Raw genomic sequence first — 57,671 nt, forward strand, 5'->3', positions numbered from 1 at the left:
TAACACCCCAAGTAGTGCCTGTTGCGAAAAATCCCATCACTGCTAACAATAAAATGTTGCGGTTTGTTCCTACAAAACGTAAGCTTTGTGCTAATGACATGCACCGTGGCTCTGTTCCTTGTACTTCTACTGTATGGTTCTTTCTGAAAGCTTGTACTTCTTTCACCGTAAACAAAGCTAAAAAGAATACTAGTAATGGCAATAAAGCGGTAATTAAAAATGCCATTTGCCATCCGTAATGGACAGCCACAAATGGTGCATATCCGTTAACCACGGTAATCCCAAATGATGTACAACTCATGAAAATACCTACAGCGGTACCACGTTGTTCTGCACTGAAATGCTCTCCAATAGCTTTCAAACAAGCAGATTGTACAGGGCCTGATACAATACCTAATAAGAAGCGCAACACTAAGCCATATTCATAACTTTGCACAGTACTCATAAGCCCCGTTACAATAGCCATAGCCACTAAACTACCTAAGATAGATTTACGATAGCCAAATCGATCCGCTAACAGACCTCCTGGTAATACAGTCAATGCATAACCAAAATAAAAAGCCGTCAAATACGACGTTCCTTGTTGCGCTGTAAAATGTAAGGCCTCATTTACAATTGGCATCAACGATGACCATGATAAGCGCATCACAAAACTTAATAAAAAAGTTAACCACAAAGTCAGCAGTATACCTGTTTGTGTAAGAGTAAACCCTTTCTTCATGTAATACCTCCTATGGAATGCCACAAACCTATTTATACAGATTTAATCTGCATAAAATTATAACATATGCACTTTAATCTCACATCTGTATTCTTTAATTATACTTTGACTGATTCCATAGTGTAAAGCTAGTATGACAGCATACTACAATAATTCATGCGTATCTCATAACACCTATTCTTCAGAGTATTTGAATAAACACTCCTCTAAAATAAGTATTGCAAATATACATCACATTCTAATTGACAAAAAGACTAGTTCAATGATAGACTATACCTAGTTTTTATATTTGGAGAGGTGTCCGAGTGGTTTAAGGAGCTGGTCTTGAAAACCAGTGACTCCGCAAGGGGCCGTGGGTTCGAATCCCACCCTCTCCGCCACAATAAGCTGTTATCAACATGATAACAGCTTTTTTATTTCCCCGTAGAATCCGCAGTTATGCGTAGTAGCCTCGTGGCGTACCTTCCTACCTAAATTATACAAACACAAGAAGAGCACGGTGTGCTCTCCCCTTTTAGCACCCACCCGAAAGAGCGCTACAGGCTATAGGCCCCACGGTATACATCGAAAGTATGTGGCAGTCCATTATTATATCAAAATAACACATATGCAAAAGAACACGATATATTCCGGAGCAAACCTAACCACTGTATCAGTTTGTGGAGGAATATATCGTGTTCTTTCATTGTCTTATATCAGGTATAACTGCCACATACTTCCAGAAAAATATCACTTCTCCGTAGCCTGTGCCGTTCTTTCTTAGTGCTAGTCTTTTAGTTCCGCATTTCCAAGTCCTGTTTTACGGAAGATAGCAAAGATAACGCTCAATAAGATGGCTGTTACTGTTGCCAATCCCATACCTTGCAATACCACTGGGCCGATCGCTAATTTAGCACCGCTCAAGCCGATAACTAGTACTACAGAGGTTAAAATTAGATTAGAAGATTTTGTATAATCCACTTTGCGTTCTACCAACATACGTAAACCAGAAGCAGCGATGATACCGAATAGTAAAATACTTACACCACCCATAACTGGAACTGGAATGGCATGAATTAAAGCTGCTACTTTGCCAATGAAAGAGAACAAGATAGCAAGTACTGCTGCACCAGCGATAACAAAGGTACTGAATACACGTGTAATCGCCATAACACCGATATTTTCTCCATATGTTGTATTCGGTGTAGCACCAAATAAACCGGATAACACATTAGATAAACCATCTGCAAATAAAGAACGGCTCAATCCTGGATCTTTCATTAAATCACGACCAATGATATTACTTGTTACTACAATATGACCCACATGTTCTGCAAATACTACGAATAAAGCTGGCATAATCATTAAGATAGCATTGATATTAAATTCTGGCTCATAGAATTGAGGGAATGCAAACCAAGGAGCATTGGCTACGCTTGCGAAATCTACTACTCCCATGATTGCAGCAGCTACATAGCCAGATACCACACCAATTAATACTGGAATCACTGCAAAGAATCCACGGAATAATACGGTACCCAAGATTGTCACAGATAAGGAAAATAAGGATAAAAATAACGCTTGCTCATGAGTCATGCCAAAGCTTTGCCATTGATCTCCAATGATACCTGCCATACCCATAGCTACAGGGGCAACTTCTAAACCGATAACCGCAACAATCGCGCCCATTGCGGCAGGAGGGAATAATACATCAATCCATTTAATACCAATGAATTTAACTAACAAAGCCAATAGCATAAAAGACACACCAAAGGCAATAAAACCACCTTGTGCTGCTCCATAGGTCATGCCAGAGGCTACCACAGCACCTACTGGTCCAATGAAAGCAAAGCTAGAACCTAAATAGGAAGGAATCTTTCCTTGACAAATTAATACGTATAAAATAGTTCCAATACCGTTCATGAACAGGGACGTCGCTGGGTCAACTTTCAATAAGAATGGTACTAATACAGTAGCCCCAAACATAGCAAATAAATGCTGAAAACTAAGTGGCAATAACTTAGCGAAAGACGGGCGTTCGTGAACATCAATAAAATCTTTCATGGTGCATCTCTTTCTGTGTGAATCACACTTAAAACATTAAGACTTAGGTTGAAAACGATGGCGCGTTTCTTCGCCAATGGACGGCAAATGACGTGTCGTTCCTATTTGTTTGCGTGCATATTCATTACGGCGCGCAATATTTAATAATATTCCTATGACAGCAAAATTTGTCACCAAAGAGGATCCCCCATAACTAATAAAAGGTAAGGGTACCCCCGTTACTGGTAGCATTCCCACCACCATAGCAATATTAAAAAATGCTTGAATTGTAATAAAAAATGTAAGACCTACCGCTAATACTTGACCTAATAAATCTCTAGATTGACGAGCAATGGAAAGTCCATATTTTGTAAACCAAAGAAATAAAAAGATAACCAAGCACACACCTAATAAGCCAAATTCTTGTGAGAAAATAGAAAAAGCAAAGTCTGTATGAGCCTCTGGCAAATAATTATATTTGGAAATTCCCTTTGTAAAGCCTTCGCCCCAAAATCCACCAATCGACACACTCAGTATGCTCTGTGTCACTTGATATCCATTAGCTGTAGTATCTGACCATGGATCATAATAGGCACGAACCCGATCCAATCGATAGGACACAAAAGCAATTAATGGATACGCAATAGCTAGTACAACACCAAATGCTATACCTAGATATTTCCTATGCCCTTTATAATAGCCTACACAAAAGGTCATGATTACGGGAAAACTGAAAATTAATACAGCTGTTCCCATATCTGGTTGAAACATAGTAATGAAAGCATACACAAAAGGAACTGTAAATACAGCTGGCACTAATAAGTTAGGGTGAAATATCCCCGGTGTACCTCGCAGGGCCTTCCACAGGGCATTTAGTTTTCCTATGACACGATTCCACCAACTCCAAAGTCCATGTAACCGTGTATTCCCACCCCAATCATAATATTCATACAAGTACATTCTCCCATGCTTTTTCACATGTCTATCAATACTATAGGCCGCCCAAATAATAGCTGCTAATTTAGCAAATTCAGATGGCTGTAATGTCATTCCATAAGGCAATCCAATCCAACGTCGCGCACCATTAGCGCCATGCCCTAAGAAGGGTAAAAATACAATGAGCAACAAAAAGAGTAAAAACAAAAACATCTTTAGTTGTACCTTTGAGTCTGCCCATTTACGGTAATCAAACAAATAGAATCTCCAGGCTACAAGAATACCAGCCCCTAGAAAGACTAGTTGTTTACCTAATAAGAACCAAAATGGTTTCCAATTATCTCCCCCTTGTAGGGTCGTAGTATAGGTAGCACTGTAACCATTAAAAAATCCTATTAAAATAATCCCAAAAAGAGGCACTAATATACCTTGTCCATCATGCTTAATAATACTACGATAAAAAGATCGAATATTTTGCCATACACTAGATGATGGCTTAGATGAAGTATGACTATTTTCCTGCATCTGTCGTATCACTTCCTTTAGCTGGCTTAATAGCCTCTAAGCGGAAAATTGGCTGCCCTTTGGCACTAAATTTTTCCTCATATTCTGTGCGCACATTAGGCATATCCGTACTATGTAAATCATAACTTACATTTTTTAATGTCCAACCAGAGTTTGTAAACTCCTCCAAAGAGAACATAAACAAGCCTTCATTATCTGTTTTAAAGTGGATTTCTCCATTTCCCTTCAACAATCGTGCATATCGATCTAGGAAGGTGTGATAGGTCAATCGACGTTTCGCATGCTTAGCTTTTGGCCATGGATCACAGAAGTTAATATAGAACCGGTCTACCTCTCCTGGTGCTACTACTTCTTCAATCCCCGCAATATCAAATAAGCTCACTTTACCATTCTCAGCTTGTTGTTCAAATAACTTTTGAGCGGCATAGTATAGCACTCCAATTTGCACTTCAAAGCCCACAAAGTTTGCTTCTGGATGGGCTTCACACATACCAGCAATGAACTTGCCTTTTCCCGTCCCTAATTCCATATATAAAGGTTTAGATGGATCTGAAAAACTTTCACGCCATTTTCCCTTGAAAACTTCGTGATTCTCTAGTACAGTATATGTATTATATTCTAGGATTGCTTCATCAATCCATGGTTTTCTACGTAAACGCATACTATCTCCTTTTATAACAATCTTATCCTTACTATTATAGTACATCATCTGTTCTATGTCAGTACTCACTTATAATTTTTTTATTTCCATGAAAGGTTTCCTATGAAAGCATTAGTATTATCCAGTGGTGGGGTAGATTCCACCACTTGCTTAGCTATGGCCATCGATGCCCTTGGCTCAGACAATGTGAGCGCCTTGTCCATTTGGTATGGGCAAAAGCATAAAAAAGAATTAGATTCCGCCAAAGCCATTGCCAACTATTATGGTATTCCTCATTATGAACTGGACCTGACTCAGGTAATGTCCTATTCCAACTCGTCCCTCTTATCTTCTTCTACAGAAAGTATCGATCACCGCACCTATGGTGAACAAATTGCAGAAACCGGTTCCGTGTCTACCTATGTACCATTCCGCAATGGCCTCATCCTCTCCATGGCTGCTAGCTTAGCCCTCAGTCTATACCCAGAGGAAGAAGTGTCCATCTATATCGGCGCCCATGCTGATGATGCTGCAGGCAATGCGTACCCAGACTGTCGACCTGACTTCAACCATCATATGAATGAAGCCATTTACATCGGTTCTTATAACAAAGTGCGCCTCTATGCTCCTCTCAATGATATGAACAAATCCCAAGTCATACAAGAAGGATTGCGTTTACAGGTTCCTTACCACCTTACCTGGTCTTGTTATGAAGGCGGCTCTACCCCATGCCATACATGTGGCACATGCCGTGATAGAGAACAAGCTTTCACTGATAATGGTATGGTAGATCCATTATTACAATAGAAATAACACAAAAAAGCTATTCAACCTTTTTGGATTGAATAGCTTTTATCCTTCTTTAGTCACTTCGATTACCTGACTGGAATTAGCATCAATAACAACATGCATAATGTCACCGTTCACATCTAATACCATATGGTATCTAGCCACATATTCTTTTGTTTCAAGTTCCCATCGTATTAGACGAGCACTACTACCTAAAATAGTAATAGCCACTTGCTTTGCCTCATCAGGATTAATTACATTTCCTAAGTCGATAGCTGTAGATTCTTTTAAATTTTCTGGTGCTGTATCTACTTCTGCACTTAGAACTTGGCCAGTGGTTGCATCAATCATCACACTATGACCAGCCTCCGAAGAAACACCTGCTACTTCGTAGCTTTTGCGTCCATCTTGTTCTGCAAAGGTTATCCCTTTAATTTGCGCCGTTGGATATTGTTTTTTATACAGATTAACTGCCCCTTTGGCATCTACCATAATAGGGTCAGGTCCATCATTAGCTTCTACCTTATCTGTTGTGGGCACAACTTTTGTTTCTGGTAAAGCCACCTTTTTTAGCTTAACAGTGTCCGCATCCATCGATGTGGACTCCATAGATATACTATTTTGCTTGGCATTATACCAATACCATGTGCCTACTGCAGCAGATATAATAGCACAAATACTCAGGATACCTATGATTATTTTTCGTCTCATATTACATCCTTTATATACACTAATTAGTCTCTGAATCAGTATACACTATAATTATGAACATAATATGAACCAAATGCTCATACTTTTACAATATATCGTAATACACCATAACTAATTTCATAGAGTAAAATCATAGGTCCCGCAATCATAGTTTGTGATAACATATCTGGGGTCGGAGAAATAGCTGCACCGATAATAAAAGCCAAGAGAATAAACATTTTCCTATATTCTCGTAATCGATCAGATGAAAGAATACCCAGTACACCCAAAGCAATCAAAATAAGCGGCAGTTCAAACGTAATTCCGAAGGGTAAAATAAAGGCAATCACAAAATCGATATATTGCCCTATAGAAAATAATGGTTGTAATTCATCTGTACCAAAGCCAATAAAAAACTGAATAGCCATAGGCAATACTAAGTAATATGAAAATAGTACACCTACCACAAATAAGACCACCGCTGTAGGCACCACCATAAAAGTGACCTTCTTCTCGCCTTTCGACAAGGCCGGTACAATGAAAGCCCAAATCTGATAAAACCATACAGGACTAGATACAATACAACCTGCTACTAAGGAAATCTTCATATATGTAAAAAAGGCTTCTGTTGGTTTTGTATAATATAATTTTCCTGCTGGTGCCACTAAAATTTGCAGAATATCTTCCACATAATAGTACGCCCCCAAGGTACCTATAATAATTGCCACTATAGCGATTACTAAACGTGTGCGAAGTTCACTTAAGTGATCCACCACAGACATGGAGGACGCCTCTTGCATAAGTTTCGCTTCTGTTTCTGTATAGGTATCCTGTTGCAACAAGGCGTCTTGCTCTGCCTGTTGTTGAGCAAGACGCTTTCTTTGTTCTATGACACTATTCAAGGATGGACGTTTGGCACTCATTTCAAAGTTTTTTACTTGAAATTCTTTCATACTACACCTTACGGTTCGACAATTTCTCAAGAACAGTTTGCAAAATATCTTTTCCTTTGAAAGATGGTAGTTGTTGTAGGGCTGTCTCCGCTTGTTTACGATATGTTGCCTCAAGAGCTAAGGCTTGATCGATACCACCTTTAGCCGTCACATACTCCATCAATTCCTTTGTATCTTTTCCATTGCGAATGTCTTCAATCATATTCGTTACATGCGTTGTATTGTCAGGAGTTACGACAGACAATAAAGGATAGGTCAAAATACCTTCTTTTACATCTTTACCGACTGGCTTACCTGTAGTGACTGTTTGCTCACGATAATCCATTACGTCATCAGTAATTTGGAAAGCCATGCCTAAACCATGACCATAGGTGCGCAATAATGAAATATGCTCCTCTGACCATCCACCAAGAATACCACCTAATGCTAAGCAACCTTCAATGAAATCTGCTGTTTTCTTTTGTGTTTTTAGTAGGTATCTTTCTGTACCTTGATCTAATCGGTACACATCTTCCATTTGCATAAATTCGCCTTCTACCAAGGCAGAAATAATTTCAGAAAAAATGGTTAAACATGGAATGGACCCGATTTCAGCTACAATACCAAATGCTTTAGCAAATAAATAGTCTCCACTAAGAATCGCCACTTTATTGCCTTTTGTGCAATGAATAGACGTAATTCCTCGGCGTACTTCTGCTTGGTCTAACACATCATCATGAATGAGTGTAGCCAAGTGCAGCATCTCAATAGCTGCCGCCATACGCACTCTATCTTCTTGATTAGAATCTCCACTCAAAGCAATCAACAAACACAATTGCGCCCGTAATCGCTTGCCGCCCCCTGCGGAAAGAGGACGAATGAGTGCATTAAAATCTTCTGCACCAGTTTGTAGAGATTGTTGCAAATATGTTTCTACACGCTCTAAATCTTTAGATACGCGCAGTTTCATTTGTGCATCTGTAAGAATACTCATTCCTCTTCCCCCAATAAGACTGCATTAATACGTGCTAATAAACGATCACGACCTGTATGCTTTAAAGAGCTGTACAAAATTGGTGGATACCCTGTTGGGTATCGCTCTTCAATAGTTTTTAACTGTTTTTGTCGCTCATTCATTTTTAACTTATCCGCTTTTGTTACCACAATTTGCAAAGGTACTCCGTGTGATTGCAACCAATCAAAGGCCTCCTGGTCAATGGGCAACTCTGGATGACGCCCATCAATGAGTAAACAAAGTAGCATCATCCGTTCGCTTTGTAAAATATAGTTAGCAATAAAAGAAGACCAAATATTTGTATTGGAGCCACCTGTTTTAGCATATCCATACCCTGGCAAATCCACTAAGAACCAATCAAAACGACGTTCCATATCATCTGGTAAATCTTCTTTTGATTCTATACTAAAAAAGTTGATCGTTTTCGTTTTACCCGGCGTACCACTGACCAGTGCTAATCCTCTATAATTACATAAAGAGTTAATCAAAGAAGATTTTCCCACATTGGATCGTCCCAAGAAGGCGATTTCAATGGTATCACCTTCTGGGTATTGATCCGCCTTCACCGCAGACGCTATATATTTTGCTGCGATGATGCGTGGACCTGTTATCTCTTTTCTAGTATACACTGGTTTTGGATGGCGTTTTACTGCTGGTTTTTTCTTCATAGTAATGCCTTTTCTAATACTTGTTCCATCGTTTTTACAGGAGTAATAAGCAATCCTTCTTTTACGATATCTGGTAAGTCTTGAATATCCTTTTTATTACCTTCAGGAATAAGCACTTCTTTCACTCCATAGCGAAGTGCAGCTAATAATTTTTCTTTTAAACCACCGATTGGCAAGACTCTACCACGTAAAGTAATTTCACCTGTCATGGCAATATCAGATCGTACTTTTCTACCGGTTAAAGCAGATACAATGGCCAAGGTCATCGTAATACCTGCAGATGGACCATCTTTAGGCGTAGCTCCCTCTGGTAAGTGAACATGAATGTCCAGTTCCTTATGGAATTTTTCTGGTAATTTCAACTCACTTTGGCGATGACGAATATAAGACATAGCCGCTTGACCAGACTCTTGCATGACCTTGCCTAAGCTACCTGTTAAGTTTAATTTCCCTGTGCCTTGCATAGTTGTCGCTTCACATGGCAATACCACGCCACCTACAGAGGTCCAAGCAAGACCATACACAAGACCTGCTTGAGCTTGTTTTTCACGAGACTCTTCTACAAATTTAGGGGTACCTAAATAATCTTCCAAATTCTTTACCGTTACTTTTGGTGCTTTTTCATCTTCTGTAACCACAGCAAATGCCAATTTACGGCAAATTTTAGCAATTGTTTTTTCTAGGGTACGTACACCAGCTTCACGAGTGTATTCTGAAATCACACGTTTTAACACGGCATCGGATAGTTTCACTCCTTGCTCTTGCAAACCATGTTTTTCAATTTGTTTTGGCACTAAGTAGCGTTTAGCAATTTCTAGTTTTTCTTCCTCTGTATAGCTGCTGAGCTCGATGATTTCCATACGATCCAATAATGGTCTAGGAATATTACCAGCTACATTAGCAGTAGTAATCCAAAATACATCAGAGAAATCAAATGGAATTTCAATATAATGATCACTGAAAGTACTATTTTGCTCAGGGTCTAATACCTCTAATAAGGCAGAGGATGGATCCCCTTTATAATCAGACGCTAACTTATCAATTTCATCAAGCAAGAATACAGGGTTTCGAGTACCAGCATTCTTTAGTCCTTGAATCATACGACCTGGTAAGGCTCCTACATAGGTACGACGATGCCCACGAATTTCAGCTTCATCTCGAACACCACCTAAGGAAGCACGGATAAACTTACGATTCATTGCTTTTGCAATGGAACTAGCCAAGGATGTTTTACCCACCCCTGGAGGCCCTACTAAACATAAAATAGAACCGCCTTGTTTACCAGATAACTTGCGCACTGCTAAAAATTCTAGAATCCGTTTCTTGATTTTTTCTAAACCATAATGGTCACCATCAAGCACCTCGCTGGCTTCTTTCAATTCTAAGCGATCATCAGACAGTGTATTCCAAGGGAGCTGCAATAACCAATCAATATAATTACGCAAAATATTGGATTCTGGCATCATTTGTGGCATACGACTATATCGCGTAATCTCTTTGTCAATACGATTATGGATATCCTCTGGCAACTCTAGTTTCGCCAGCTCTTCTCGTAACTCTTCTGCCTCTTGATCAGGATCCATTTTGTCACCTAATTCATCATGGATAATACGAATCTTTTCACGCAAGAAATATTCTTTTTGTGCTTTTTCCATAGATTGACGAACTTGGTTATTGATAGAGTTTTCCATATCATTGATTTGCAGTTCTGTATTTAATACACCAACTACCATATTCAATCTACGGCTAACAGATAACTCTTCTAAAATGCTTTGACGCACCTTTGTTTGGATAGGTACAAGAAAGGCTACCTGATCTGCCCATTCACTAGCATCAGCACTGCCTAATACTTGGTCCAATCCTTCATCTGTTGTTGGTTTAATAACCTCTACCCATTGAGCAAATTTAGATTGCAAAATGCGACGATATGCTTCTTCTTCCATTGGGTCTTCATGAATAACCCCTAATGGTGTTACAACGGCTTCGTAAAAAGGTTCAGTACTTAGAATAGTATCAATGTTAACACGTGTCACACCTTCTACTAAAATACGAACTACACCACCTGGCAAACGAAGCATTTGATTTATTTTAACAATTGTCCCTACACGACCTAACTCTTCTAATGTAGGACTTTCGATACTTTCATCTTTTTGAGTAGATACCACTAAATATTGATCTTTATCCATAGCTGCCTTTACAGCTTGTACAGATGTAGTACGACCAATATCTAATTGTGTTACTACTTTGGGAAATACGACCATTCCACGTAAGGGAACCATCGGTAATGTCATAGGTTTAGTTTCCATTGAACCCCCAGTACTATATGATAAAAAGAAACCCATTCCGCCTATGAAATGAGTTTCTTTGCCTTTACTATCTGATTTCTTCAGCGTGGACTCATTTATTGAGTATTGGCTCTTCTTCGCCACGAACCGCTTTATCTGTTACGATGCATTCTTTTACATCTTTCATAGATGGTACTTCATACATCACACGTTTCATAACTTTTTCGATAATGGCCCGTAATCCGCGTGCTCCCGTATTGCGTTCTAAGGCTTCTTTCGCAATCTCACGGAGTGCATCTGATTCAAAGACTAATTTTACATCATCTAAAGACAGCATTTTTTCGTATTGCTTAGTCAATGCATTTTTAGGCTCTGTCAAAATTTTAATTAATGCCTCTTCATCAAGTGGGCTGAGCGTAACCATCACTGGCAATCGTCCGATAAATTCAGGAATTAATCCGAATTTTTGTAAATCTTCTGGTACGACTTCTTTTAAAATAGAGGCTACATCTTGTTCCTCTTTCTTTTGAATGTCTGCACCAAAACCTAATGTTTTTTTCGCAGTTCGTTTCGTGATCACTTTTTCCATGCCATCGAAAGCACCACCGCAAATAAACAAGATATTTGTTGTATCTAAGTGTAACATCTCTTGATTTGGATGTTTCCGTCCCCCTTGTGGTGGCACAGAGGCTACTGTTCCTTCTAGGATTTTCAGTAATGCTTGTTGTACCCCTTCACCAGATACATCACGAGTAATAGACGGATTTTCTGATTTGCGAGCAATTTTATCGATTTCATCAATGTAGATGATACCGCGTTCAGCTAGCTCTATATCATGGTCGGCAGCTTGGATCAGTTTAAGAAGAATATTTTCTACATCTTCCCCTACATAGCCTGCCTCTGTCAAACTAGTAGCATCTGCCATGGCAAATGGTACTTGTAACATTTTTGCTAATGTTTGAGCCAATAATGTTTTACCACTACCAGTAGGTCCAATAAATAGTACATTGGACTTTTGTAGTTCCACATCATCGATGACATTATCATGTTGCAAACGTTTGTAATGATTATATACGGCTACAGCCAAGGAAACTTTAGCGTCATCTTGACCAATTACGTATTGATCAAGATGAGCTTTAATCTCTTTTGGAGTCGGGATATCGTTTAAATCAAACGTCTCCGGTAGTTCTTCAATTTTGTCTTCCTCAATAATATGTTGGCATACATCAATGCATTCATTACAAATGAATACATTAGGGCCCGCTATTAATCGTTCGACTTCTGTTTCTGCTCTACCACAAAAATTACAACGTCTTTCTTTATCGTCTTTATTCAAACCCCTGTCTCCTTATTTTTCTGTTGAAGATGTACGAGTTAACACTTCATCAATTAAGCCATATCGTTTTGCATCTTCTGCAGACATGAAATTATCACGATCTGTATCTTGTGCAATCACCTCAATAGGCTGACCTGTATGATATGCTAACACGCCATTCAATTCTTCTCGCAAACGCAATATCTCACGAGCATGAATTTCAATTTCAGAAGCTTGCCCTTGGACACCGCCCAATGGTTGGTGAATCATAATACGAGAGTGAGGCAATGCATAGCGTTTACCAGGTGCTCCCGCTGTGAGCAACAATGAACCCATACTAGCCGCTGAGCCTACACAGATAGTAGACACATCAGGTTTAATGTACTGCATAGTATCGTAAATCGCCATACCTGCTGTTACCACACCACCTGGGCTATTGATGTATAAGTGAATATCTTTATCTGGATCTTCAGATTCTAAGAACAGCAATTGCGCTACGATACTATTTGCTACCGTATCATCAATGGGGCCACTTAATAGAATAATTCGATCTTTCAATAGACGAGAATAAATATCGTAGGATCGCTCACCACGACCAGTTTGCTCTACTACGATTGGCACATACATAGACATCTAACACCTCTTATACATGTACCTGCATTAGCAATTATTCAGCTTTTTCAGCACCTTTAGCATTCTCAATGATGAAACGAGCTGCTTTTTTACGTGCTACAGAACTTGCTAACATAGATACACGACCTTCTTTTACAATGATATCGTATACTTCTTTAGGGTCAGCACCAAATTGTTGGGACATAGCAAAGATTTCATAGTTCATATCTTCTGGAGTAACTTGAACGTTTTCTGCTTTTGCAATTTCATCTAATACTAAGTCAGCGCGAACGTTTTCAGCTGCTGCGGCTTTATTTTCTTCACGTAATGCTTCGATAGTTTTGTTAGAGAATTTTAAGTAGTCTTCCAATTTCAAACCACGGCCTTCAAGATTCATTGCTAATTCTTGAACCATTTGCTCAGCACGGTCTTCAATCATGATTTCAGGAATATCTACTGTTGCATTTTTAACAGCTAGTTCCACTAAACCTGCATTGTATGCGTCAATAGCACGACGTGCAGCATCATCTTCCATACGTTTGCGAAGATCTGCTTTGAATTCTTCTGCTGTATTGTATGCTGGTTCAGTTTTACCTTGACCTACAGATACGGAACGTACGAATTCATCAGTGATTTCAGGCAACTCTTTACGTTTAATATCATGGATATGACATTCAAATTTTGCTTCTTTACCAGCTAATTCTGCTACGAAATAGTCTTCTGGGAAAGAAACAGTAACAGTCACATCTTCACCAGCTTTGTGGCCGATTAATTGGTCTTCAAAGCCAGGGATGAAGCTACCAGATCCGATTTGTAATGGGTAGGATTTACCTTCACCACCATCAAATGCTTCGCCATCGATGAACCCTTTAAAATCAATTGTCGCAAAATCATCCTTTTGTACAGTTGCATCTGCTGGAGCTGCTACCATTTTAGCTTGTTGGCTACGGATATTGTTTAATTGTTCTTCTACTTGCTCGTCAGTAACAGTAGCATCTTGTTTTTCTACTTCTAAGCCTTTGTAGTCGCCTAATGTAACTTCTGGTTGTTTAACTACTGTAGCTTTGAAAATCAAATCTTTACCTTCTTCGAATTGTTCACGATCGATTTCTGGCTCACTAACAGGAATAATTTTATTTTCACGAAGTGCTTCTGTATAAGCACGACCTGCTAATAATTCAAACGCTTCTTCAGCGATAGCTTCTTTACCATAGTTCATTTCCAAAATTTTACGAGGTGCTTTACCTTTACGGAAGCCTGGAATATTAACTTGACCAGCGATGCGTTTTACAGCTTGTGCAAAGCCTTTTTTCACATCTTCCGCTGGAATTTCGATTGTAATAGATACCTTGTGCTGATCAACAGCAGTTACAGTTGCTTTCATGAAACTATTTCCTCCTTAGGGTATAGTACACCCAAATTATAAGTTTTAATATTGCATTCTTAATATTATCATAAAGTTGTCAATAGTGCAATTATTTCCCTATTTACCTTGTTCTTCAGCAATAAGTTTCATAATATCATGACGGCTTACCATACCAACTAGATGATATGCATCATCAACAACTGGTAAGTTTTTTAAATGCTTTTCTACCATAGCTCCTACAGTCACTTCTACTTCTGCATCTGCATAGGCAGTAATCACTTCTGTAGTCATGATTTCTTCAACATGAGTAGCCATTAATTTTTTAAATTGTCCATCGTATTCACCGATGCCACCATAATAAATATTAGCACCTAAGATATTGATATAATGTGGCGCATGAGGACGAACTTTTTTATACAACAAATCCCCTTCCGACACAATACCGATTAATTTATTCTCTTCATCTACGACAGCAATGGCTGTTAAATTGTGTTTTACCATCAATTTAGCTACATTTGTAATTTGTTCATCTTTACCAACAGTAATTGGATATTTGTTCATAATCTCTTGTAATGTCATGGTTACATCCTCCTATTTCATATATACATATGCAGCAAAGATAGCAATCACTATCGCTGTTACAACCAAAATGGCAGTCAAACTTTTACGGTTACCACCATCGCCCCCTTCTTGAGTTCCGATGTGGTTTCCTTCCTCATCATAAGCATGACGATATTGCCCTTCTAAATCCACGTAATCTGTTACATCTTCTATTTTCGCTTGTTGACGTAATTCTTGCAATCGCTTTCTACGTTCTTCTACATCATTTGTTACAGAATGAACCTGTACTTTCATCACATCTTCTCGTAACCCTTCGAGACGAGGTACCATTAATTGTAATCGTTCCACTAACAATTTATTGATATCCACACAAGTACTCAATGCTGTCTGATGTAGGAATAAAATATGCACTGTCTCCTCTTCAGATACAGTATGCTTGCTCTCTAGCATAGCTTTTACCACATCTGTTTCCTTTGCAAGCATATCCACCACTGTAGAAATATAATAATCTACACGGTCAAAAATTTTATTCAATTCTACATTCTGCTCTAATAATTCTTGTTTACGATGCAATAAATAGGCAGGATTACCACCAGAAGTTTCCATTTGATGAATCATATTATCCATATCTATATAGGTATCTAAAACGGTACAAATCGTAGCTGTTACATTTTTATACTCACGTATATTATCGCTAACCATACCATGATGTTCGTCTAATGTCTCAGATTGCCCTATTTCTTTTAATTCGACAAAGAGAGCCTCATATCCTTGTACCAAATTTTGGATTTCACCTTCAATGGCAAGAATATCTTCCTTCCCTTCGGTTAATTCTGTTTTATAATGCCCAATAAATTCAGGATCCTCCAAGGGTAGTTCCTGTATATCCGCTGACACATAAGTAATTCCTTTTTCAATTGCACTTGCCATGCATATCTCCTTTCCTACCAATGATATGGTTCATTTCGATTAATCTTACAAGCTCTATATAATTGTTCTACCAGTACAAGCCGCACCATTTGATGGGTGAAAGTCATGGGGCTAATGGACAATTTCCACTGTGCCCGCTGTCGTAATTCTTCCGATACACCAAAGGCTCCTCCAATGAAAAAGATCATCTCACTATGTCCTTGTACTTCTAATTCACTAATCCGCTTTGCCAACTCCTCCGAGCTCATTTGTTTGCCGTACACATCTAGCAACACAACAAAGGCTTGGGGATTGCAATATTTCAATAACCGTTGCCCTTCATCATAGAGTGCTTTTTGCTTATCTGATGGGCTAGGTTTTTCTCCTAATTTACTTTCCGGCAGTTCTGTAATCGTCACACCCCCATAGGGTTGCAATCGTTTAACAAATTCCGCTACTCCTTCTCGCAAATAAGGCTCTTTTAACTTTCCTATACAATAGATAGAAAATTTCATACTATCATATCTCCTAAGACGTTTACTATATTTCAAACTAAGGCGTTTTATGTATGATTAGATATACCAATCGAAGTATACTCTTTGGGATCCCCATGATATGCAGTAAATCCCATTTGCCCTTGTGTTTTGCACCACTTTAACAAACGCTCTGATAATTGTTCTACTAAGTGGAGAGAATTATTCTGCTCTGAACGATGGGCAAAAATAACTTCCATATTCTTAGGTCGTCTCAAGGCTGATAATACTTTCATAGCCGTCATATTACATAGATGACCTGCATGACTCTTCACTCGACGTTTTAAATCTGGTGAGTATGGTCCATATAACAACATATGCTCATCATAGTTGGCTTCCAATACCAACAAATCTGTATCATGTAGATGCTCTAGCATCTCCTTTGATACCATGCCTGTATCCGTTAATAAAGCTGCTTTTGTCTGCCCTTTATAACAAGTGATACCAATGGGATCTACCGCATCATGACTCGTAGAAAATGGTTGCAACACCATATCTCCTATGGTTACTTCTTTCGTCCCTAACGTTTGAAAGCACTCTGCAGATACGCTAAATTTATCCATAAGACGCCGTGCTGTATTAGGTCTTGTGATAATAGGTAAACCCATTTGCTTAATCATTTGTGGTACCCCTGCAATATGGTCAGAATGTTCATGGGTAATAACAATCCCTTCTACCATATGTTTGGGTATCTCTAAATCCTGCAAAGCATTAGTAATCCTTCGGCAACTAATACCTGCATCAACAATCACTGCACTGTGAGAACTGCGAATAATGGTGCAATTCCCTTTACTACCGCTAGCCACGACATGAACTTCTAACTCTTTCTCTTTTGTTGTCATTGTTCCTAGCTTCTTTCTAATACATCTATGAAAGCTTTCATATTCTCTGTTAAATCTGGTCCTCGTCGGAACATATCGCCCCCTACAAGGAACATCGTATCTGTACCGTAAATGCTCACCAACTCTGGCAAACGTGCCTCGGTCACGCCACCACCTGGAGATGGACAAGACGATTTAATCGACGCCAATGGTCCACGATTACTATCACAAATTTGACGACACAAGTCTGGTTTAAATGTAAATCGTCCACCATAAGACACGAAAATATTCATATCCCCGCCGAAAATACGTGGCAATAAGCCCATCCAAATCGTGGCGGCAATCCCTGATGTACCGGGTAATGTGAATCCACCCATCATAGCAGGATGCACGATGAGCGGCAAGTTCAAAGAATCATCGGTAGCCAATCGATGTAGCCAGCCAAATCCGATTAAGGAAGGGGCTACCATCAGAGCTGTAGCACCTGCTTCTTTCGCATAATGGGCCCGCTCTAGCACGTCTGTTCCATCCCCAGATACATTGGCTGCATAGAGGGTGTGATGACCACTTTTAGCATTCGCCTCCTGTACTGCATGGGCACATCGTGACACACGATCTTTGAAGGGAGAAAACGATTGATTCGTCAATCCATGGTCATCCTTAATCACATCGGCACCGCCCATAGTATAGGCATGACACATGCGAGCCAACTCTTCATTGGGTGTCCCCATAGGTTTAATTACGGCTTGAATCATGGGGCGAGTTGGGGTCTGGCATAATTCTCGAATGCCAGCTAAGCCGAACTTAGGCCCTGTAAACACATCTAGCAAACTAGGACTAAACTCAATATCCACTACCCAAATGTGTGGTTGTAGGGAAGAGTTGCCAAAGACTACATTTAAAAACTGTGTCACTTCCAATCCTGATGTCTCCACCGGGTAGGCAATCTTTGCCAAAAAACAATCTTCTTTTTCTTCCAAGGAAAGCAATTGTCCCACCATTTGACGACGTGGGTCGCTTTCCCCTAATAATTCATAAGGAAATTCAATGGTTTGCTCCACCTGTATGGACCAAGCCACTTGCTTCGCCTCTTCATAGGTTGGAACATGCAATGCATAGGTAACGGAAAATGTTTCCATCGGTAACTCCTTTCCCATCATTACAATATACTCTATTTTTATCTTTTTATAATCAATCTAAAAGTCTGTTACTATACTACCACGGCAACAGTGTTTGAGAATCCGTTATCTGATTTCTCTATCTTTATAGTATGACATAAGTTCTTATGAAATGCTATGTCATACCTACAATTATACACTATATGCAATAAAAAAGAACCTCTAATCCACTAGGTTCTTTTCTAAGAATGTGGTACACTGTTACTATTATTTATTCTATCATTCTACTAGGTGTTGTGACCGCCTGTATACACTCTTAAGAGCAACTATCCATATCAGTCGGCACAACATCCTGACATTTGACATAGAGATACATGGATCATGTATCAGAAAGGACAATCTATGAACTGGAACAATTATCTTTCAACTATGACACAAACATTGCCCCCTTCTGGGATTCGTAAATTTTGGGAAAAAGCCATGGCTATGGACGATGTGATTTCTCTTTGCGTTGGGGAACCCGATTACATACCTCCCCAACCTGTACTAGATGCACTGGTAGCCAGCGTGGAACGAGGGGAAACGAATTACTCCCCCAATGCAGGCATCTTGCCATTACGCGAAGCCATTAGCAATTGGTACAACCGCCGTTACCACGTACACTACGGCACAGATGAAATGATGCTCACCATCGGTGCTAGTGAAGCCATCGATTTGTCTTTACGTGCCCTCTTGAACGAAGGAGACGAGGTGTTAATCCCAAATCCATCCTACGTAGCTCACCAAGCAGAAGTTCACATGTGTGGTGGCAAAGCAGTTCCTGTACCCACACATTTAGAAGATGGCTTTAAACTTCGTGTAGAAGAATTGGAAAAGCTTGTAACAGAAAAAACAAAAGCTATTTTAATGTGTTACCCAAGCAATCCTACAGGAGCCATCATGGACTACGAAGATTTATTGCCTATTGCAGAGTTCGCTAAAGCCCATGACCTGATCATCATCTCTGACGAAATTTACTCAGAGCTCACCTACCACAAGGACCATGTATCTATGGCGTCCTTACCGGACATGAAAGAGCGCACTATCATCTTAAACGGTTTCTCCAAGTCCTATGCTATGACAGGTCTTCGCATCGGCTTCCTTTGTGCACCTTCTGAGTTTATTACAGCTTGCATTAAATTGCACCAGTACAGCATCGTTGCACCTGCTACACCAGTGCAACACGCTGCCATCGTAGCTCTAAACAAATGCGATGACTCCGTTATCGCTATGCGTCAAGATTACCTAGAACGCCGTGACATGATCGTAAAAGGATTCCAAGATATGGGCTTACCGATTGCCGTTCCAGAAGGAGCTTTCTATGTGTTCCCTGACATCTCTCAAACTGGTCTATCCGACGAAGATTTCTGTGAACAATTGCTAGAGCAACAGCATGTAGCCGTTGTACCAGGCTCTGCTTTCGGCACCTGCGGTGCTAACCGTATTCGCTGTTCCTATGCATCCTCTAAGGGAACCATCCAAGAGGCATTACGAAGAATACAAATTTTCTTAACAACATTGCAGAAGTAACCACAAAAGGGTTGTACCAACACTACTACAGTAGTTCGGTACAACCCTTTTTCTATCTCTTCGATATGTAGTTAGACACGTTCACAAGAGGCCGTCGTGATATACACAGAATTATTTTCCACTTCTAGGAATCCCCCTGGAAGGATAAACTCTTCACGCTTGCCCTCATGGTCAATGCGAATCGCCCCTGGCGCCAAAGCGCTCACTAAAGGCATATGATGCGGTTGAATACCAAACTCTCCATCGAGAGCTTTTCCTACCACCATCGTTGCGTCTCCAGAAAACACTGTTTCATCAGGAGTAATAATTGTTACATGCATGGTACTCATAGATTATTCTCCTTTCCCTAACATGTCCCTTCCTTTGGCAACAGCTTCATCGATAGTTCCCACCATGTAGAAAGCACTTTCAGGTAAGTCATCATGTTTACCTTCTAGGATTTCACGGAAACCACGCAATGTTTCTTTCAATGGCACATATTTACCAGGACTGCCTGTAAATACTTCAGCTACGAAGAATGGTTGACTCAAGAAACGTTGAATTTTACGAGCACGAGCTACGGTCAATTTATCCGCTTCAGACAATTCTTCCATACCTAAGATAGCAATGATATCTTGTAAATCTTTGTATTTTTGAAGTACTTCTTGTACGCCACGAGCTACGGAGTAATGTTCTTCCCCTAATACTAATGGATCCAAGATACGGCTAGTGGAATCCAATGGATCCACAGCTGGATAAATACCAAGTTCTGCAATGGAACGAGACAATACTGTAGTAGCATCCAAGTGAGCAAATGTCGCTGCTGGCGCTGGGTCAGTCAAGTCATCGGCAGGTACATATACGGCTTGTACAGACGTAATGGAACCTTCTTTTGTCGATGTAATACGTTCTTGTAAGGCCCCTACGTCATTGGCCAATGTTGGTTGGTAACCAACGGCAGATGGCATACGGCCTAGCAAGGCAGATACTTCGGAACCAGCTTGGATGAAACGGAAAATGTTATCTACGAATAACAACACGTCTTGTTGTTGCACATCACGGAAATATTCCGCCATCGTCAAACCTGTTAAAGCTACACGCATACGAGCTCCAGGAGGCTCATTCATCTGTCCATAAACAAGCGCTGTTTTAGACAATACGCCAGACTCTTTCATTTCATTCCAAAGGTCATTCCCTTCACGGGTACGTTCACCAACGCCTGCGAATACGGAGTAACCACCATGTTCTGTAGCAATGTTATGAATCAATTCCATGATTAGAACTGTTTTACCTACACCGGCACCGCCAAATAGACCGATTTTACCACCTTTTACATATGGCGCAATTAAGTCTACGACTTTAATACCAGTTTCTAAAATATTAGTTTCTGGTGCTAATTCATCAAATTTTGGAGCGGCACGGTGAATTGGCCAATGTTCATTCACTTTCACTTCCGCTGGATCATGGTCTACTGTTTCGCCTAATACGTTGAAAATACGACCTAGTACACCATCACCAACAGGAACGGAAATAGCGGCTCCTGTATCCACTGCTTCCATGCCACGAGTTAATCCATCAGTGGAACTCATAGCAACACAACGAACTGTATCATCACCTAAATGTTGCATAACTTCTACAACAATCTTAGATGCTTGTTCGTCGCCTTTTGTAATAGTAATTGCATTGTAAATAGCAGGCAATTCACCTTTTGGGAAGACAACGTCTACCACCGGTCCAATAACCTGAACTACTTTACCTATATTTGTACTCATATACGAGATACTCCTTTATCTATTATTGCAATGCGTTTGCACCGCCTACGATTTCAGAAATTTCGTTAGTAATACCTGCTTGGCGCAACTTATTGTATTCTAAGTGCAAGGTACCAATCAATTCGCCTGCATTATCAGTAGCGGATGTCATGGCCGTCATACGGGCACCTAATTCACTAGCCGCCCCATGTAGCAATGCATTATATACAGTGCTTTCCACATAGGCTGGCAACAATTGTTCCAATACGGATCCTTGGTCCGGATAGAATAAACTTTCACCGGCCTCTGCTGTATCAGACTCTAATGAAAGAGGTAATAAGCGCTCATGAGTCACTTCTTGCAATAAGGAGTTCACAAACTTAGTGTATACCAATACCACTTCATCTACCTCACCAGACAAGAACATAGTTTTCACTTGTTCCACAATGTCTTGGGCATGATGAAAGCCTGGTTTATCAGAAAAACCTTGCAACTCAGAGACTACAGAATAGCCATGACCTGTGAAATATTCCGTTGGCTTGCGACCCACTGTAAATAAACCATAGGCATCTGTTGGCGCATCCTTGAGCAAGGATTGCACGTATTTAATGATATTACTAGTATAAGCACCAGCCAAACCTTTATCCGCACCTACCACCACATAGGCTACCTTATTCACAGGACGAACTGTGAGTAGCGGTAAATCTGCGCCCCCATCTAGAGAGGACATGCTTTGATGCAGCATGTGGCGGAGACGTTCTGTATAAGGTTCAGTACCTTTCGCTTTTTGTTGTGCACGACGTAGACGAGCAGATGCTACCATCTTCATAGCTTTTGTAATTTGCTGCGTATTAGTGACACTTTTTATACGCTTGCGTAAGTCTTGTGCACTACTCATAGATTACGCCTCCTCTGGTAATAATTCGTGAGTAGCACCAAAGACATCAATACATTCTAAAATCGCTTGTTGCAATGTTTTTTCTGTATCTTCTTCTAATTTCTTAGTATCTCTAATTGATGCTAATACATTGGCATAATTACCATGTACATAGTGTAATAAGGCATCTTGGAATGCTGGTACATCATGAACAGCTAATCGTTTGAAATAACCATTAATACCTGCATATAAACATACCACTTGTTCTTCTACTTTTAACGGAGAATATTGTGGTTGCTTCAACATTTCAGTTAAGCGTTCACCACGATCTAATTGTGCTTTTGTGGAGGCATCCAAATCAGAACCGAACTGCGCGAAAGCCGCCAATTCACGATATTGTGCCAATTCCAAGCGCAATTTACCAGCTACTTGTTTCATTGCTTTAATTTGCGCACTACCACCTACACGAGATACGGATAAACCTACGTCAACTGCTGGACGAACACCCGAGTAGAACATATCTGTACCCAAGAAAATTTGTCCATCCGTAATGGAGATTACGTTCGTTGGGATATAGGCAGATACGTCACCTGCTTGTGTTTCGATAATTGGTAAAGCTGTAATAGATCCGCCACCCAATTCATCAGATACTTTTGCCGAACGTTCCAATAAACGAGAATGTAAGTAGAACACGTCACCAGGGTACGCTTCACGTCCTGGAGGACGACGTAACAACAAACTCATCGCACGATAGGCAGCAGCTTGTTTTGTTAAATCATCATATACGCAAAGTACATGTTTACCTTGGTACATGAAATGTTCGCCCATAGCTACCCCAGAATATGGTGCTAAATACTGCATAGGAGCCCCTTCAGAAGCACCAGCAGACACAACGATCGTATAGTCCATAGCCCCTGCTTCTTCTAATTTTTGTACTACACGAGCTACAGTAGATTCTTTTTGACCAATTGCTACATAGATACAAATCACATCTTGTCCTTTTTGGTTCAAGATCGTATCAATAGCAATCGCTGTTTTACCAGTACCACGGTCACCAATGATCAACTCCCGTTGACCACGACCGATTGGTACCATCGCATCAATGGCTTTCAAACCAGTTTGCATTGGCTCAAATACAGATTTACGATCTGCAATACCAGGTGCTGGGTATTCTACAGGACGATATGTTTCTGCCACAATTTCACCTTTACCATCGATAGGTTGACCAAGGGCATTCACAACACGACCAATTAAGCCATCTCCTACAGGAACCTGCATGATGCGGCCTGTACGGCGCACTTCATCGCCTTCTTTAATTAAGAAGTCATTACCTAGGAGAACGGCGCCTACATTATCTTGTTCTAAATTGAGTACCATGCCATATACGCCATGAGGTAACTCTAACAATTCGCCAGCCATGGCTTTTTCAAGACCGTAGATATGCGCAATACCGTCCCCTACTTCCAGAACAGTTCCTACGTCATCTACGTTTAATTCAACATTATAGTCCTGAATCTGCTGTTTAATAATGGCAGTAATTTCTTCAGGCGTCATTTTCATAATTAACCATTCACCCCAATCTTATTGGTACTTGCATTAAGCAATGATTTTTTTAATTCTTCCAATCGTCTAGCCATACTTCCATCAATCCGAGTGTCTCCCACTTGAATGACCATGCCACCTAAGATGGATGGATCCACATATTCTTCGATGACACATTCTTTGCCAGTAATCTCTTGTAACTTACGCAATACTTTTTCCCGCATTGCCTCTGAAAGTGGTTCTATAACCGTTACTTTCGCTTCCAAAATACCGCGACTTTCACGGGAGCGTTTTACGTAAGCACGAGCTGTTTCCATGATATAGGGACTGCGACGGCGGTCCACCATAACATTGAGAAAATTCATAATCAATGGATGCACTTCACTACCAAAGATTTGTTGTAAAATTTTCTTTTTTCCCGCTACTTCTAACATAGGATTGATTAAAATTTGGCGTAATTCCTCATGGGTGGAAAATAAATCTTGCACATAGGAAAGATCTGTATCAAATTGTGGTAACAAACCTGATTCCTGTCCTAATTCAAATATAGCGGAGCTATATGTTTCTGCAATTCTTTCTACACTCATCGTATCACGACCTTATAGTTGTACTATCAAGTTTTGCAATGGTATCCTCTACAAGAGCTACATTATCAGCACTGGAAAAGTCTTTTCCAATTAACTTACCAGCCACTTGTACAGACAAATTCACAACTTCTGCGCGGATTTGTTGCATTGCTTTTTCCCGTTCCCGTTCAATTTCTTGGCGGGCGATTTCTTTTTCTTTCACTAGTTGAGCTCGTAACTCTTTGATTTGTGCTTGTGATTCTGCTTCTGCTTGTTGTTTTGCGGTCTCGATAATCCCTTGTGCTTCTTTACGAGCTTCTTGCAATTGCGCTGTATATTCAGCTTTCAACGCAGCCGCTTCTTCTCTAGCTTGTTCTGCACTGGTAAGATCATTCTCAATGCGACGTTTCCGTTCTTCCATGGTTTGCAATAACGGTTTATACGCATACTTTGCTAAAATCAACACTAGCACAATAAAGTTCAAAATCTGAAGTACGAGTGTGCCGTTTAAATCTACCAACGGTCATACCTCCTCTTAGCTAATGTCTATTATTTAAGTAAGTCTACCAATGGGTTTGCGAACACTAATACAATCGCGATAACTGCTGCGATAATAGGTACCGCTTCGATTAAGCCTACAGAAATTAACATATTTGTAAATAATTTACCAGATTGTTCTGGTTGACGAGTCATACCTTCTAAAGCTTTACCAGATACAAGACCGTCACCAATACCTGCACCAATCGCAGCTAAACCAATTGCTAAACCAGCGCCAATGGCAGAACCAACCAATACATACGCTTTTGCTAATAATAATTCCATTATGATTTCCTCCTAAACTATTAATGTCCATCTCCAATTGTCATCCCCAAATACGAGGTAACGAGCATGGCAAAAATAAACGCTTGAATAATACCGATTGCTAGACTAAAGGCTAACCATACGATAGGAAGTACATAGGGTACCAAGGCATATAATAATTCTAAAAGAATTTCTCCCGCTAGTATGTTACCAAACAAACGGAAGGCTAATGTGACAGGTTTCGCTATTTCTTCCATTAAGTTGATGATGATAAACAATTTAAATGGCTGTACAAAATGCTTAAAATAGCCAATTCCTTTTACTTTCAAGCCTACAATCCATACAAGAATTGAGCTTGAAATGGCTAATCCCAAGGTGGTGTTAATGTCATTTGTTGGCGATGCCAAGATATGCGGACTTGGAATCAAGCCCAATTCATTACTCACCAAAATAAACAGAAAATACGTAAATAGGATGGAGCTTAAAAACTTCCACTGATTGCCTAGGTTCGTTTTAAACTGACCAGTCAATCCTTCTAGCACGCCTTCCATCACATTTTGAATCCCCTGTGGTACCATGGCCCGTGACCGTGTAGCTAATAGTGTGACTACAATAATGATTGCCATCACTAACCACGTCATGTATAGCGTATCCATATTGAAGGATATGCCCATCCATTGAACAACATGATGATGCCCTGCATGTAACTCCATATTCCCACCCCCTTTCACATAGATGATTCCCTATTACGTTGACGTACATACATACTATACTCAACATATTGCATAGGAACAAACACACAGATTCCGCCTAGTACACCTTTCATGGAAATAGAAGGGATCTGCGTGCTTATGCCTACTAACAATACGATTAAGCTAAACCGACTCATAACACCAATCCAAACTCGACGTTTCACATCGTCTAAGGTGGCGTCTTTCATCTTGTAGGTTTGAAAGGCTAAATACAAGAAATATACAACATATGTCATCATGCCCCATAGCCAACCCGTGATGTGCTGAGTCCAGTCCAGTATCCATAACACGACTACACCTAGTATAGCCACTGACAGTATCCATCGGCAATGACTTTTGATATAGGTTATATATTCTTTCATACAGTCTCCTTACATACACTGACGTATGACACCGTAGAGGCCTAGAAATCCACCGATTAATCCACCTAGGAGCACGCCCCAAGGGTGCGTTCCCACATAGTGATCAATGGCATAACCAAGCCCCATACAGATACCGATAGAACAAAGTATGGTAAATCCCGTAGTTGATGCTTTGGAGATAGCCATCCATAGATCTGATTTTTCTTTCCCCATAGACATACCTCCTATACCTCTAACATCGTAGATTATACCACCAATGAGAACAATTTTAACAATATATAAATTTTATATCTATCAAAACTTTTCAGACGATTTGATTCAAAACTGTGCACATTCCTGAATTACACAGTCAATGAAAGTAGATATCAACTTAATTATAACTAGAATGCATACATCGACTATTATTTTCCAAAGGAAGATGGTTTTTCTTGATGCTCAAAAAATTCATGCCGTAAGGCTTGTACAATTCGTTCTGATGCTAATCCATCCCCATAAGGGTTCACTGCATTTGACATAGCAGTATACATTTCTGCATTCGTAATTAACTCTTTAGCTGTGGAGTATACAGTTGCTTTATCAGTGCCCACTAATTTTACTGTACCTGCTTGGACTGCTTCAGGTCGCTCTGTCGTATCACGAAGAACTAGTACAGGTTTACCCAAAGATGGCGCTTCCTCTTGAATACCACCAGAGTCTGTCATAATAAGATAGGTCCGATCCATTAAGTTTGCAAATGGTTCATATTCTAATGGCTCAATCAAATGTACACGTGGCATATCACCTAGTACCTCTTGTACAATACTGCGTACCTTTGGATTTCGGTGCATAGGGAATATAACTTCAACCTCTTCATGTTCTCCAATAATATCACGAATTGCCTCATACACATTGCGCATTGGATCGCCTAAATTCTCACGACGATGAGTGGTCACCAAAATAACCTTTTGGTTCACGTAATCAATTTTGTTCAGCAACTCTTCAGTAAATGTGTAGTCTTCCTTTACTGTAGTTTGCAGCGCATCGATAACCGTATTCCCTGTTACATACAAGTGATCTGGATTTATATTTTCTTTCAATAAATTCGCTTCCGATGTAGTGGTGGGTGCAAAATGGTACGTCCCAATGGCCCCCGTCAACTTGCGATTCATCTCCTCAGGGAAGGGAGAGTAAATATTACCCGTCCGAAGACCTGCCTCCACATGTCCAACAGGAATCCCTTCATAAAATGCCGCTAGCGCCCCCACAAAAGTAGTGGTCGTATCGCCATGAACAAGTACCACATCAGGTTTTGCTTCTTTCAATACCTCTTGCAGTCCCATTAAGGCACGACAAGTTACATCATACAAGGTCTGCCCTTGACTCATAATATTTAAATCATAATTAGGTGTTATGGAAAACAAATGCAACACCTGATCTAACATTTCTCTATGCTGTGCCGTTACTGTAACGATGGACTCCATATCAGGCGCTGCTTCCAAAGCCTTAACAACTGGTGCCATCTTTATTGCCTCAGGACGTGTCCCAAATATGGTCATGACTTTTAACATAGTACCTCCCACATATTTCGTTTACTTCCTTTACCATGAAAGCCGTCATATACAAACTTTCCTAAATCACTTTATTAAGCTTTTTCAATTATCTCTATTGTATCATGTACAAGCCTTCCATACTAGTAGAAACTGTAAAGAAGTACATCAAAATAAAACGTCACAACCCTCCCCTCACAGAGTGAGCAAACACTAGACAAAACGCCATAAGTGTAAGCAACATGGCGTAATATGCCTAATTCTGCAAACGACAGAAAGCGTGGCACCTCCTCCCCTACAAAGTGAGCAAGTACTAGGCAAAACGCCTTCAACCGCAAAGTAGATTATCTAAGGCATATGGCATTTCATTACTTGCCTTAAGAAAATGCAAAAAGACCGCGGTATGTTCCTGAACAAACATTATGAAATACCGTTTGTGAAGGAATATGCCGCGGTCTTAATTTATGAAGTAATAAAAAACGCCATATGCCCCTCAGAAAATCTTCTGAGGGACTCCTGGCGTTTTGCATAGCTATTTACGAACGTCGTTGTCTTTGGATATAATCCCAATTTTTGTTGCTGTCCACACGCATGCACAAAGTATAACAAGCACTAGCAAGACTCCTATGACAAAGTTTGCTTTTGCCGCCACGATAGACACACAGCCTAAAAGTGCGGTGATGGCATACATGAGCAACACAGCTTGTTTTTGTGTGAGCCCCATCGCCAGTAGACGATGATGCAAATGTCCTTTATCTGGTTGGAATACAGGGCGTCCATTAATACGTCGACGTACAATGGCAAATAAAGTATCTAAAATTGGTAATCCTAACACAATCACAGGTACCACCAATGCCACAGTCGCTGCCGTTTTTACACTACCCATGACAGAGATAGCTGCCATGGTATAACCCAATAGCATACTGCCTGTATCACCCATAAATATTTTGGCAGGATTAAAGTTGTAGCGCAAGAATCCGCAAGCCGCCCCAGCTAATGCCAAAGTAATGCAAGCCAATTCGATTTGCCCCATTTGCAAAGTCACGATACAAATCGTAATACACGCAATGAGAGAAATCCCTGCTGCCAATCCATCTAATCCATCAATGAGATTCACAATATTCGTAAACCCTACAATCCAAAATACCGTTAACGGTATAGCAAAATATTCTAAATACAATAGATGGTCACCAATGCTAATAAAATGCACCGCATTGCCAAACAGTGGCAACATAAGAGCCGCCAAAATTTGTCCCATCAATTTTGTTTTGGGACCAATTTGCTTAATATCGTCCCAAATCCCTACTGCTACTAGGATAATTGAACCTACAATCAATCCTTTGATAGAAGACACATCTTTCACACTATACAGCAAAGATACCATATAGCCAATATAGATGGCCAATCCACCTAATCGTGGAATTGACACTTGATGCACCTTACGTGCATCTGGTTTATCAATAGCACCTACCTTAACAGCAAATTGTTTCACCAAAGGCGTGCAAATATACGTTACTACGAGAGCAATGACAAAGGCCCATAAATATACTGTCATTCCACCACCTCCATACGTGGTATTTCATGATTATAACAAGTGATTGTCAATAGTCTGTTATTCGAATACTTAGTTCATTGTATATAGACCATATTTATTAATTATATCAGTTAAACACAGGACATACAAGAACAGACTCAGTAAGTACATGGACTCCCTTCTCTTCATGGACTTGTTAAAGACGGTTACCAACTAAACAGATTTTGTTACTAACCCTTCAATAATGCGTTTACCATCTTCCATCAGCTGCGCCAGACCTTCTTCGCCTAAATAGGACTCTGCATACATTTTATATAAGTTTTCTGTACCTGATGGTCGTGCTACAAACCAACCTGTATCTGTCACAATTTTAACACCATCGATAGGTTGTTCTTCAAACAAAGAGGTCGTACGAATATCTAGAATCGGACTGCCTCCTAATTTTGTCATAGTCACATCACTAGGTTTCATACCTTTTAAAGCACTTTTAATTTCCGCTGTGCAAGGCATATCCACACGTTGGAACACCGGTGTTCCCCATTGTTCCGTCATATCTACATAGTGTTGTGCCGGAGTTTTCCCTGTAGTGGCTACCATTTCCACCGCTAAAAGTCCTAAAATGATGCCATCTTTATCAGTAGTCCATACGGTTCCATCCTGTTGCAAGAAGGACGCTCCTGCACTCTCCTCTGCCCCTAGGCCAATGCGTCCATCAAATAATAATGGAGCAAAATATTTAAAACCTACTGGCACTTCATAGACTGGATGATTGGAATCTTTGCAATAGGCATCCATCAAGCTTGTCACAACAGCTGTTTTTCCAACACCTTTTCCTTCCCAAGGGCGAGTTTCATTCAAATACTTAGCAGCTACTACTAAATATTGATTGGGTGCTAACAAACCTTCTTCTGTGACTATGCCATGACGATCATAGTCTGGGTCATTGCCAATAGCTAGTTCATGATCACCCAGATTTTTAGCCACTTCTGCCATAGCATATGGGGAAGAGCAATCCATACGAATAGCACCATCATGGTCATAGGACATAAAACTAAATGTTGGATCATAGTCACTATTAATAATGGTAAAATTTAGATTATACTCCTCAGCAATGGCATGCCAATAGGCTCCTCCACTGCCACCTAACGCATTAATTAACACCTTTGGATTGGCTTCTTGAATTGCTTTCATATTGATAATCTGAGGCAATTCTTTTACATAGGCCATTTTAAAATCATATGGTTCTAAATATTGTCCCGCTTCGTCTATAGAAATCGCAGCAGGTGCTACTGCTTTCTCTTCTTCATGATGACAGCAACCACAATGAGCACTTTCATGAGCCCCCACTAGATGATGAAAGGAAAATCGTTGAATGCTATCTAACCCTTTTTGCAAATATTCATTAGCTAAGGCTTCAATCCGCTTTGTCACTGCTGTATCTGCAGGGCCCCCATGAGGTGGATTGTATTTAATACCACCATGTTCTGGCGGATTATGAGAAGGCGTAATAATAATACCATCTGCTACATTCTCCGCCGTTGTGTCTGCATTGTGTCGCAAAATAGCCCGAGACACACTTGGAGTAGGCACAAATTCACGATGTGCATCCACACGTGTTTTCACACGATTTCCCAACAAAACTTCAATGGCTACTTGCAAAGCTGGTTGTGATAAGGCATGTGTATCTTGTCCAATATAGCAAGGTCCTGTAGCACCAAATTCTTGACGCACATCACAAATTGCTTGTACAATGGCTGCCACATGGAGTTCATTAAAGGTCCCTTTGGATGCAATCCCTCGATGTCCAGACGTACCAAAGCTTACTCGTTCTTCTAAAGTCTCATGATTAGGAACAATGCGAAAAAAGTCTTTCACAACTGTATCTACATGAATCAAATCTTCTTTTTTTACAGGTTGTCCTGCCAATGGATGTACCATATTAGTGTTCCTCCTTATGCTCTTGGGAAGGGATTTCATTTCTTGCCTTTTGTACTTCATGAATCATTTGCTCTGCTTCAGCCGCTTTCACTGGATCACAGGTTTGCAATACCCGTTCTACAGCACCATTCGTAGACCTTGCCGAGAAACCTGTGCCGATAACCTCTGCTGCATCCGTGATAACCATAAATGCTGTTGGATCTTCCGCTTCTACGGCAGCTTTCAATCTAGCCACTTGCAATAAACTAACTACTACCATAATAACCTGTTTAGGCTGATGTGTATAGGCACCTTCTCCATTCAGAATCGTAGCACCACGACCGATTTTATCAATGATTAAATTACAAATCGTCACCGGTTTATAGGAAATGATAAACATTGCCTTGCGTTGGTTAAAACCAGTAATTACCTTATTGGTTACCATCGCTGCTAAATAGGTACTAATCAAAGTGGTAGCCGCTGCCTCAATATTGATAACAATAGCACCAACGATGAGAATCATCATATTAATACCAAATAAGATACTGCCTATTTGTAATCCAAAACGATTCCGAATAATCATAGCAATGGGATCCATACCACCCGTATTACCGCCACCACGGTAGACGATACCAAGACCCAATCCAGAGAATAGACCCCCTAAGATACCTCCAATAATTGGATTCTTTGTTAATTCCAAGGCTTCTAATGGAGACAATAGGTTGATCAAAATAGACATGATGATAGTGCCTAAGATGGTAATCCCTAGGTGCCAACGTCCTAACCATCTCCATGCCGCGTACAGCACTGGTATATTCAAAAGAAAGTTAATAGAACCTAAACTTAATATACCTTGTGTCACATAATAAATAATCAAGCTTAGACCACTAATTCCACCACTTAAAAGTTTATGCGGTACAATAAATCCTTGTACCCCTACTGCAAACACCGTCGATCCAATAATAATATGTATTATGGCTTTCACCGTACTTAAATATTTTGGTTTACTTAACATAATTTCACCTATTCTATCACTACTTCCATCATCTGACCATAAGCAAAAAGCTGCCACATTAAGAGTCAATCATAATGTAACAGCTTTTTAGTACTTATTAAACCGCTTATGGTATAATACAATATACTATTCTGCTAGGGCAATCACTTCTACTTCTACTAAGAAGTTAGCTGGTAATGTTTTGACTGCCACACAACTACGAGCTGGTTTAGATGTAAAATACTCCGCATAAATAGCATTAAATTTGGCAAAGTCACCCATATCTGCTAAAAAGCATGTTGTTTTTACAACTTTAGAAAAATCAGTGCCTGCTTCTTTTAAGATAGCTTCGATGTTTTTCATCGCTTGCAATGTTTGTGCTTCCACGCCACCTTCTACTAAAGCGCCTTGTGCTGGATCAATACCACCTTGACCAGAAATGAACACAAAACCATTTGCTTTGTAAGCTTGAGAATATGGTCCTAATGCTGCTGGTGCTTGCTCTGTATACACTTGTTTCATAGTTGTCCCCTTTCATTACCATAAGACATTTATAATATATCACTAGTATAGCATGTAATGGTATCGAAGTGTAGCTATTTTTCATACTTCTATTGTACTTTATTTGCATACCTCTATAAGGAGTAACTATATGTCTATTATTTATACTACTTATGAAAGCCCTTTGGGCACTCTTACACTATATGCCACAGCCTCTGCCTTAGTAGGGCTCACATTTCCAACTCAATCTGTAAATTTTCAAGAACCAGTGGTCATAGACAAGACTATTTCTTCCCCCATTTTGCAACAAACTATCCAATGGCTAGATCAATACTTCGTCGGACAAGTCCCAACGATGATGATTCCTTTAGCACCTCAAGGCACAACGTTCCAACAAAAAGTATGGTCTCAGTTACAACATATTCCCTACGGCACATCCCTTACCTACGGAGAGCTAAGCCAACGTGTATTTAACTCCCCTATTCCTAAAGGAGCCCAAGCCATAGGATCTGCCGTTGGTGCTAACCCTATTTCTCTCATCATCCCTTGTCATCGTGTGTTAGGCAAAGGAAACGCCCTCACTGGTTACACAGGAGGGCTATCCATTAAGCGAGCCTTGTTATCCATCGAGAGTATCGATTTTGTGGACAAGTAGGCTTACTTGATATGTTGTAACATTTGCAAGAAATATGGTTTAAAGAATGTTCCTTCCACTTCACTAGTTCCCATTACAATCGTTGTAAAATAGTTTGGTGTTCCCACTAATGCTATCCGCAAATAGGCAGGCGATTGAACCCCTTTTATATCATAGGTTATAGTTCCTGCCGTTGTCATCGTACCATATTTACTATCTGTTAAGGTATGTAATGGTTCCACATTTCGTAATCGTATCTTTGCTGGAATTGTATCACGAGAATAATCAATGTCTTTATCTTCTCCAATATTAACCTTAAAGTACTTTAATAAGGCATTCATGTCATTCGCATACGTATTCATTTCCGCCGGTGAAAGTCCCTCTTTTCCATATGATTCTGGTGCCATCACCCATTCTTTAGGTAGAGGAAATACAAGAACCCAAGCTGTATTTAACCCATACTGATCCGTACCTTGCAGTTCATAGACATCCACATAATGTCCTAGATTAAGTCCTTCTTTCATGCTCTTCAGTCCTGCATAGTCCTTTACTTTAGTAACGGTAGTACCCACTGTACCTAGTTTAGCATACATATATCCTTTTCCTACCTCTGCTAACTTTGAAGAAGACAATTGCTTAACGGTAATCTCTGGTCCTATGGTTTGACGCAAATCAACTAATGGATTCTGATCTAGCATCGCCACGAACTCTGCCGCTTTTTCTTCACCTGTTTTTTTCTTTTCTTGTTTTTTCTTTTTCTCCATAGCTAAGTACTCACCCAAAGGAATTCCTACTTCCTCATCTGACATTAGGTCACTAGTACCTGCTATCTCATCGGAGATCGACGCACTACTACCTGCTATACCATATGGCATTGATGCACTACTACCTACCACCTCATAGGTAGTATCATGTACTTGTGCTGACACTTGTCCATAGCCCATCATAAGGCTGGTCACTATGACAGCCAGTCCCATTTGCTTCCATAATTTCATCTACTTATTCTCCCTTCACACCTAACAGACTCTTGATAACAGGTTGCCAATAGGATCTCGATGTATCAGCCGTCGTTATTAGAGTGATAGATACCCCATCTTGACCATACCGTCCTATAAAACTAATATACGCAGGTAACACAAATCCATCCACATCCAATTGCACTCTACCATGCGTATACAATCCTGTATCGCCTTGTAGGCGTACAGGTTTCATCATCTCTCCATCAAGAAATCTTACGTTCACAAGTGGTAATACGGCTTTCACAATCTCAGTACTACTGAACTCTGGATTAGTACTTGTAACAAAGGGAACTAATGCTGCGCCATTCTTTTCTATACGTTTTCCACCCATAAGATCCACATTGTAGAGTCCAATATTTTGTACTTCTTTCACTGTTTTGTTATATAATTTTTCTCCTACAGATTGTGGCACTATCGTCATTCCTTTATATCGTATCTTCCACACCTCAGTCGCTTCCTCACCTGTCATATGAAGGTGTACCAACTCTGCTGTATGTAATCCCCGTTCATCACGTCCTTGCAACTGATACCGTTGCCCCCGTTGCACCACATCTTTGACAATTTTATCTAGCAACTTAGCCTCTGTTTCATCTATATGCCAATGATTAGAACCTACCTTACGAACCGTATCTTCTTTTTTTAAACCACCATCAATGAGATCATCATGGTTAACTACCGAAACATAGCTAGGTAACTCTACACTACCTTGTCCATCTAGTATAATCGATGCTGCATATCCTGAAAGCATCGTCCCGACTAATGCCACACTAGCCATCACACATTTCCAATTCATAATAACTCCTTCCTAACTAGGCTCCCCTACTTTTTCCAACAATAATTTAGATTTTAATTGATGTAATTCTTCGCTGATGTTAACTTTCACCTCTGGTGCTCTACGAAGTCGTAAAAATTCTGGCCATAGTAATTGAATTTGCTCTTCTCCGTAGGCTTTCACCTGTGCCAAGGAAGGTACATTGTACACCAATTCTCCATCTACAAAAATAGGCACTAATAGTTCTTGTATTTTAAAGCTATTTGCCTTTAATACAGTTTGTTTCCATGGATGCAATGGATTTTTAAACACATAATCCTGTGTGGTGTCTACTGTTTCGTGGTCTAAGCAAATTAAATCGCCGATGAGTTTGTTATTTCGTGTATTGATGAGGCGTAATACCTTTTTCTTACCAGGATTTGTCACTTTCTCAATATTGTCAGAAAATTTCATAGCTGGCATAAAGGTGTCCCCTTCCCATTGACCGGCTAGTTTATACACCCCACCTAAGGCTGGTGTTTCATCGGCAGTAATCAATTTAGTGCCTACACCCCACGCTGTAATGGCGGCCCCTTGTTGTTTCAAGTCTGCAATTTTGTATTCATCTAGATCATTGGTGGCAAAAATTAATGCCTCCTTAAATCCTGCCTCATCTAGCATCTTACGAGCCTCGATGGATAAATATGCCAAATCTCCACTATCCAAACGAATACCATAAATGGACGGCATCGTGCCTCCTCGACGTTCACGAATCTCTTGGAATACTTGGATGGCCGCTGGCACACCTTTATGTAGCGTATTATAGGTATCCACTAAAAATACCAAATTATTTTCGTATTGGTCTGCATACGCACGAAACGCATCAACTTCAGTAGGAAAACTCATGACCCAACTGTGTGCCATAGTCCCTACAGGTCGCATACCATACAAAGCAGCACTGTACACATCACTAGTGCTATCAAAGCCTCCTATGAAAGCCGCTCTAGCCCCTTGTACAGCTGCGCTCACCCCTTGGGCTCTACGCATGCCAAATTCTGCTACCCCATCCTTGCCAATGACAGATCGAATACGACGGGCTTTTGTAGCAATCAAGGATTCATGATTTAAAAACATAGATAACGCTGTTTCTAATAAAATAGCCTCATCCTTGGCGGTCTCTACTCGAAGTAACACTTCCCCCGGAAATACCACAGACCCTTCTGGCGCCGCATAGATGGTGCCAGTAAAGCGGAATGTTGTTAAATAATCCAAAAATTCCTCTGTAAACACACCCGTTTGTCGTAAATAGATAATATCATCCTCAGAGAAACGCAAGCCTTTCACATACTCGATAACTTGTTCTAATCCTGCTACCACCGTGTAAGCACCTTGAAATGGATTCATCCGGTAAAAGCGATCGAACACACAACGAGTACGATGTTTGTTTTGCGTAAATAAACCTTGCATCATGGTAAATTGATACATATCTGTTAATAGAGCATGTGTAATCATAAACAACTCCTATATCTACTCACAACTAGTGTTATCTCTTGCATCACCAGAGCATTACGAGTTAACCACTTATATACTTATAGTGTTTCTATTATTTTTTATTATACCTTATATTTCAAATTATACACTATATTTTTTATTTATCAACATAGGTGCTTTATCATTTCCTCCTTATGGCAACGAGGTCTTCGCATATTGGTTTGTAACTATACTTGTGGTATGATAATTATAGTATTTACAGCGAGTACATCTTGCTAACATGAGTATACATTAGCTGTTAAAGATCCATATATCATTTTGAAAGAAAGGACACTCTATGAATCTTTCACAATTCTTTGCATTAATACGTCCGCGCACCTTGACTGCAGCTTTCAGTCCTGTTGTACTAGGCGCTGCTATGGGGGCTACACAATTTGCACCTACCCAACCGATTGGATTATCTATCATATATACCCTAGGTATTCTAATCTGTGTGTTAAGTGCGCAAATCGCAGCCAATATTTGGAATGAATATTTCGATTTTAAATCTGGCCTTGACCTCACACAAGCGGCTGGAAATAGTGGTTCTATCGTCCGCGATGGTATCTCTCCAGCGATTATCAAACGTTGGGGATATATGACGACTATACTTCCACTCATCTTAGGAATTGCCCTCGCTAAGGCTGTCACATGGTGGTATATTCCTGTAGGCATGCTTTGCATACTGACTAGCATCTTATACTCTGGTGGACCTAAACCCATTTCTCGTACCCCTTTTGGTGAACTCGCCTCTGGTCTTGCCATGGGTTTTGCCATCGTGGGCATTACCCTCTTTGCTTGGACTCACACCTTGCACTGGACCTATCTAATTCCTGCCGTACCGTCCACCATCTTAATCGGTGCTATTATGATGACTAACAATTTACGTGACTTTACAAACGATGCGAACCACGGTCGTCGTACCTTAGTCATTCTTCTTGGCCGTGAAAGAGGCCTCCAACTGTTACAAGGGCTCTTCCTCATTAGCTCTCTATGGATACTAATATGGACTATCTTAGGAGTTATCCCATGGCCTTCCTTAGTAGCTTTACTTTCCTTACTGCCTGCTATGAAAGTCATCCATATCTTCAACACCTATGCAGATCCAATACGATTAAACGAGGCTATGAAGTTTACTTCTATATCTTGTACACTGTATCACTTCTTGTGGGCTATAGGACTCCTATGTAATACAATCATATAAAACTAGCATTCTTTATGAGGGGAGTCTTTATTACTTTCACAGTATTAGCCATCTAATTCATAGTCAATAACTATAACGCCTTAGATATATAACATATTTTACTTATAACAAAACTCTTGTTATACTAAGCAAGTAGAAATTCACTATGTAAGTACACAAAGAAAAGGAGATAAAATATGAAGAAATTATTTAGTTTAGCCGCTACGGCTGTATTAGGCGCTGCCTTATTGTTAGGTGGCTGTGGTTCCACTGGCACTAGCTCCACTGGTTCCGATGCAGGTAAAACATTGAAAATTGGTGCTTCCCCAGTACCTCACGCTGAAATCCTAGAGCAAGTAAAACCAATCCTTGCTAAAGAAGGCATTAAATTAGAAATCATCGAGTTCAGCGACTATGTACAACCAAATGTATCCTTGAATGACAAAGAAATTGATGCGAACTTCTTCGCTCACATTCCTTACCAAGAAAACTTCAACAAAGAAAAAGGTACTCACATTGCAACAGCAGGTGCCGTACACATCGAGCCAATGGGCATTTACTCTAAAAAAGTAAAAGATTTGAAAGAAGTACAAGATGGCGCTCAAGTAGCTATCCCATCTGATGCAACAAATGGTGGTCGTGCATTACTATTGCTTTCCAAAGCTGGTTTAATCACTTTGAACGATCCTAACAGCATTTCTGCTACAGTACAAGATATCAAAGATAACCCTAAAAACTTAAAATTCGTTGAATTAGAGGCGGCTCAATTACCTCGTACATTAGATGATTCCACAATTTCTGTAATCAACACAAACTTTGCATTAGGTGCTAACTTGAACCCAACAAAAGATGCATTGTTCTTAGAATCTAAAGATTCCCCATATGTAAACATCGTATCCGTTCGTGAAGGTGATGAAAAACGTGAAGATATTCAAAAATTGATCAAAGCTTTACAAAGCCCTGAAATCAAAAAATTCATCGAAGACAAATACAAAGGTGCTATTCTTCCAGCATTCTAATGGAATCGCTTAGAATAGACTCCTCCAAATAAAAAAACACTAACAACTATCATACATACTTAACTATACAACAATAGAGGCAAGTTGATTCGCTCAACTTGCCTCTGTTGTTTTTGCATATACCCTTGTTCTTCTATACAAGCTCACAAACCATCATACTCATTTCTAGCATACAAAAAAGGGTCCCGAAGGACCCCTTTTATTATTTACGAACCATAGCTCGTAATTCTTGCATTTCCTGTTGCAATGTCACAATATCTTGACGTAAGTTATCATTTTCCGCTGTCAGAACTGTAAGTTCACGACCATAGGCTTCTTTCATAGCTACCATTTCATCATGCAATACTAGCACAGAAGAAATTGGGCCATTACGATAACGTTCTGGTATAGCTTTTTTCTCTGGACTATTACCAAATTTAAAAGTTGCACCACCATTAACCATAGTGCCACCACGTACCATAGATACACCAGCATGGAACATAGTAGATTCTTTAGTATAATGAGCCACCCCTAATGCTACGGCATTCACATTTTTATAATGTCCAACGCCAGCCATAATTTGTGTTGGTTCTAATGGATCATATTGAATTGGTTTTAATGCAGATAATGCAGCGCCTAGGGCATCACCTCTACGGCTTTCCTTACGTAATTCTTGTAAATCACTACCAAGTTCACCAATTTGGCGCTCTAATTTTTCATAGTTATGATTATCTCCTTTAGAACCGCCTTCTAAAGATTTACGGAAATCATCTTCTGTTTTATTTTCATTACCTTTGATTTCTTTCCAGTATTCATAAGCGGATTTGCCTTTAGCGCCATCTTTACCGGCTTTCCCAGCATCACCTTTGTCGCCTTTAGGGCCTACTACGCCAGTTTCACCTTTATCGCCTTTAGGTCCTACTGCACCTGTTGCGCCGGCTTCACCTTTTTCACCTTTAGGACCTACTGCACCATCTTTACCTTTTTCACCTGTAATAGCCTTGATAAAGTCGTCTTTTGTCTTGCTTTCGTTACCTGGTAATCCTTTCCACACTTCGAAAGCAGACTTTCCGTCAGCTCCATCTTTACCAGCTGTACCAGCATCACCTTTAGGTCCTGCTACACCAGCTGCTCCAGCGTCACCTTTTTCGCCTTTCTCACCTTGTGGGCCTGCTGCACCATCTGCACCTTTGGCTCCTGTAATTGCCTTTATGAAGTCATCTTCTGTCTTGCTTCCATTACCTGGTAGGTCTTTCCATACTTCGAAAGCAGATTTACCTTTAGGCCCTACTTCACCTTGTATCCCTTGATCGCCTTTAGGACCTACTGCACCTGTATCACCCTTATCACCTTTAGGACCCTGAATACCTTGTGGGCCTTGTGGACCTACTCCACCAGTACCACCACCAGTACCACCTGGTCCTTGTGGTCCCTGTGGCCCTTGTGGCCCTTGTGGGCCTACTGCACCGGCTTCACCTTGCGGACCAGTAATAGCTCTGATAAAGTCATCTTTTGTCTTGCTTCCATTACCTGGCATTTCTTTCCATACTTCAAAAGCAGATTTTCCGTCAGCCCCAGTATCACCTTTGGCTCCAGTTTCACCTTTTTCGCCTTGAATGCCTTGGTCACCTTTAGCACCTGGATCGCCTTTATCACCTTTGTCACCTTTAAAGTCTGGGTCACCTTTTAGTTGATCTTTATCTAAGCTAAACGTATATGTTTTACCATATTCCCCACCGTCATTCGTAGTAATCGAGATACCTTTACCTGGTTTTAATACTTCTTTCAAGGAATCTACAGTCAATACAGGACTTGTAGTAGAGGAAGAACCATCTTTACCACCTGTAGTTAACGTTAAATGTCCTCTATCATTACTACCTAAGGAAATATTCATCAAAGGATTATCAAAATGTACTCCAGTAAAAGTTGGCGTTTTCAACATACCAATACGCAAGATAGAGTCTGTTGGATCTTTATAAGTAATTAGATTATCAGAGCTATATAACGTTGGCGCCGCATACTCGCTTTTACCATCTGGAGCTTTGGCACCAGCTTGTGGAGCAACTCCATACACAGTATTTGCCTTGCCTTGGATCTTAATCTCTTTATCACCTGGTGTGTACACACGTGTATCAGGTGTTGTAGTAGCTACAGTTCCATCTGCATTGAATGGCACATCATTACCTGCCAAAATTGTATTACGTTTTTCTAAGGCTTTTAATTGTGCTACATTGACAGCATCAGTATCTTCTCCACCAGCTGCTACATTAATAATTTGGCGAGTTTTATGAGAATTAGAACGGCTATCACCTACAGATACTGCTGATTCAGTCGCTTTCCATATGCTTCTTTCTGAACTTGCCACTGCTGCCTCTGCTGCAGCATCCGCAAAATGAGGGCCATGTAAAGATGGATCATAACCTCGATTAGACATGGAATTTACAGCCCGTTCTGCATAGGAACCTGTACCTAAGGCAACACCATTTCTAACTACTGTTTTAGAGTCCATCCCAATACTGATTCCAGCGTATGCTTGGTTGCCACTTTCTCCGACTTTACTATTATGACCAATAGCAATAGCACCATTTCCATAGGTCTTTGTATTGCCACCTACTGCAATGGCTGCAAAGTCATTTGCATAAGCACTATACCCCATACTGACAGACTGACTTCCCTCTGCATGCGCGGAATCACCTATCGCTGTTGCACCTACTCCAATCGCAGTTGTTGTACGACCTACCGCGACTGTATTGTCTGCACTTGCCTTGGATGAAGCACCGATAGCCAAGGAGGAGTTTGCAGCCAATGCACGAGTACCCACCGCTGTACTATGTTCTCCTGCTGTTCTTGTGCCTTCACCAATATTGACACTATAGATACCAGTTTCACTAATTCCTTTACCAATAGCTACTGTATTTTCAGACTTATCGCCAATTTGTACATTACGTCCAATCGCAATGGCATTCTCACTCTTAGAATACGCCCTTGGACCAATGGCAATAGCCCCCTCTTTGGTAGCTCCATTATTTTTCTCATTGCTATCTACCCCAAGGTCTCGACTTTTTATAGAAATGTAACGTGGCTTTTCACGTTCTACACGATTGCGAAGTACTTTTAATTGTCCCACTGTGGCAGCATCGGTATCTTCAAAGCCTGCTGCTACATTAGTAATTTGACGAGTATGTTGTCCATCAGCTTTAGTACCACCTACAGATACAGCTCCATCAGTAGCATTCCAAGCGCTACTAATAGCCGCATTGCCAGCTTCATTGGCTTTTTCTATAGCATCTGCATAGGCCTTTTCTGCAACTACCAAATCTTGATCTGCTTTTTTCTTTTGGGCCTCCGCAGCTGCTATTGCAGCATCTGCATCACTCTCTTTTTTTTCTTTTTTACTCTTAGCTCGTTCAACATCTTCTTCTGCTTGTAGCACTTTATAATTCGCTTGACGAATCTTTTCATATAAAGCTTCTAGCGCTGGATTATCTGCTCCCGCTTCGCCTACTTTATAATGTGTGTTACTCATTGGATTATAACCAATGTAATCATTACTTTTGCCAACACGATCTGCAATAGAACCACTGCCTAGTGCTACGCCACTTACTGCACTAGTAGTTGCCTCATATCCTATGGCTAATCCATCCACTGCATTCACATTAGAACTAGCACCTACAGCAATGGCATTCGCACCATCGACCTGACCACCAGTTACTGTATACTCTGTACTAGCTGCATAGCCTGCTATATGGCCTCCCAAGATTAATACACTTGCTGCATATACTGCGGCATTATGTTTTCTCATACTACACCCCTTATAGTTTGATAAAATCCTTAATTCATGCTAACAAATCGCTATGAATTAAGTTGAAACATTTCTTATTAATATTGATTATATACCACTTTTGTATACTATTCAAATCGAATTTTTTAAACATTATCGATGACTTTTGACATATAAAAAGCCTCTGACTTTTACAAATATGCAAAAGCCAGAGGCTAATACCTTACTGCTCTAGATTATTTACGAGCCATAGATTTACGTACGTCGAAAGCAACCGCTACGACAATAATCAAACCTTTAATAATCAACTGCCAGTATGGTCCCATTCCAACGAATGTTAAACCATAGTTAATAACTGTAAAGATCAACACACCAGCGATGATACCAGGTACAGTACCGATACCACCAGTGATGGATACACCACCTACAACAGATGCTGCGATAGCATCTAACTCGTACATGTTGCCATAGTTATTAGTAGCACCACCAGTACGAGCTGCTTCCAAGATACCACCTACGCCATACAAAGCGCCAGCGATAACGTAGATAATCACTAGTGTTACTGCTACGTTGATGCCAGATACGACAGCTGCTTGTGGATTACCACCAATAGCAAACATGTTTTTACCAAGAATTGTTTTGTTATATACCACATACATGATTAAAGAAATCACAGCAGCGATAATAACAATGTATGGAATCGTCATAAATCCAAGGTCTAAAGAGCCTGTACCAATTTGTGTAAACTCTGGACGTAAACCACCAATCGGTTGGGAATTATTCGGCTCCATATCAAAATATAAGGAACAAATACCGTAAGTAATAACCATAGTACCTAGTGTGGAAATAAATGGTACGATTTTTAAATACGCTACGATCACACCAGAAACTAAACCGATGATAGCACCCACCACGATAGCAATCACGATTGGTAGAATCAAAGGCAATTCTGGTAAGTGTTCAAAGAACGGACGTGGATAATCTGGCAACTGAGTTAAGGACGCAGATACCACTGCCGTCAAACCAACCACACGACCTGCAGATAAGTCACACCCTGCGGTAATCAAGATCATAGCAGAACCTAATGCAATGATAATACGTGGGGAAGACTGAATTAAAATATCACGAAAACTTGTGACGGATAAAAAGTTCGGGCTATACATAGAAATAGCCGCTACTAGTACTACTAGTACCAAATAGATAATATTCTGGGAAAGAAACTTTCCTAATTTACCTTGGCTCATACGATACCTCCTAGACTAAACCAGCTGTCGCTAGTTCCATTATTTTTTCTTCTGTCGCTTCATGTGCATCCAAGATGCCACTCATATATCCATTACTCATAACCATAATGCGATCACTCATACCCAATAACTCAGGCATTTCTGAGGAAATCATAATGATACTTTTACCAGCACTAGCCAGTTCATTAATAATGGAATAAATTTCATATTTCGCTCCTACATCGATGCCCCGTGTCGGTTCATCCAAGAGTAGGATTTCTGGATTCGTATTTAACCAACGAGCAATCAATACCTTTTGTTGGTTACCACCAGAAAGACTTTGAATTTTCGTTTCTGTAGATGGTGTCTTCACTCGCAAGGAAGCCACACCTTCTTTTGTATCGTCTAGTCGTCTATCGTCATTTAATAATTTAAACTTATTTTCGTATTTTGGCAGTGCTGCCATGGTTGTATTGTCTACAATAGTGAGCATTGGAAAAATACCTGTGGTACGGCGTTCTTCTGTAAGCAATGCCATACCCAGTTTTTTCGCATCTCGAGGGTGACGAATGCGCACTTCTTTATCGTGCAAATAAATCTTCCCAGATTCAATACCACGAAGACCAAATAAGGCTTCGATAACCTCTGTTCGCTGCGCCCCTACTAGACCACCTACACCAAGAACTTCCCCTTTACGAAGAGAGAAGCTTACATCTTTAAAAGAATGTGGATGAATAGATGTTAATTTTTCTACACGTAATACTTCTTCACTTGGAGTATTTGTTTTTTCAGGGAATAACTGAGTCATTTCACGACCTACCATTCGTTGAATGATAAGATCTGTCGTTAATTCATCAGCATGCCAAGTACCTATATATTGACCATCACGCATGATTGTTACTTCATCAGATATGCGTAGGATTTCTTCCATTTTATGAGAAATATATATAATTGCAACCCCTTTTTTACGCAAGGAGTTAATGATTTTGAAAAGATGTTCTACTTCATCACTCGTTAGGGAAGAGGTAGGTTCATCCATAACAATAATTCTAGATTGGTGGGAAACTGCTTTTGCAATCTCAATATTTTGTAGCTTAGAAACAGATAAATCACCAGCTAATTGTTCTGGGTCGATATCTACATCGATTTCATTAAACAAGGCTAGTGTGTCTTCTTTCATTTTTTTATGGTCCACAAATGTAAAAGGACCAATTTTTTTGGTTGGGAATCGACCTAACCATAGATTTTCCATAACATTACGCTGTAATACAGGGTATAACTCTTGATGGATCATGGAAATTCCCATTCCAAGAGCTTTTCGGGAATCTGTCATTTCTACTACTTCGCCGTCAATGACCACGTCCCCTTGATCAGGCTTATAAATACCGAACAGGCATTTCATAAGAGTAGACTTTCCCGCGCCATTCTCTCCCATTAGAGCATGTACGGTGCCTGGTCGGACTTTGAAAGTGACATTATCCAAGGCCTTTACGCCAGGAAATTCCTTCGTAATTTGGCGCATTTCTAATATGTACTCGCCCATACATTTTCCTCCTACTAATCAGATAATAAAGGGGGCAAAATGCCCCCTTACTGCATTTTCTTATTTGTCACCTAGAATCTTATCCGCATTTTCTTTTGTTACGATTTCGTAAGGTACCCAAATATATTTACCATCAACAATTTCAAAACCTGTATTGTCTTTATTTGGTGTTTCGCCTTTAGCTAACACATAGAAAAGATTAAATACAGCTTGACCTTGTTTTTTAGCATTGTTTAATACTGTACCCAATAATGTGCCGTCTTTCAACGCTTGTACTGCTGGAGTTGTAGCGTCAACACCTACTACTGGAATGTATTTGCCATTTGTGAAGTAGCCTGCTGCTTTCAATGCTTCAATAGCACCTAATGCCATGTCGTCATTGTTACAGATAACAGCATCAATTTTATCGCCGTAACGGCTCAAGAACGCTGCCATTTTTTCTTGACCTTTAACGCGGTCCCACATACCTGTATCGCTAGCCAATTCTTCTACTTTCATGCCTTCTGCTTTAAGAGCTTTAACGGAGTGTTCTGTACGAAGTACTGCGTCTTGGTGACCTGGTTCACCAGTAATCATAACATAGTGGATAACACCATCATTGCTATGGTATGCTTCAGGATGTTTTTTGAAGTAATCTGCTAAGATTTTACCTTGCATTTCACCACTTTGTTCAGCTTTCGCACCTACATAGTATACTTTATCCCATTTAGCCATATCTTCTTTCAATGGTTCACGGTTCAAGAATACCAATGGAATGTTAGCTGCTTTCGCTTTATCAATGATAACGCCTGCTGCTGTGCGGTCTACCACGTTAACGCCGATTGCTTTGTACTTCTTATTGATGAATAAGTCAATCTTTTCGTTTTGTGTTGGTTGAGAGTTTTGGCTATCTACGATATCCACTTTAGCTTTGTCTTTAGCAGCTTTATCAATTTCTGCACGAACGCCACTCATGAAAGTGTCATCAAATTTGTAAATAGCAACCCCAATTTGAGGTTTGTCACCACTTGCTCCTTGATCGCTTCCGCAACCACCTAACACAAGTGCACCTACTGCTGCAGATGCAAGCATCGCTGCTTTCCAAGATCGTTTCATAATAATATCCTCCTTTTAGATATCCTATATACCTATAAGACTAGTGTATCTAGTCGTGGTACCTACCGTAACCAAGCTTCTTCAGCTCGTTTTGCACTGACAATATCAATCATACCTAACAATGTATAATAAGAGCCATTACCGGAATATTCTAGATTAATCGTATGTGCTTTGTATGAATTGCGTTCTAATACACCCCGTAAAATAGGATCCATTACTCCCACTGCATTACCCATAGCACTGCTCAAAATAATCCGCTCTGGATTAAATAAGTTCGCTATATTGGCTAACGCAATTCCTAAATAATGACCTACTCGTGAAAGGGCCTCTAAACACACTTCATCACCTTCTACTGCAGCCTCATAAATAGGCTCTACACGAAATGCTTTGCTCACAACCAATGGATTATCTTGTACCGACGTATATCGGCCTTTTTCCATTTGTTCCACTACATAGGAATGAATCGATGTTTCCGATGCGATATCTTCCAAGCGCACTTCATTGCCCTCTTCATCTAATCGAATCACACCATATCCAATTTCCCCAGCACTATCGTTAAAACCGCGGTAGAGTTCACCATGATAAATCAAGGATATACCGAGTCCATAACTAAATTTAAGGACAATAAGATTATCCATTTCCTTACCACTGCCATAGTAATATTCACCCGTCGATAAACAACGAACATCATTTTCTACATATACAGGCACATGGAATCGCTCTTCTAAGATATACTTGAAAGGAATATTATTCCATTTTCCATTAGGGGAGTAAATAGAAATCCCTTTTCCTGAGTCTACAGGTCCACGTAAAACGAGACCTATACTTTTAATTTTATAGTCTTCTTTGAAGATATCCTGTATGCCACGATACATATGTTGCATGATTTCATCAGCACTACAACCAATAATAGATGTTTCTAATTGCTGTAAAATTTGACGTCCTACTGTAGCCACATAAAAAACAATCGTATGTGTTCTTATATGGACAATCAAATAGGTTTCAATATCATGATTAAAGTCTAACAACATTGATGGGCGTCCCAATGCAGACCGCTCTTGACGATCTTCATAGACCAATCCTTTCCGAATTAAATTCGTACAAATATTAGTCACTGTGGGAGGCGTTATTTTGGTCTGTCTTGCAATCAAGGCCTTTGATACGGGGCCATGACGCCTGATGTAATTCAAAATAATTTCATCATTGCTTATTTGTGGCTTTATCATGATTCTATCTCCTTTACAGTGAATACACCCCATCACCAATTTCAGCAATATATAGACTAGGGGTAACACCTATTTGTTTCTCGTACTCTTCTGGAATAGCTCTCATAAAAGCCTCAATATGCTCATCTTTTACAAGGGCAATGGCACAACCACCGAAACCTGCACCTGTCATACGAGATGCAATACAGCCTTCTTGAGAGCGTGCTAAATCAACAATCGTATCCAATTCTTTACCTGTCACTTCAAAGTCAACTTGTAAAGATCTATGAGATTCATTCAAGCAATGTGCAATCCCTGTTAAATCAGCGGCTTCCAAAGCTTTCATGAAATCTAATACACGTAAATTTTCAGTGATGACGTGACGAGCTCTACGCATCAACACATCATCAGAAATAGATTCTAAATCATCCAATGTAGCCAATGCCAAGCCAGAGATATCTTTATGCTTGCGGATAATTTCAAGAGCTGCATCGCACTCACCTTTGCGCTCATTAAATTTGGAGTCCACAAGACCTCTTTGTTTATTTGTATTCATGATGACAAGAGTATGTCCATGCCAGTTCAAAGGAACTAGTTTTCGTTCCATATGCGTGCAATCTAACAAGACACCATGGCCTTCTTTACCGTGTGCAATAGCATACATATCCATAATGCCTACTTTTACACCTACGAAATGGTATTCTACATGCATAGCCATTTTTGCCAATTCCGTACGATCAATTGGAGTTAGACCCAACTCTGAAAGCAACATATAACCAGTTAAATCTAGCATACATGCAGAAGAGGATAAACCTGCACCAGCTGGCAAATTACCATTAAAATAAATGTCCATACCTGGTACCTTGTGACCCTTATCTTTTAAGAATTGAATCACACCTAATGGATAATTAGCCCAATCGTGTTCAATATTATATTGGAAAGGTTCATTTACATCAACCACTACAGTCTTTTCCATATTATCAGAGTGTAAACGTACCTTGCTATCTTCACGTAAACGGATGGCTCCATAAATACCTACTTTAAGTGCCGCTGGGAATACATGACCACCATTATAGTCTTGGTGCTCACCAATAACATTCACGCGACCTGGAGCAAAATAACAATGCACCTCTCCTGAACCTTCGCCAAAGAAGGACAGAAAACGCTGTTGTAATTTTTCTTTATTCATTTGCTTGTTCAACCTCACTATATAGTTTGCGCAATTCCGGTGCTGTTTCTTCTACGGCACTTGTATTCGCTGCTGCCCATGCTCCCATTTCAGAGGATGCATAGTATTTAATTTTATTGGCTTCTCTGAAAGGAGGATAGAATTGAATATTAAAGTGATAATATTCTTCATGTCCTGCATATTCAGGGCTATTTACAGGATTTTGATGATATACCATCATGTATGGGAATGGCATATTAAATAAACGATCGAAGGCTTCCGTTAATGTTTTTAACATATGCGCCAAATCTTTGGTTTCTTTTTCAGTACAATCTGTGATGTAATTCATGTGACGTTTTGGCACGACAAATACACCGTAGGGATAATCTGTAAAGAACGGGATATAGGCTAAGAAAGAGTCATTTTCTCCCACAATGCGAGCATCTTTTTCTTTCTCAACTTGATTCATTTTACAGAATAAGCATTCACCATGTTCATGATGATGATCTTTCGCACTATCTAGTTCCACTTGTAGCTTCTGCGGTACAAAGGAATAGCCATATAATTGACCATGTGGATGTGGCATTGTCACACCTACAGCTTCCCCTTTATTTTCAAAAGGATAAATATATTTAATTTTTTCATCTTTTGCTAATTCACTATGACGCTCTTTAATAAGGTTTAGTAATTTAACAATATGATCTTCCGATAATTCGTAAAATTTAGCAGTATGCTCCGGAGAATATAAGATAACTTCACATTTCCCATAGTTTTCTTGACTTTTGTAAAAGTCATTACCATCTTCATAAGGAGCCTCTGGCGTTTGCGTTAAGGCTGGAAAGTCGTTATCATATTTCAACACATCATAATCTGCAGGGACTTTTTTATTAATACCTGGGCAGAATGGGCACCAATCCTTTGGCATCGTTGGGCGTGCTTTACGGTTTGAAGCGACCATTGTCCAAGTCCGCAATAAAGGATTCCATCGTAATTCCGACATGGAATACCTCCAATCTATAGTTATATGCTTCAAAAAATGAAAGATAATTTTTATACATACCTATTCTTTCATATTTTAACATTTTTTTCAATACTTAATTAAATAATAAGTTATATGATTTACTCATAATTTAATCTTTTTTCATGTTTTTCCACTTTTTTGATATCTTATGATACAAAACAATGCCACATCCCCCTTCTCTCACTGCATTCTGAATGTTCGTTCAGGGGAATATGGCATTGTTTTTTCTTTATTTGGGAATATCAATATATATTGAAACTCCTGTAATACGCACAAATTATGAGTAAATCATATGGAGGCTTATTATGGAGAGTGGGGGCTAATGTAGTGTATCTGCTAGTATGACTAAATGTAATAGATACTAAAGTTCACTAGAAGAAGGTATCTTGTGTGCCGCTTTGTTTGACTTCCATTTGGGCCCGTCGTTCATCGGTGATGAAGGAGTCTGTTTTCATGTTAATGACATGCAACAAGCCTCGCATAGAATCTACACCTTTTTCTTTCGCTGCTGCAATGGCTACTTTAGCACATACTTCAGAGTCGTCCAAAGCGTTGTGATGGTTAAATTTGATACCTAAGAATCCGCCCAATGTATTCAACTTATGGTTCACCAAATCAGGCCATACTTTTCGTGTTATGCGGACGGTGCAAGTATATTCTAAATCAGGCCATTCAATATTGTAGTGGTCCAAAGTGGCACGTAACACGTCGATGTCGAACTTCGCATTGTGTGCTACTAACAGTTTACCTTTTAAATGGTTATTATAAATCGCTGGCCACAACTGATCAAAGGTAGGCTTATTCAACACTTCTTCCGGTTGGATACCATGGATACCAATGAACTCTTGGTTGAACTGCATCACTGGGGGCTTGATTAAACTATAGCCACGTTTTGTGATTCGTCCATCTTCCACAGTCACCACAGCTAAAGAAATAGCACTATTCTTACTTTCATTAGCCGTTTCAAAATCTAAGGCCACAAAATTTAACATATATCCTCCTCACGCAAGATTTTGAAATCTGCGATTACATCAAGAAAAAGCAGATGCATCATAGCATCTGCTTTTATTATATAGTATTTTTAATGAAAGTAAAATCGATTATTGAATCGCTTTCTCAAACACTGCTTTGATTAAAGATTTTGTTTGTTCGTAACTTTCACCAGGTTGTGCCTCATATTGTTTGTCCAAATCAAACCACAAATTTGGATAGTATTCGTATGGATGTGTTTTGAACAATTCTACAGCATCTTGATCTTCTACCCAGTTAATTTTGATTTCTTTGAACGCAGGGTTTTCTGCTTGCAATTCTTCGATAGCGCGGAATGCGTTAGCGCAATATGGACAATGATGTAAATGGAAACCTAAAATTTCTTTCATAGTATACTCCTTTCATCGAATCGATATATTATATCGAATTTATTCAATTATAAGATTAGTATACCACAAGAAAATTCATGTTACAACTATAAGCCAGCGTGGTATGTCAAAATTGCAGTCCAAGATGTATGAATCCAACTAGACACATCAACCGTTGTATGTAGTGCAACGGCTAAAAACATGGCTCCTGTAATTACGGTGGCAGCAGTACTGCTCATAATCGCATCAATTCGTTCTAACATAAGAACACATCCTCTCTAATCTCTTACTTTATACGGCTGAAAGTCATCATGATACCCAGTCTTTATAGTAGATGCTCTCAGTTAAAAATCTAAACTATCTTTCATAACAACAAAGATATGAAACACTTTGTCACTTATGATATACTATTAGTATAGTGGAATTAAAAGATTTGACAAGAATCACTTTTTCTATTTTGTTATTTACGAAACATATATAGAAAAGTATCCTATATTGAACAAGTATCTCATTTTGTTTGATTCATATATGTAAGGAGGAATTATGGATAAACGACAAATGAAAACTAGAAAAGCTATTTTCGACTCCTTTGTTAGGCTTTTAGAACATAAAAATTATAATGCTATCATCGTGCAAGACATTATCGATGAAGCCCTCATTGGCCGTAGTACATTTTACGCACACTTTGAAACAAAAGAAGATCTATTAGAAGCGCTCTGTCACGAATTATTCTCTCATATTATCGACACTGCATCAGACTTCTCCCATGCTCATGGCTTATATAAAAACAGCCACATCAAGGAAGCTATCTTCCTCCATATCTTGCAGCATTTAGAGGACAACGATAATAATATTTTGGGTCTTCTTTCCTGTGAAAGTAACGAACTCTTCCTACGTCATTTCAAGAGCAGTCTGAAAGAACTCATCCAAAGTCATTTCTTAAACAATCAAACTTGTCCACACAACAATATCCCTCATGATTTTATCTCTAATCACATTGCAGGATCTTTTGTAGAAATGGTTCTTTGGTGGCTGGAAACTGGTCGAGAGTATTCCATTGAAGACATGTCACGATACTTTTATCATATTACAGAACCATTGATTTTGGAACATCAACATTAATACCATAAACAAACGCAACAAGGCGCTACCTTAAGCAAATTCGCTCATCGGTAACGCCTTTTTGTAGTAATATCAACTGTATATGTTTTTAATTGTCATTAAGATATTCTTTATGGCATATTGTTGTGCCGACTAGAATGTAAAACATCCATCTACTATCGATTACGCTATTTTGTAAAACAACAATTTTCATTAGAAACATATTAGACCGCCAAGGAAAACCGTTTTTTTGCCAATGGCAGGAACAGCACTAAAATGATAGATTCTAATAGATACGTGAGCACATAGGTCATCCATATGCCGTCATTACCGAATGGAGGGATAAGCAATTCTTGCATGCCTACAAAGAAGACCACTGCAATGAACATCATATTCCGGATAGATGCAGTCTGACCGATGCCATTGTACATACCATATAATAATAATCCTACTGCCGCACAGATAGGATAGAGCAATAGATAATGGGAATATTCCAAGGCCATCGTGTAAATCTCTGGTACTGAGGTCATAACCATAATGACATCATTACGGAATAATCCCAGCACGATTTCTACAATAACCACATATACCGCTAAGCATTGCAGGGAAATCTTCAACGTATCTTTCCAAAGCACCAAGTCACGTTTTCCAAATGCTTTTCCAGTAAATACGCTGACTCCGTTCGCCTGTCCATCTGTGAAGTATGCCATGATAAAGATAATCTCCAAAATCACCGCATTCGTCGCTAATACATCACTGCCCATAGCACTGCCTGCTTTGGCAAACAAATTGTTGATGGTCAACAAACAAAATGTACGAAGCATAAGGTCTGTGTTTACTTTCATGATAGATAGGAATGGTTTCACCCGTTTTAAGGTATTCCATATATGGGACGTTAGGTCTAACCGTTCACGAACTAAGTACATAGCACCTAGGCCTACTAAGAACGCATAGATTTGGGAAATTAAAGATGCCCAAGCCACCCCTTTTACTCCAAAGTCAAAGCCAAATACGAAAAGGAAGGACAAAGCAATATTCAGCACGTTCATGGAGATTTGCATAATCATAGTGGCGCGAATCATCATTTGTCCCATAAGCCAACCTAACGTAACATAATTGACCAATACGAAAGGAGATCCCCAGATTAAAATATCTGTATAATCCGCCATCAAAGCAATCACCTCTGGGTCGGGATGCATAAAACTTGCATAGTAATCAAATATCCAAGGATAGCCGATGATAAAGGCTGCGCTGATGAATAAGGCAATGATAAGAGGTCGAAAGAAACTGAGTGATGTACTTTCCTTCGATTGTTCTCCCAAAGCCTGTGCGGAAAACACCGTAGTAGCCACCCGCAGAAATCCAAAGAGCCAATACATATTATTAAACAAGATAACTCCTAATGCTACGGCAGCAATGTACATAGCATTATCCATATGCCCCATAATCCCAGTATTCACCGCCCCTAAGAGAGGTTGGGTCACAGTAGAAATCATAAATGGAATTGTCACTTTTAAATAGTCTTTGTAGGTCAATCGTTCTTCCATCTTACCCTCACAAAAAAGAGGAACACCTAGGTGTTCCTCTTGAAACATTTTCATACACCATTTGATACATTCATTGTATCAAAGGCTGTTCATGTAACACAAATATATCTTATTCATACAATTTATGTTATATTACAAAACAATCTATTCATCTAATGAAAAATAATATTAGCCATAGATTACCGATCTAAATTATAAACCGCACTTAATAATTGTTTTGTATACGGATGCTTCGCCTCTGCTAAGGCATCTCCATTCAGGCGTTCTACCACTTCCCCTTTATACATGACCACAACTTTGTGGCAGAATAAATGGACTAATGCCAAATCATGGCAAATAAATAGGTAGGTAATGCCTTTTTCTTTTTGTAACCGTACCAATAGCTCGATGATTGTATCTTGTACAGATACATCTAGAGCACTCGTGGCTTCATCGCAAACGATAATTTCTGGTTCTAATGCTAAGGCTCTAGCAATAGCCACACGTTGCCGTTGCCCGCCACTCATATTATTCGGATATCGGTCTGCAAAATCTTCTGGTAAATCTACCATTTTTAACAATTCTCTAGCTTTCGCATCTACATCTGCTTTGCTAATGAGATCAAAGTTACGCAATGGTTCACAAATGATGTCACGCACTTTCATCTTCGGATTGAAAGCGGCTGTTGGATCTTGGAATACCATTTGAATATGACGATAATTTTGGCGCTTTTCTTCACCTGTTAATTTCGTAATATCTTTACCTCTGAAAAGAACAGAGCCAGATGTAGGAGCATGCATATTCATAATAGTCTTCACCAAAGTAGACTTACCGCAACCAGACTCGCCTACGATAGCTAAGGTTTCTCCTCGTTCTACATCGATGGAGATTCCATTACAAGCACGCAAAGTAGAACCGTCTGCGAGAGGGAATTCTTTCACAATATCTTGAATTTGCATAATAATATCAGACATAGCGTTTCCCTCCGATTTCTGGCACTGCATTGAGTAATTGTTTCGTATACTCCGCTTGTGGATTACGAATCACTTCCTCAGCTGTTCCATATTCCACCACAGCCCCTTGCTTCATAACCACAATTTTATCAGACATATGAGCCGCCACACCGATATTATGAGTTACGATAATCATCGATGTTTTATTCTCACGATTGATACGCAATAATTCTTCTACAATTTGTGCTTGCGTCGTTACATCTAGGGCCGATGTCGGTTCATCACCTAGCAATAGTTTAGGAGAGAATGTAATAGCCATGGCAATCCCTACCCGTTGACGCATACCGCCACTGAGTTCAAAGGGATAAGACTTCATGATTGCTTCAGGATGTGGCAAATTGGTGAGCGCCAACATTTCGATAGCTTTTGCCTCTGCCTCTTGTTTAGACATAGTGCTATGTAATTGAATGAACTCTATAAATTGCTTCCCGATTGTTTGGATAGGATTCATCATATTGCCGCTATCTTGGAAGATCATAGCAATGTGATTGCCTCGCAAATCCAACCAATCCTTTGTGGAAAACCCTAATAAGTCTTGTCCATCAAAGGTAATACTCCCTTCAGAAACACGACCTGTATTTGGCAATACACCTAACAGTGCACGGATGACCGTAGTCTTACCACTGCCGGACTCCCCTACAATGGAAACAATCTCCCCTTCTGCTAGATCTAGGTTAACCCCTGCAATCGTAGGATTCGGGTTATTTCCATAGGTAACTGCTAAATTTTTAATACTAAGTAACATATATATCCCTTCTGTATATTTCTTAACAATACTACTGAAAGCGACTGCTACATACAACAAGGGGAGGCAAGCCTGCCTCCCGATTGTTGCGGACATCTGCAAAGGATTATTTTGCTGGTTTAATATCTTTAGTCAACCAGTAGTAGTCTGTTGGATACATCACTACATTTGTTAACCATTTGTTATTAACAAGATTTGTTTTAGGGTAACCTAAGAACAATGCTGCACCATCATTCAATAAGATTTGTTGTGCTTCGATAATTAAGCTTTGACGTTTAGATTTGTCGAATTCAACCGCTAATTGATCCATGACCGCATCGAATTTAGGATTGCTGTAACCAGAACCATTTTGAGGGTTTTCACCATTTAAGTTAGTTTTCCAGTACCATTTCAAGAAGATTTCTGGGTCACCAGTGTTCGCTGTTACGATGTTGGCGATCAATAAGTCATAGTCGCCATCGATACCTATTTTATCCATTAAGTTATAGTCAACAGATTCGATGTTTACTTTAATACCGATTTTTTTCATGTCAGATTGAACAGCTTCTGCATAGATTGGAAGTTCTTGACGGCTGTTGTATACTACGAATCGTACTTCTAAGTTTTTACCGTCTTTATCTACGAAACCGTCTCCATCAGTATCTTTCCAGCCAGCTTCTGCCAATAATTGTTTGGAACGATCAGGATTGTATGCATTAGGGTCTTTCAAATCATCGAAACCATAATCCAAGCTTGGTGGAATTGGCGCTTTACCAGGAATGAACGTACCTTTTAACAATACTTCGTTGTAGGATTTACGGTCAGTACCGCTGATGAAGGCAGCACGAACTTTTTCGTCCCCTAATACACCTTTTTGGTTAATACGAGCTAATACAGTACGCAAAGAAGCGATTTCATCTACTTTGAATTTGCTGTCATTACGCAGTGTTTCAAGGTCACCAGCGCCGATATTAACTGCTAAGTCTACGTCACCATTTTGTAATGCCAACGCACGAGTTGTAGGATCATCGATAGATGGAATTTCTACTGTTTTGAAAGGAACTTCCCCATCCCAGTAATTTTCGTTAGCTTCTACTACTGCTTTTTCTTTCGTGAAAGATTTCACTTTGTACGGGCCAGTACCGATAGGACCTTCTTTTGCGAAGTCACGGCCAGCTTTTTCAGCAGACACATCTACAATGATGAATAATGGGTCAGCCAAGAAACCAGGTACATTTGGATACGGTTTATCAGTAGTGATGATCAAATTTTGACCTTCTGCTTTGATATCTGTGTATTTGAAGAATGTAGCGGCACGTTTATTTTTCTCGAAAGCACGCTCAATGGATTCTTTTACCGCTTCAGCAGTTACTTTATTACCATTAGAGAATTTCGCTTTATCGCTAATTTTGAAAGTCCAAGTCAATTTATCTGCAGATACAGACCAGCTTTCCGCCAACCAAGGTTGTGTGTTCATTTTTTCGTCGAATTTAGCTAATGTTTCGCCAATACCGTAACGCATAACTACCCAACCGAAGTAATTTTGTGTTGGCTCCAATGTATCTGCGAAGTTTGTAACACCAAATTTTACTACACTTTTATCAGCTGGTGCTGCATTGTCGCTACCGCAACCTGCAATCACACCAAGAGCCGCTACTGCCATAACGCC

Annotated in this window: 55 protein-coding genes and 1 tRNA gene (2 of these 56 cut by a window edge); 7 read left to right on the top strand and 49 right to left on the bottom strand. The window is 39.8% G+C overall.

Features of this window, described 5'->3' with window-relative positions:
* A protein-coding gene (locus EO114_RS03175; protein ID WP_062401530.1) for an MFS transporter crosses the window boundary here: on the bottom strand, nucleotides 1–721 show its 5' portion. It extends 488 nt beyond the left edge of the window; the window shows 721 of its 1,209 coding nt (coding positions 1–721); its start codon is at nucleotides 719–721; the stop codon falls past the left edge of the window.
* A 291-nt stretch (nucleotides 722–1,012) separates the two neighbouring features.
* Between EO114_RS03175 and EO114_RS03180 the strand changes: the two genes are divergently transcribed.
* Nucleotides 1,013–1,101 (top strand) — tRNA-Ser (locus EO114_RS03180).
* A 385-nt stretch (nucleotides 1,102–1,486) separates the two neighbouring features.
* On the opposite strand, the gene uraA is transcribed toward EO114_RS03180, so the two are convergent.
* Genes uraA through trmB form a run of 3 tightly spaced genes read right to left on the bottom strand, consistent with a single transcriptional unit; the run spans nucleotide 1,487 to nucleotide 4,865 of the window.
* On the bottom strand, nucleotides 1,487–2,764 hold the full coding sequence (uraA, locus tag EO114_RS03185; RefSeq protein WP_127061496.1) for a uracil permease: 1,278 nt from the start codon (nucleotides 2,762–2,764) through the stop codon (nucleotides 1,487–1,489).
* 36 nt (nucleotides 2,765–2,800) lie between these two features.
* Entirely contained in the window at nucleotides 2,801–4,204 is a 1,404-nt protein-coding gene (locus EO114_RS03190) for an FtsW/RodA/SpoVE family cell cycle protein (RefSeq protein ID WP_009353268.1), read from the bottom strand.
* Complete coding sequence (gene trmB / locus EO114_RS03195) at nucleotides 4,191–4,865, bottom strand: tRNA (guanosine(46)-N7)-methyltransferase TrmB (protein WP_127061499.1); 675 nt, start codon at nucleotides 4,863–4,865, stop codon at nucleotides 4,191–4,193. The genes EO114_RS03190 and trmB overlap by 14 nt, the downstream gene beginning before the upstream one ends.
* A gap of 102 nt (nucleotides 4,866–4,967) precedes the next feature.
* Here trmB and queC point away from each other — a divergent pair, with 102 nt between their 5' ends.
* Nucleotides 4,968–5,651, top strand: coding sequence for a 7-cyano-7-deazaguanine synthase QueC (queC, locus tag EO114_RS03200; protein WP_127061501.1), 684 nt, complete (start codon nucleotides 4,968–4,970; stop codon nucleotides 5,649–5,651).
* 45 nt (nucleotides 5,652–5,696) lie between these two features.
* Here queC and EO114_RS03205 read toward each other — a convergent pair whose 3' ends face one another.
* The 13 genes from EO114_RS03205 to EO114_RS03265 form a co-directional block, all read right to left on the bottom strand.
* On the bottom strand, nucleotides 5,697–6,344 hold the full coding sequence (locus EO114_RS03205; protein WP_127010965.1) for a PepSY domain-containing protein: 648 nt from the start codon (nucleotides 6,342–6,344) through the stop codon (nucleotides 5,697–5,699).
* A gap of 77 nt (nucleotides 6,345–6,421) precedes the next feature.
* On the bottom strand, nucleotides 6,422–7,276 hold the full coding sequence (gene tatC, locus EO114_RS03210) for a twin-arginine translocase subunit TatC (protein ID WP_127061504.1): 855 nt from the start codon (nucleotides 7,274–7,276) through the stop codon (nucleotides 6,422–6,424).
* A gap of 1 nt (nucleotide 7,277) precedes the next feature.
* On the bottom strand, nucleotides 7,278–8,249 hold the full coding sequence (locus EO114_RS03215; RefSeq protein ID WP_127061506.1) for a polyprenyl synthetase family protein: 972 nt from the start codon (nucleotides 8,247–8,249) through the stop codon (nucleotides 7,278–7,280).
* Nucleotides 8,246–8,938, bottom strand: coding sequence for a ribosome biogenesis GTP-binding protein YihA/YsxC (yihA, locus tag EO114_RS03220; protein ID WP_009353280.1), 693 nt, complete (start codon nucleotides 8,936–8,938; stop codon nucleotides 8,246–8,248). Before yihA ends, EO114_RS03215 begins: the two co-directional genes overlap by 4 nt.
* Entirely contained in the window at nucleotides 8,935–11,244 is a 2,310-nt protein-coding gene (lon, locus tag EO114_RS03225) for an endopeptidase La (RefSeq protein WP_127061508.1), read from the bottom strand. Before lon ends, yihA begins: the two co-directional genes overlap by 4 nt.
* A gap of 91 nt (nucleotides 11,245–11,335) precedes the next feature.
* Nucleotides 11,336–12,559 carry an ATP-dependent Clp protease ATP-binding subunit ClpX gene (gene clpX, locus EO114_RS03230; protein WP_009353388.1) on the bottom strand — a complete coding sequence of 408 codons (1,224 nt, stop codon included), beginning with the start codon at nucleotides 12,557–12,559 and terminating at the stop codon, nucleotides 11,336–11,338.
* Nucleotides 12,560–12,571: 12 nt separating this feature from the next.
* Nucleotides 12,572–13,165 (bottom strand): ATP-dependent Clp endopeptidase proteolytic subunit ClpP, encoded by a 594-nt coding sequence (gene clpP, locus EO114_RS03235; protein WP_176604748.1) that lies wholly within the window; start codon nucleotides 13,163–13,165, stop codon nucleotides 12,572–12,574.
* Between the two features lie 40 nt (nucleotides 13,166–13,205).
* Entirely contained in the window at nucleotides 13,206–14,534 is a 1,329-nt protein-coding gene (gene tig, locus EO114_RS03240) for a trigger factor (protein WP_127061511.1), read from the bottom strand.
* Nucleotides 14,535–14,633: 99 nt separating this feature from the next.
* Complete coding sequence (locus EO114_RS03245; protein WP_009353341.1) at nucleotides 14,634–15,095, bottom strand: CBS domain-containing protein; 462 nt, start codon at nucleotides 15,093–15,095, stop codon at nucleotides 14,634–14,636.
* A 12-nt stretch (nucleotides 15,096–15,107) separates the two neighbouring features.
* Nucleotides 15,108–16,007 carry a hypothetical protein gene (locus EO114_RS03250; RefSeq protein ID WP_127061513.1) on the bottom strand — a complete coding sequence of 300 codons (900 nt, stop codon included), beginning with the start codon at nucleotides 16,005–16,007 and terminating at the stop codon, nucleotides 15,108–15,110.
* A 14-nt stretch (nucleotides 16,008–16,021) separates the two neighbouring features.
* Nucleotides 16,022–16,501 (bottom strand): 23S rRNA (pseudouridine(1915)-N(3))-methyltransferase RlmH, encoded by a 480-nt coding sequence (rlmH, locus tag EO114_RS03255; protein ID WP_062401511.1) that lies wholly within the window; start codon nucleotides 16,499–16,501, stop codon nucleotides 16,022–16,024.
* 47 nt (nucleotides 16,502–16,548) lie between these two features.
* Nucleotides 16,549–17,361, bottom strand: coding sequence for an MBL fold metallo-hydrolase (locus EO114_RS03260; protein WP_062401509.1), 813 nt, complete (start codon nucleotides 17,359–17,361; stop codon nucleotides 16,549–16,551).
* 5 nt (nucleotides 17,362–17,366) lie between these two features.
* Nucleotides 17,367–18,479 carry a RuBisCO large subunit C-terminal-like domain-containing protein gene (locus EO114_RS03265; protein WP_127061515.1) on the bottom strand — a complete coding sequence of 371 codons (1,113 nt, stop codon included), beginning with the start codon at nucleotides 18,477–18,479 and terminating at the stop codon, nucleotides 17,367–17,369.
* Nucleotides 18,480–18,860: 381 nt separating this feature from the next.
* On the opposite strand from EO114_RS03265, the gene EO114_RS03270 reads away from it, so the two are divergent.
* Nucleotides 18,861–20,027: a pyridoxal phosphate-dependent aminotransferase gene (locus tag EO114_RS03270; RefSeq protein WP_127061578.1), complete on the top strand. Its 1,167-nt coding sequence runs from the start codon at nucleotides 18,861–18,863 to the stop codon at nucleotides 20,025–20,027.
* Between the two features lie 71 nt (nucleotides 20,028–20,098).
* Here EO114_RS03270 and atpC read toward each other — a convergent pair whose 3' ends face one another.
* The 15 genes from atpC to EO114_RS03345 all read right to left on the bottom strand — a co-directional run bounded on the left by atpC (nucleotide 20,099) and on the right by EO114_RS03345 (nucleotide 33,150).
* The gene (gene atpC, locus EO114_RS03275; protein ID WP_127061517.1) at nucleotides 20,099–20,356 is read right to left on the bottom strand and encodes an ATP synthase F1 subunit epsilon; all 258 of its coding nucleotides are present in this window, start codon (nucleotides 20,354–20,356) and stop codon (nucleotides 20,099–20,101) included.
* A 3-nt stretch (nucleotides 20,357–20,359) separates the two neighbouring features.
* Complete coding sequence (gene atpD, locus EO114_RS03280) at nucleotides 20,360–21,778, bottom strand: F0F1 ATP synthase subunit beta (RefSeq protein WP_009353331.1); 1,419 nt, start codon at nucleotides 21,776–21,778, stop codon at nucleotides 20,360–20,362.
* 22 nt (nucleotides 21,779–21,800) lie between these two features.
* Entirely contained in the window at nucleotides 21,801–22,655 is an 855-nt protein-coding gene (gene atpG / locus EO114_RS03285) for an ATP synthase F1 subunit gamma (RefSeq protein WP_127061519.1), read from the bottom strand.
* A gap of 3 nt (nucleotides 22,656–22,658) precedes the next feature.
* Nucleotides 22,659–24,194, bottom strand: coding sequence for a F0F1 ATP synthase subunit alpha (gene atpA, locus EO114_RS03290; protein WP_009353315.1), 1,536 nt, complete (start codon nucleotides 24,192–24,194; stop codon nucleotides 22,659–22,661).
* 2 nt (nucleotides 24,195–24,196) lie between these two features.
* Nucleotides 24,197–24,763 carry an ATP synthase F1 subunit delta gene (atpH, locus tag EO114_RS03295; RefSeq protein ID WP_062401500.1) on the bottom strand — a complete coding sequence of 189 codons (567 nt, stop codon included), beginning with the start codon at nucleotides 24,761–24,763 and terminating at the stop codon, nucleotides 24,197–24,199.
* Between the two features lie 4 nt (nucleotides 24,764–24,767).
* Nucleotides 24,768–25,262, bottom strand: a complete 495-nt coding sequence (gene atpF, locus EO114_RS03300; protein ID WP_009353350.1) for a F0F1 ATP synthase subunit B — start codon at nucleotides 25,260–25,262, stop codon at nucleotides 24,768–24,770.
* A gap of 29 nt (nucleotides 25,263–25,291) precedes the next feature.
* Nucleotides 25,292–25,564 (bottom strand): F0F1 ATP synthase subunit C, encoded by a 273-nt coding sequence (atpE, locus tag EO114_RS03305; protein ID WP_009353316.1) that lies wholly within the window; start codon nucleotides 25,562–25,564, stop codon nucleotides 25,292–25,294.
* Nucleotides 25,565–25,584: 20 nt separating this feature from the next.
* Nucleotides 25,585–26,256, bottom strand: a complete 672-nt coding sequence (gene atpB / locus EO114_RS03310; RefSeq protein WP_009353413.1) for a F0F1 ATP synthase subunit A — start codon at nucleotides 26,254–26,256, stop codon at nucleotides 25,585–25,587.
* A gap of 14 nt (nucleotides 26,257–26,270) precedes the next feature.
* Nucleotides 26,271–26,657: an ATP synthase subunit I gene (locus EO114_RS03315; RefSeq protein ID WP_127010979.1), complete on the bottom strand. Its 387-nt coding sequence runs from the start codon at nucleotides 26,655–26,657 to the stop codon at nucleotides 26,271–26,273.
* Nucleotides 26,658–26,666: 9 nt separating this feature from the next.
* Nucleotides 26,667–26,870: an AtpZ/AtpI family protein gene (locus tag EO114_RS03320; protein ID WP_164723754.1), complete on the bottom strand. Its 204-nt coding sequence runs from the start codon at nucleotides 26,868–26,870 to the stop codon at nucleotides 26,667–26,669.
* Between the two features lie 188 nt (nucleotides 26,871–27,058).
* Nucleotides 27,059–28,204 (bottom strand): non-hydrolyzing UDP-N-acetylglucosamine 2-epimerase, encoded by a 1,146-nt coding sequence (gene wecB / locus EO114_RS03325; RefSeq protein ID WP_009353373.1) that lies wholly within the window; start codon nucleotides 28,202–28,204, stop codon nucleotides 27,059–27,061.
* A gap of 511 nt (nucleotides 28,205–28,715) precedes the next feature.
* Complete coding sequence (locus EO114_RS03330; RefSeq protein WP_127061521.1) at nucleotides 28,716–29,738, bottom strand: glycosyltransferase family 4 protein; 1,023 nt, start codon at nucleotides 29,736–29,738, stop codon at nucleotides 28,716–28,718.
* A 192-nt stretch (nucleotides 29,739–29,930) separates the two neighbouring features.
* On the bottom strand, nucleotides 29,931–31,655 hold the full coding sequence (locus EO114_RS03335) for a phosphoglucomutase (RefSeq protein WP_164723755.1): 1,725 nt from the start codon (nucleotides 31,653–31,655) through the stop codon (nucleotides 29,931–29,933).
* A 1-nt stretch (nucleotide 31,656) separates the two neighbouring features.
* Nucleotides 31,657–32,649, bottom strand: coding sequence for a YitT family protein (locus tag EO114_RS03340; protein WP_127061523.1), 993 nt, complete (start codon nucleotides 32,647–32,649; stop codon nucleotides 31,657–31,659).
* A gap of 126 nt (nucleotides 32,650–32,775) precedes the next feature.
* Complete coding sequence (locus EO114_RS03345) at nucleotides 32,776–33,150, bottom strand: RidA family protein (protein WP_009353332.1); 375 nt, start codon at nucleotides 33,148–33,150, stop codon at nucleotides 32,776–32,778.
* A 130-nt stretch (nucleotides 33,151–33,280) separates the two neighbouring features.
* Between EO114_RS03345 and EO114_RS03350 the strand changes: the two genes are divergently transcribed.
* Nucleotides 33,281–33,784, top strand: a complete 504-nt coding sequence (locus EO114_RS03350) for a methylated-DNA--[protein]-cysteine S-methyltransferase (RefSeq protein WP_127061525.1) — start codon at nucleotides 33,281–33,283, stop codon at nucleotides 33,782–33,784.
* 2 nt (nucleotides 33,785–33,786) lie between these two features.
* On the opposite strand, the gene EO114_RS03355 is transcribed toward EO114_RS03350, so the two are convergent.
* The 3 genes from EO114_RS03355 to EO114_RS03365 are packed head-to-tail and all read right to left on the bottom strand — an operon-like array spanning nucleotide 33,787 to nucleotide 37,045.
* Nucleotides 33,787–34,758, bottom strand: coding sequence for a hypothetical protein (locus EO114_RS03355; protein ID WP_127061528.1), 972 nt, complete (start codon nucleotides 34,756–34,758; stop codon nucleotides 33,787–33,789).
* A gap of 4 nt (nucleotides 34,759–34,762) precedes the next feature.
* Nucleotides 34,763–35,575: a hypothetical protein gene (locus EO114_RS03360; protein WP_127061530.1), complete on the bottom strand. Its 813-nt coding sequence runs from the start codon at nucleotides 35,573–35,575 to the stop codon at nucleotides 34,763–34,765.
* A 12-nt stretch (nucleotides 35,576–35,587) separates the two neighbouring features.
* Nucleotides 35,588–37,045, bottom strand: coding sequence for a nicotinate phosphoribosyltransferase (locus EO114_RS03365; protein ID WP_127061532.1), 1,458 nt, complete (start codon nucleotides 37,043–37,045; stop codon nucleotides 35,588–35,590).
* Nucleotides 37,046–37,361: 316 nt separating this feature from the next.
* On the opposite strand from EO114_RS03365, the gene menA reads away from it, so the two are divergent.
* Together menA and EO114_RS03375 are read left to right on the top strand one after the other, a co-directional pair.
* Entirely contained in the window at nucleotides 37,362–38,267 is a 906-nt protein-coding gene (gene menA / locus EO114_RS03370; protein WP_127061534.1) for a 1,4-dihydroxy-2-naphthoate octaprenyltransferase, read from the top strand.
* Nucleotides 38,268–38,443: 176 nt separating this feature from the next.
* Nucleotides 38,444–39,265: a MetQ/NlpA family ABC transporter substrate-binding protein gene (locus EO114_RS03375; protein WP_009353368.1), complete on the top strand. Its 822-nt coding sequence runs from the start codon at nucleotides 38,444–38,446 to the stop codon at nucleotides 39,263–39,265.
* A 202-nt stretch (nucleotides 39,266–39,467) separates the two neighbouring features.
* On the opposite strand, the gene EO114_RS03380 is transcribed toward EO114_RS03375, so the two are convergent.
* From EO114_RS03380 to EO114_RS07845, 10 genes are all read right to left on the bottom strand, one after another.
* Nucleotides 39,468–43,046: a YadA-like family protein gene (locus EO114_RS03380; RefSeq protein WP_127061537.1), complete on the bottom strand. Its 3,579-nt coding sequence runs from the start codon at nucleotides 43,044–43,046 to the stop codon at nucleotides 39,468–39,470.
* A 215-nt stretch (nucleotides 43,047–43,261) separates the two neighbouring features.
* The gene (gene mglC / locus EO114_RS03385; RefSeq protein WP_009353422.1) at nucleotides 43,262–44,269 is read right to left on the bottom strand and encodes a galactose/methyl galactoside ABC transporter permease MglC; all 1,008 of its coding nucleotides are present in this window, start codon (nucleotides 44,267–44,269) and stop codon (nucleotides 43,262–43,264) included.
* Between the two features lie 10 nt (nucleotides 44,270–44,279).
* Nucleotides 44,280–45,791 carry a sugar ABC transporter ATP-binding protein gene (locus EO114_RS03390; RefSeq protein WP_127061539.1) on the bottom strand — a complete coding sequence of 504 codons (1,512 nt, stop codon included), beginning with the start codon at nucleotides 45,789–45,791 and terminating at the stop codon, nucleotides 44,280–44,282.
* A gap of 60 nt (nucleotides 45,792–45,851) precedes the next feature.
* Nucleotides 45,852–46,886 (bottom strand): galactose ABC transporter substrate-binding protein, encoded by a 1,035-nt coding sequence (locus EO114_RS03395; protein WP_127061541.1) that lies wholly within the window; start codon nucleotides 46,884–46,886, stop codon nucleotides 45,852–45,854.
* 62 nt (nucleotides 46,887–46,948) lie between these two features.
* Entirely contained in the window at nucleotides 46,949–48,112 is a 1,164-nt protein-coding gene (locus EO114_RS03400; protein ID WP_126940499.1) for an ROK family transcriptional regulator, read from the bottom strand.
* 13 nt (nucleotides 48,113–48,125) lie between these two features.
* Entirely contained in the window at nucleotides 48,126–49,280 is a 1,155-nt protein-coding gene (locus EO114_RS03405; RefSeq protein WP_127061543.1) for a galactokinase, read from the bottom strand.
* Entirely contained in the window at nucleotides 49,273–50,259 is a 987-nt protein-coding gene (gene galT / locus EO114_RS03410) for a galactose-1-phosphate uridylyltransferase (RefSeq protein WP_009353392.1), read from the bottom strand. Before galT ends, EO114_RS03405 begins: the two co-directional genes overlap by 8 nt.
* Before the next feature lie 392 nt (nucleotides 50,260–50,651).
* On the bottom strand, nucleotides 50,652–51,272 hold the full coding sequence (locus EO114_RS03415) for a 3'-5' exonuclease (RefSeq protein WP_126940502.1): 621 nt from the start codon (nucleotides 51,270–51,272) through the stop codon (nucleotides 50,652–50,654).
* A 108-nt stretch (nucleotides 51,273–51,380) separates the two neighbouring features.
* Nucleotides 51,381–51,659: a hypothetical protein gene (locus tag EO114_RS03420; RefSeq protein ID WP_009353288.1), complete on the bottom strand. Its 279-nt coding sequence runs from the start codon at nucleotides 51,657–51,659 to the stop codon at nucleotides 51,381–51,383.
* An 86-nt stretch (nucleotides 51,660–51,745) separates the two neighbouring features.
* Complete coding sequence (locus tag EO114_RS07845; RefSeq protein WP_009353348.1) at nucleotides 51,746–51,901, bottom strand: hypothetical protein; 156 nt, start codon at nucleotides 51,899–51,901, stop codon at nucleotides 51,746–51,748.
* Between the two features lie 280 nt (nucleotides 51,902–52,181).
* Between EO114_RS07845 and EO114_RS03425 the strand changes: the two genes are divergently transcribed.
* The gene (locus tag EO114_RS03425) at nucleotides 52,182–52,760 is read left to right on the top strand and encodes a TetR/AcrR family transcriptional regulator (protein WP_127061546.1); all 579 of its coding nucleotides are present in this window, start codon (nucleotides 52,182–52,184) and stop codon (nucleotides 52,758–52,760) included.
* Nucleotides 52,761–52,963: 203 nt separating this feature from the next.
* On the opposite strand, the gene EO114_RS03430 is transcribed toward EO114_RS03425, so the two are convergent.
* From EO114_RS03430 to EO114_RS03445, 4 genes are all read right to left on the bottom strand, one after another.
* Nucleotides 52,964–54,286 (bottom strand): MATE family efflux transporter, encoded by a 1,323-nt coding sequence (locus tag EO114_RS03430; RefSeq protein WP_127061548.1) that lies wholly within the window; start codon nucleotides 54,284–54,286, stop codon nucleotides 52,964–52,966.
* A 179-nt stretch (nucleotides 54,287–54,465) separates the two neighbouring features.
* Nucleotides 54,466–55,239 (bottom strand): ABC transporter ATP-binding protein, encoded by a 774-nt coding sequence (locus EO114_RS03435; RefSeq protein ID WP_127061550.1) that lies wholly within the window; start codon nucleotides 55,237–55,239, stop codon nucleotides 54,466–54,468.
* Nucleotides 55,232–56,023, bottom strand: coding sequence for an ABC transporter ATP-binding protein (locus EO114_RS03440; RefSeq protein WP_127061552.1), 792 nt, complete (start codon nucleotides 56,021–56,023; stop codon nucleotides 55,232–55,234). Before EO114_RS03440 ends, EO114_RS03435 begins: the two co-directional genes overlap by 8 nt.
* A 106-nt stretch (nucleotides 56,024–56,129) precedes the next feature.
* Nucleotides 56,130–57,671 carry the 3' portion of an ABC transporter substrate-binding protein gene (locus EO114_RS03445; RefSeq protein ID WP_206168663.1) on the bottom strand. The gene runs 42 nt beyond the window's last position, so 1,542 of the gene's 1,584 nt are visible here — the last part of the coding sequence; its start codon lies beyond the right edge, outside the window; its stop codon occupies nucleotides 56,130–56,132.

Source organism: Veillonella sp. 3627, from assembly GCF_003992195.1.
In the GTDB taxonomy this organism is placed as follows: Bacteria; Bacillota; Negativicutes; order Veillonellales; family Veillonellaceae; genus F0422.

Excerpts from the sequence above, each read along its gene's own strand:
- uraA (WP_127061496.1), bottom strand. The coding sequence starts at position 2,764 with ATGAAAGATTTTATTGATGTTCACGAACGCCCGTCTTTCGCTAAGTTA.
- EO114_RS03190 (WP_009353268.1), bottom strand. The coding sequence starts at position 4,204 with ATGCAGGAAAATAGTCATACTTCATCTAAGCCATCATCTAGTGTATGG.
- trmB (WP_127061499.1), bottom strand. The coding sequence starts at position 4,865 with ATGCGTTTACGTAGAAAACCATGGATTGATGAAGCAATCCTAGAATAT.
- queC (WP_127061501.1), top strand. The coding sequence starts at position 4,968 with ATGAAAGCATTAGTATTATCCAGTGGTGGGGTAGATTCCACCACTTGC.
- EO114_RS03205 (WP_127010965.1), bottom strand. The coding sequence starts at position 6,344 with ATGAGACGAAAAATAATCATAGGTATCCTGAGTATTTGTGCTATTATA.
- tatC (WP_127061504.1), bottom strand. The coding sequence starts at position 7,276 with ATGAAAGAATTTCAAGTAAAAAACTTTGAAATGAGTGCCAAACGTCCA.
- EO114_RS03215 (WP_127061506.1), bottom strand. The coding sequence starts at position 8,249 with ATGAGTATTCTTACAGATGCACAAATGAAACTGCGCGTATCTAAAGAT.
- yihA (WP_009353280.1), bottom strand. The coding sequence starts at position 8,938 with ATGAAGAAAAAACCAGCAGTAAAACGCCATCCAAAACCAGTGTATACT.
- lon (WP_127061508.1), bottom strand. The coding sequence starts at position 11,244 with ATGGAAACTAAACCTATGACATTACCGATGGTTCCCTTACGTGGAATG.
- clpP (WP_176604748.1), bottom strand. The coding sequence starts at position 13,165 with ATGTATGTGCCAATCGTAGTAGAGCAAACTGGTCGTGGTGAGCGATCC.
- tig (WP_127061511.1), bottom strand. The coding sequence starts at position 14,534 with ATGAAAGCAACTGTAACTGCTGTTGATCAGCACAAGGTATCTATTACA.
- EO114_RS03245 (WP_009353341.1), bottom strand. The coding sequence starts at position 15,095 with ATGACATTACAAGAGATTATGAACAAATATCCAATTACTGTTGGTAAA.
- EO114_RS03250 (WP_127061513.1), bottom strand. The coding sequence starts at position 16,007 with ATGGCAAGTGCAATTGAAAAAGGAATTACTTATGTGTCAGCGGATATA.
- rlmH (WP_062401511.1), bottom strand. The coding sequence starts at position 16,501 with ATGAAATTTTCTATCTATTGTATAGGAAAGTTAAAAGAGCCTTATTTG.
- EO114_RS03260 (WP_062401509.1), bottom strand. The coding sequence starts at position 17,361 with ATGACAACAAAAGAGAAAGAGTTAGAAGTTCATGTCGTGGCTAGCGGT.
- EO114_RS03265 (WP_127061515.1), bottom strand. The coding sequence starts at position 18,479 with ATGGAAACATTTTCCGTTACCTATGCATTGCATGTTCCAACCTATGAA.
- EO114_RS03270 (WP_127061578.1), top strand. The coding sequence starts at position 18,861 with ATGAACTGGAACAATTATCTTTCAACTATGACACAAACATTGCCCCCT.
- atpC (WP_127061517.1), bottom strand. The coding sequence starts at position 20,356 with ATGAGTACCATGCATGTAACAATTATTACTCCTGATGAAACAGTGTTT.
- atpD (WP_009353331.1), bottom strand. The coding sequence starts at position 21,778 with ATGAGTACAAATATAGGTAAAGTAGTTCAGGTTATTGGACCGGTGGTA.
- atpG (WP_127061519.1), bottom strand. The coding sequence starts at position 22,655 with ATGAGTAGTGCACAAGACTTACGCAAGCGTATAAAAAGTGTCACTAAT.
- atpA (WP_009353315.1), bottom strand. The coding sequence starts at position 24,194 with ATGAAAATGACGCCTGAAGAAATTACTGCCATTATTAAACAGCAGATT.
- atpH (WP_062401500.1), bottom strand. The coding sequence starts at position 24,763 with ATGAGTGTAGAAAGAATTGCAGAAACATATAGCTCCGCTATATTTGAA.
- atpE (WP_009353316.1), bottom strand. The coding sequence starts at position 25,564 with ATGGAATTATTATTAGCAAAAGCGTATGTATTGGTTGGTTCTGCCATT.
- atpB (WP_009353413.1), bottom strand. The coding sequence starts at position 26,256 with ATGGAGTTACATGCAGGGCATCATCATGTTGTTCAATGGATGGGCATA.
- EO114_RS03315 (WP_127010979.1), bottom strand. The coding sequence starts at position 26,657 with ATGAAAGAATATATAACCTATATCAAAAGTCATTGCCGATGGATACTG.
- EO114_RS03320 (WP_164723754.1), bottom strand. The coding sequence starts at position 26,870 with ATGGGGAAAGAAAAATCAGATCTATGGATGGCTATCTCCAAAGCATCA.
- wecB (WP_009353373.1), bottom strand. The coding sequence starts at position 28,204 with ATGTTAAAAGTCATGACCATATTTGGGACACGTCCTGAGGCAATAAAG.
- EO114_RS03330 (WP_127061521.1), bottom strand. The coding sequence starts at position 29,738 with ATGACAGTATATTTATGGGCCTTTGTCATTGCTCTCGTAGTAACGTAT.
- EO114_RS03335 (WP_164723755.1), bottom strand. The coding sequence starts at position 31,655 with ATGGTACATCCATTGGCAGGACAACCTGTAAAAAAAGAAGATTTGATT.
- EO114_RS03340 (WP_127061523.1), bottom strand. The coding sequence starts at position 32,649 with ATGTTAAGTAAACCAAAATATTTAAGTACGGTGAAAGCCATAATACAT.
- EO114_RS03345 (WP_009353332.1), bottom strand. The coding sequence starts at position 33,150 with ATGAAACAAGTGTATACAGAGCAAGCACCAGCAGCATTAGGACCATAT.
- EO114_RS03350 (WP_127061525.1), top strand. The coding sequence starts at position 33,281 with ATGTCTATTATTTATACTACTTATGAAAGCCCTTTGGGCACTCTTACA.
- EO114_RS03355 (WP_127061528.1), bottom strand. The coding sequence starts at position 34,758 with ATGAAATTATGGAAGCAAATGGGACTGGCTGTCATAGTGACCAGCCTT.
- EO114_RS03360 (WP_127061530.1), bottom strand. The coding sequence starts at position 35,575 with ATGAATTGGAAATGTGTGATGGCTAGTGTGGCATTAGTCGGGACGATG.
- EO114_RS03365 (WP_127061532.1), bottom strand. The coding sequence starts at position 37,045 with ATGATTACACATGCTCTATTAACAGATATGTATCAATTTACCATGATG.
- menA (WP_127061534.1), top strand. The coding sequence starts at position 37,362 with ATGAATCTTTCACAATTCTTTGCATTAATACGTCCGCGCACCTTGACT.
- EO114_RS03375 (WP_009353368.1), top strand. The coding sequence starts at position 38,444 with ATGAAGAAATTATTTAGTTTAGCCGCTACGGCTGTATTAGGCGCTGCC.
- EO114_RS03380 (WP_127061537.1), bottom strand. The coding sequence starts at position 43,046 with ATGAGAAAACATAATGCCGCAGTATATGCAGCAAGTGTATTAATCTTG.
- mglC (WP_009353422.1), bottom strand. The coding sequence starts at position 44,269 with ATGAGCCAAGGTAAATTAGGAAAGTTTCTTTCCCAGAATATTATCTAT.
- EO114_RS03390 (WP_127061539.1), bottom strand. The coding sequence starts at position 45,791 with ATGGGCGAGTACATATTAGAAATGCGCCAAATTACGAAGGAATTTCCT.
- EO114_RS03395 (WP_127061541.1), bottom strand. The coding sequence starts at position 46,886 with ATGAAACGATCTTGGAAAGCAGCGATGCTTGCATCTGCAGCAGTAGGT.
- EO114_RS03400 (WP_126940499.1), bottom strand. The coding sequence starts at position 48,112 with ATGATAAAGCCACAAATAAGCAATGATGAAATTATTTTGAATTACATC.
- EO114_RS03405 (WP_127061543.1), bottom strand. The coding sequence starts at position 49,280 with ATGAATAAAGAAAAATTACAACAGCGTTTTCTGTCCTTCTTTGGCGAA.
- galT (WP_009353392.1), bottom strand. The coding sequence starts at position 50,259 with ATGTCGGAATTACGATGGAATCCTTTATTGCGGACTTGGACAATGGTC.
- EO114_RS03415 (WP_126940502.1), bottom strand. The coding sequence starts at position 51,272 with ATGTTAAATTTTGTGGCCTTAGATTTTGAAACGGCTAATGAAAGTAAG.
- EO114_RS03420 (WP_009353288.1), bottom strand. The coding sequence starts at position 51,659 with ATGAAAGAAATTTTAGGTTTCCATTTACATCATTGTCCATATTGCGCT.
- EO114_RS07845 (WP_009353348.1), bottom strand. The coding sequence starts at position 51,901 with ATGTTAGAACGAATTGATGCGATTATGAGCAGTACTGCTGCCACCGTA.
- EO114_RS03425 (WP_127061546.1), top strand. The coding sequence starts at position 52,182 with ATGGATAAACGACAAATGAAAACTAGAAAAGCTATTTTCGACTCCTTT.
- EO114_RS03430 (WP_127061548.1), bottom strand. The coding sequence starts at position 54,286 with ATGGAAGAACGATTGACCTACAAAGACTATTTAAAAGTGACAATTCCA.
- EO114_RS03435 (WP_127061550.1), bottom strand. The coding sequence starts at position 55,239 with ATGTCTGATATTATTATGCAAATTCAAGATATTGTGAAAGAATTCCCT.
- EO114_RS03440 (WP_127061552.1), bottom strand. The coding sequence starts at position 56,023 with ATGTTACTTAGTATTAAAAATTTAGCAGTTACCTATGGAAATAACCCG.